We start from the raw sequence: 55888 nt of genomic DNA, 5'->3' as shown, positions 1-55888 counted from the left end.
TACTGGCGTTGGTACTCCTCGAACAGGGCCTCCTGCTGCGGGCGGATCAACTCGTCGGTGCAGAGTGCTCCGGCGGTCTGCCGCCACAGCACCTGGGCCGCACCCAGGTCACCGTCCGCGAGGTGCTGGCGGGTCCGCTGCCAGAGCTGGAAGAAGGCCAACTGGCGGTAGTCGTCGCGGTGCCGGGTCGCCTCGACCCGGACCAGGATGAAGTCGTGCTCCGTGTAGGGCACGGTCGTGCCGTCCGCGGCCACCCGGCAGAGCCGACCACCGGCCACCCCGAGCGACGCCAACTCCGCCTGGGTCGCCTGCCCCGCCGACCGGCGGATGATCACGAAGTGGGTGGGCGCCAGCTCCGTCGGGCCACGGGCCATGCCGGCCGGGCCGGTCGGCGCGGACCAGGACTGGTGCACGCCCACGCGCAGCTCCAGCGCCGCCGAGTCCACGAAGGACTCGATACCGTCGATGAGCGCCTTGGCGACCCTGGCGGAACCCAGTAGCCCGGCGAAGCCGATGGCGCTGCTCACGTTCTCGATCAGGTTCAGCGACCGCTGCAACGTGTCCGACGTCTTGGCGCGGAACAACGCCAGCAACAGACTCACGTCGTCGCCCTCGTAGGGCACCGGCCCGGCCACCCGCAGGTTGGAGATCTCCACCGCGTCGCGCTCGCCGGTGACCTGCAGCCGCCGACTCAGCTCGCTCGCACCGATCAGGTGCGGCACCGCGACCCGGTTGCCATCGCGCAGGAACTCGGTCACCACGGCACCGAAGGGCAGGAACTCCCGCCACAGCTCGCGCTCGTTGGCCAGCCACAGCTGACTGACCCTGATCACCAGATAGACCTCGTCGGCCACGAACGGCGCGGCGTCGGTCGGGCCGTCCAGTGTGGGCACCGGTCGAGCGATGATGCCCTCCGACTGCCGCGCGAGCACCCGGCGCACAAGATCACGCAACGCCATGCACTGCTCCCCACTCCAGCCCGACTCCGTCACGTTAGCGCGTGATCGCAAAGCGCGAGGTGTCGCGCGGCCGAGCAGCTCGTCGGACGGCCCGGGCACATGTACGTCTCCGGGCGGCCGCGCGATGCCCGTCGTAGCGGCGCACCCGCGGTCAACGCCGAGCGGGTTCCCACCACACAAGGTTGGCCGCGACCTGGGCGACCGGCTCGATGATCTCCCACCCCTCGGTGATCAGTCCGTCGGCGACACGCCAGATGTCGACCACCGCGATCTCAGGGCCCGCGTCCGGAAGCCAGCGCCGCGAGTACACGACGACATGATCACCGTCGGCCAGTACCTGATGAATCTCCACCCGCATGCCGGCGAGCGGCACCAGCGCGGCGCGGACGGCGGCGAGCCACTCCCCCTTGGTCGAGCTGATCGGACCCGGCCGATGGTGGACGAAGTCGTCACTCAGCGACCGGGCGAGCGCGTCGACGTCACCCGTCTCGATCAACCCGGCCAGCGCACGTTGGACGATGTTCTTGTTCTCCATGGTCATGGACGCAGTATTTCCGCGTCCGCGGGCCTTGTCGATGACATCGGATTTCATGGTGTCCGGCTCGGGGATGGGTACTCTTCATGATCGTGCACACGGTCGGGGAACTCCTGCGGCAGTGGCGGCGACGCCGAGGGCTCAGCCAACTGGATCTCGCGATCGCCACCGACGTCTCGGCTCGTCACGTCAGCCTGGTCGAGACCGGCAAATCCAAGCCGAGCGCCGACATGATCCTCCGGCTCGCCGCTCAGCTCCACGTGCCCCTACGTGATCGCAACCGGCTCCTGCTGGCCGGCGGCTTCGCACCCCGGTACACCGAGCGTCCACTCGACGACGACGCACTGTCGGCCGTCCACGACGCGATCAGCCGGGTGCTCCGCGCACACGAGCCGTATCCGGCGGTGGTGTTCGACCGCCGGTGGAACATCGTGATGACCAATCGCGCCGTCGACCCGTTCTTCGCACAGGTGGCTCCCGACCTGCTGCGGGCACCGGTCAACCTGGTACGGCTGGGGCTGAACCCCCGAGGGCTCGCGCGCCTGGTCGTCAACCTGGCCGACGTGCGCGCGGTGTTCCGCACCCGGATCGCACGCCAGCTCGCCACCGCCCCCGACCCTGAACTCACCGCGCTCTACGACGAACTCCTGGCGCCCGGACCCGACGAGACGTCGGACGAACGGATCGACGGCGATGTCGTGATCCCGATGATCCTCAACGTCGGCGGACGAGAACTGCGACTGTTCTCGACCATCACCACGTTCGGTACGCCGATGGACATCACGATCGACGAGGTCGCGATCGAGTCCTACTACCCCGCGGACGCGGAGAGCGCCGCCTACTTCACGCGGTAGCGCGTGCCGCCCGCCGGGCACGCCACCCGTGGGTCCGTGCGCCGCCGTCAGCCGTAGTACTCGACCAGGCAGAACTCGTGGCCCTCCGGGTCGGCCATGACGACGACGCCCTGCTCGTAGTCGTGCCGCTCACCGGTGGACCGGCCACCGAGCTTGATGACCTCCGTCATGGCCTCGTCGATATCGTCAACGGAGATGTCGAGGTGGATCCGCACCTTGCCGACTCGAAGCTCAGGCACCGGCTGGAACACCAGCCGTGGCTGCGGGTCACCTCGCTCGCCCAGGTAGACCCAGCCCTCCTGCGACGAGCCGGGCTCGCGACCGAGCAGGGCGCTCCAGAAGCCGGCCACCCGCTCGGGGTCGAGGCAGTCGATCGTCACACCGGACCAGACGTGCGCCATGCGCCGATCCTGACAGAGCAGGTCCATCACATCGCCCACGCCGCCGAGGTTCTTCGGCGACCACGCCAGCCCGCCGTACGGTCGTCGCTCCGCGTCAACGCGGTCGTGGCCGGTAGACAGGCGACGTGCCTCCGGAGGTTCCGGCTCTCGCCGCGATCATGGACTCGTGGGCATCGCGGTAGCGCCGCCCAGGTGGCGGTGCAGGAAGGTCGCGGCGGCGCCGGCGGCCCGACTGACGTACGGCTCCACGTCGTAGAGGTCGATGTGCTGCTCGGCGTCGAGCCAGCGGATCTCCTTCGGTCCGGTCGCCTCGGCGTAGAGCGCCTCGGCGAGTTCCGGTGCACAGTAGGCGTCGGTCCGGCCATGCACGACCAGCAGCGGAGTGGCGGCGAGCAACGGCGCCGCGCCAAGCGCGTCGAAGGTCATCAGCGCGTGCAGCGAGCCGTAGGTGACCCGGTTCTCCCAGTGCGCCGCCGCCGACCGCTCGGTGCCGTAGTAGGCGAACGGCTCGTCGCCGCCCATCGCCGCGGGTGCGCCGTCGGCGGCCACCGCCGGCAACTCGTCGTCGTAGCGCTCCACGAATGAGACCAGCGCCTGGCGGTACCCGTCGGGGTCGCCCGCACTGAAGCGCACGGGGCTGTTGTACCCGCCGGCGATGCCCACGACCGCGCGGATCCTCGGGTCGGTGGTGGCCGCGCGGACCGCGTAACCGCCACCGAGACAGATCCCGACGACGGCCACCCGAGCCGCGTCCACGGCCGGGTGCGCGGCGAGCAGGCTCACCGCTGCGCGCAGGTCGGCGAGCTTGCCCTGGCTGTCCTCGTGAGCGCGGCGCCCGCCGCTCTCGCCGAAGCCGCGGTGGTCGAAGGCGAGTGTGGTCAGACCGTGTTCGTGCAGCCGAGCGGCGTACGTGCCGACGACCTGCTCCTTCACGCCGGTGAACGGCCCGGTCAGCACGACAGCGGGCGCGCCGTCGGCGGCCACGGCGAGGTTGCCGACCAGCGTGAGACCATCGGCGGTGAATGCGACACGCTCGGTGTTCAGGTCGCCACCGGGGTAGGTGTGGATGCGGTGCTCGGGCGTGCGGTCGGACATGGCGACGGTGTTCCCTTCGGCGTCTACTGTTGGCTCGACGCTAGGTCGCACGGTGCTCGTCGAACAGAAGGCACTTCCCGGTGCCCTTCGACGCGCGGTCCAACACCCGGGGGTGCTCATGTCGCTGGTGATTCCGGACGTCCTCGACGAGGGCTGCACGACGCGGCAGGCGATCGAGCGGCTCGCCTCCAAGTGGCGGATTCTGATCATCTACGCGCTGCTCGCCGGTCCCCAACGGCACGCCGAGCTGCGTCGCCGCGTCGCGGGGGTCACCCAGAAGGTCCTGACCGAGACACTGCGCGAGATGGAGCGCGACGGGCTGGTGCAGCGACGGGTGCTCAGGGAGGCACCGCCGCAGCACGTCGAGTACGCCTTGACCGACCTCGGCAAGACCCTTCAGGAGCCACTCGCCGCCATCTGTGCCTGGGCGACGGAGAACAGTGCCGTCAGATCAGCTGCCGCGCCGCCGACCTAGTGGCCCGGTCCGTCGGACGGTCGCGACGGTGACAATCGACGCGACCCACGCCGTCCAGGCTCACCTCGGACGCGAGGAGGCGACCGAGGCCGTCGAGCGCTCTACTGCGGTGACCCGGTCCAGGCGAACAGGTCGACGACGTTGCCGTCCGGATCGCGCACCTGTGCGTAACGCTGCCCCCACGGCGCGTCCCAGGGCGCGTTGACCGAGGAGTAGCCGGCGGTCACCAGGTCAGCGTGGCAGCGGTCCACCTCGGCGGCATCGGAGCAGAGAAAGGCCCAGCCACCGGAGGGCGGTGCCGGCTGGTAGCCCGGATCGAAGGACCGCAACGAGGCGTGCGTGTCCCACTTGAGGCGGATACCGCCCGCGACCGTCGTCTCGACGTGCGGCTCCTGCTCGGCACCGGCCGGAAACTCAAGGCCCAGCCGCCGATAGAAGGCGAGGGACGCTGCCATGTCGGCCACCGCGAGGCCGATCGCGTTGAACGTGGGCGCCATGACTCAGACCTTACGTCCGGGATCCTGGTCGCGCGCAGCGACCAGCATGCTCGGTGACCGGGCTGCCCGGTCACCAGACCTGGGACGAGCTTTCCGGACGGCGACGACGGCGGCATCGGGTCGGCGGAGGTGCGACCCACCCTCAACCGAGCGTCGGAACCACGCCCGGAACGCAATGCGCGCGGCGGCAGGGCACGGGCTACGGACCTGCCGCAGCTGTTCGATGCCGGCGGTCCCGCCGCAGGAAGCACGACAGCAGGTCCCTGAACTCGTGCGGATGCTCGACCGCCGGCACGTGCCCGCACCGGCCGAGCACGTGCAGACGGACATCGGCCAGGTGATCCAGGAGGGGCAGGGCTGCCGTCTCGAGCGGGGTGATCCGGTCCTCGGCGCCGTGCACGAGCAGCACCGGCGCGCGGACCGCTGCCAACGCCTGCGCCGAGAGGGTGAGCTCGTCGACCCATCGTGCCCTGGGTGGCGGGAACAACGACGCGTACGCGGCCGCCCCGGCTCGCATCGCCGTCGCCCGGGCATCGACGGCCGAGTCGCTCACCAGCGCCTGGTCGTGGACGAGGCGACTCAGCATGTCCCGCGCTCCGAGGGCGTTGGCGGGGGCGGCCCAGATCGCATCGAGCCCTTCCGACAGCGGCGCCTCGGGGGCGCCCATCGTCGAGACCGCCACGACCCGGGTGACCTGCCCGGGTCGCGCGGCCGCCAACGCCAGCGCCACGGCACCGCCCATGGAGTGACCCACCACGTCGTAGTGGTCGATACCGAGGGCATCCATCAGGCTCGCAGCCTGCTCCGACCACAGTCGGAGCCCACCGCGGGAACCCGTCGGGACCGGCGTACGGCCGAACCCCGCCTGGTCGGGAGCCACCAGGTGCCAGGACGTGCCGAGCGCCTCGGCCGTCGGTGCCCAGGCTCCGGTCCCGGTCGTGCCGGGTCCGGAGCCGTGCAGCATCAGTACCGCGGGCCCGGTGCCGCTTTCCATGACATGGACGGGCGAGCCGTCCACCGTGACGGTGCGAAGCGTCGTCACCGGGGCGGGCCAGGTGTGCTCACGCCGACGCGGAGCCGACGGACTTCGAGAACAGCTCCATCATGGCCCTGCCGAACTGCGGCATGTCCGGCCAGCCCCGGCAGGAGACGAGGTTGCCGTCCACCACGTCGGGAGCGTCGATGACCGTCGCGCCCGCGTTCTCCATGTCCCCGGTGATGGGTGGGAAGCACGCCGTCTTCCGGCCCTTCAGCAGCCCGTACACCGCCGGCACCTGGGCGCCGTGGCAGACCAGGGCGATGGGGAGGTTACGCGCGAAGAAGTGCTCGGTGATGCGCCGGACGTCGGCGTCGACCCGGATCCACTCGGGGGCACGTCCCCCGGGGATGATCAGGGCGTCGTAGCGCTCGACGTCGACCTCGGCCCAGGGCACGTCGACCGGCAGCTTCCGGCCGTTCTTCTCCACGTAGGCGTCGGAGTTCGGGTCGAACTCGTGGATGACCAGTTGCACGTCACGCCTCGTCCGTGACGAGACGTCAACGTCCCAGCCGCCCTCCTGCACGCGGTAGTAGGGATACATGGTGTCGAGTTCCTCGGCGGCGTCGCCGGTCAGGAGCAGCGCTCTGGGCACCTGCTTCTCCTCGCGTCCGGGGGCGGGTAGGTAGATCCAATCCGATCCGATTCAGTTAGCATTCCCCGGCCCAGCCCGCCCGTCAAGCCTCCAGCGCCACCGCGTCGGCGTCCTTGGCCTCGTCGAACAACCGCCGGAAACGCTCGCCGGAGCGCAGGATGTGCCGGCGCATCGCGTACGCGGCGGCGTCGGGGTCACGCGCGGCGATCGCGGCCACGATCTGCTCGTGCTCGGCCATGGCCAGGTGGGTGACCTGGGTGTCGTGGTGCAGCCGGAAGAGGTGCACATGGCTGTGCAGACGCGCCAGCGACTCCCGGATTACCTGGTTCTCCGCGCTCAGGGCGACGAGGTCGTGAAAGGCGGCGTCGCGCAGACCGAAGGCGCCGTACGCCGCAGGCCCGCTGCCCCCCTCCAGCTCCGCCATCTCCTCGAGCATCGCCCGCAGACCGGCCACCTGGGCCAGGGACGCGCGTTCGGCCGATCTGCGCGCCGCGGCCGGCTCGAGGAGCAGGCGGACCTCGAGCATGTCCTCGAAGCGGCGCCGGGTGATCTGCGGCGGTATGCGGTAGCCGGCGTGGGGCACCCGCACGACCAGGCCCTCGGCCTCCATGCGGTTCAGGGCGTCCCGGATCGGCGTCTGCGAGACCCCCAGCTCGCGCGCCAGAACGTCGATCGTGACGCGGGAGCCGGGCTCGATCCGGAGCGACATGAGCTGTCCGAGCAGCGTGTCGTACACCTCGTCGGCGAGCCGGCCACCAGATCTTCCCGACGACGTTCCGCCCGCCACGACTCGACGGCCCCGCCCGATCATTCCTTCGTCGTCCATCGTGACGTGCGGCCCTTCTTTGCGTCTTCCGGAACCTGTTGACATCAGTCACAACTCTGCGACATGCTGACGCCCCAGCCGGATCGTATAGGAAAAATGGCGAACCACCGCCATCCACCACCGTCGCGGAGCCACCCGCGATCGTTCTACTCCGATCACCTGGAGCGCCCATGAGCGTGCTCGACGTCCTGCTCGGTCCGCGTCCGGACCGCGGCTGGACCGGAGGGACGCTCGGCGGCGCGAAGATCCAGTACATCACGACGTACTCGTGACGCCGGTCCGCGGGGCGGTCCCGCGGCAGCCCGCCGAACCGCCGGAAAGAACCCAGCAACTGCTCGGCGAAGCACAGGGCGACGGTCCCGAAGCTCTCATCCGGAAAGCAGGCGAGAAGATGCGCTTTCAACAGCGAATAGGACGACCATCCGTTCCCGGTCGAAGGGTGCAGCTGGCGACGGCGGCCATGCTGCTGGTGGCCACGACCCTGGTGGCCTGCGGCGATGGCCAGGACGACGACGGCCAGGCGAGCGCCCCCAAGGCACCGGCGACCATCCCGGAGCTCACCAACGACCCGCTGACCCTCAGCTTCATCTGGTTCGACTGGCCGCCCGCCCAGGCACTTGAGGACTTCGCGAACGCGGAGTACAAGAAGGAGCGGCCGAACGCGACCGTCAAGGTCAACACCGTGCCGAACGCGAACTGGCACGACGCGATGTTCACCCAGTTCGCCGCCCGCAAGACCGACTTCGACATCGCGATCCTGGACTCGCAGCACATCGGCGAGGCCGTGACGAACGGCAACATCCTCGACATCACCGACTTCGTCAAGAGCAACATCGACGTCGCGGCCTACAACCCGTACCTCCTGGCCGCGTACGGCCAGTTCCCCCAGGCGGAGACCGGCAAGCGCGACGAGAACGCCAGCCTGTACGGGCTGCCGCTGCTCGGCGACACCTGGACGATGATCTATCGCAAGGACCTGATCGGCGACCAGCCACCGCAGACCTGGGATGAAATGATCTCAGTCGCGGAGAAGTGCCAGGCGGACAACCCCGGCGTCAGCGGGCTGGCGTTCCACCAGGCCAACGGCTCCGACGCCGCGGCCGTCACCTACAACACGGTCAACGGCGTCTACGGCGGCAATCTCTGGGACCCCAAGACGCGCAAGATCGAGGGTGTCCTCAACGACGCCGCGGGCCAGGAGGCGATGGACGTCCTGGTCAACCGGATGAAGCCACTGACCGCCAGGGGATCCGGCAACTGGTTCATCGACGAGGTGAACGCGGCGGTCGCCCAGGGCAAGGCGTGCATCGCGTTCAACTGGATCGCGGCGAGCGGCGGCCTGCTCGATCCGAAGCAGTCGACGCTCGGCTCCACCCGGGAGCAGATTCTCGACAAGCTGGGTTTTGCCACCCTGCCGAGCCAGAAGACCAACCTGGTCCCGCTCGGCGGCATGGGGATGCACGTGTCGGCCTACTCCGCCGAGGCGAACCAGGTTGAGGCCCTGAACTTCATGAAGTGGTTCCAGCGGGCGGACATCCAGAAGAAGTGGGCCGCGGCCGGTGGTGTGCCGTCGCGTACGGACGCCCTGGAATCGCCCGAGTTCCTCAATGCCGGTCCGTTCAACCAGGTGTACGCCGACTCGGTGCCGCGGATGCGGGACATGTGGAACGTGCCGGAGTACGCCCGCCTCGTCGACATCGAGAACACCAACGTGAACGCGGCTCTCAACGGCGCGAAGGCGCCGAAGGAGGCGCTCGACGACATCGCCAAGGAGCAGCAGGCCGTGCTCGACTCCAGCAGCCGCAGGGGCGGCGGCGGACTGTGAGCGACGCCGTACCTGTGACGACCGACCACCCCGGGCAGGTGGCGTCCGCGACGCCACCTGCACCGGGTCGGTCCCGCCGGCTGAGCGACCGCTGGCTCGCCGTGGCCTTCATCTCCCCGGCGCTGCTGCTGTTGCTCGCGATGTCCGTGTTCCCGCTGCTGTGGGCGTTGTACCTGTCCTTCACCGACTACTCGGCCACCCGCGGCGGGCCCGCCCGTTCCGTCGGATTCGGGAACTACACCGCCATCCTGACATCGGCGCAGGTCCACCAGCGGGCCCTGACGACGTTGATCTACGTGGTCGGCGCGGTCACCCTGCAGACCGTGCTCGGTTTCGGCATCGCCTACCTGATCTCGCGGCGCACACACGGGCGAGGAGTGCTGACCACCCTGTTCCTGGTGCCGATGATGCTGTCGCCGGTGGTGGTCGGGCTGTTCTGGCGATTCATGCTCGACGCCCAGTTCGGCGTGATCAACAGCATGCTCGGCTCGCTCGGCCTGGGACAGGTGGAGTGGCTCACCCGGCAGCGCACGGCGTTGATCTCCCTGATCGTGGTCGACACCTGGCAGTGGACGCCGTTCATCATGCTCATCGCCCTCGCCGGCCTCACCGCCGTGCCCAAGTACCTGTACGAGGCCGCCTCGATCGACCGGGCGTCCGAGTGGTTCCGGTTCCGCACCATCACGCTTCCGCTGGTGTGGCCGCTGCTGCTCATCGCCGTGCTGTTCCGGGCCATCGAGGCCTTCCGGCTGTTCGACCTCGTCTACATCCTCACCAACGGCGGCCCGGGCGTCTCCACCGAGACGTTGTCGTTCCACGTCTACAAGGTCGCGTTCCTGGGCTTCAACACCGGAACCGCGTCGGCGTACGGGATCCTCATGGTCCTCGTCGTCATCGTCCTCACGCAGCTCTACCTGCGCTACCTGAACAAGCTCAAGGAGGGCTGATGGCCGTCTCCGTCGACGAGGCCGTGTCCACAGGTCCCGCCCGGGACCGCACGCGTCCCGCGCGCCGCCTCGGCGGCCGGGGCCGCTCCGCGGTGGAGGTCGCGCTGCTGACCGTGCTGGCCGTGGTGATGCTCTTCCCCGTGCTGTGGATGATCGAGACGTCCATCAAGGAGAACCGGGACGTCTACGCCGTCCCGGCCGAGTTCTTCGGCTTCACGGTCACCATGGACCACTTCAAGGACGTGTTCGTCGGCCCCGACGGGGGTCGCTCGGCGCTGTCCGTCGCGTTCCTCAACTCCGCCGTGGTCGCCGGAGTCTCCACGGTGCTGGCCACCGTGCTGGGAGTCCCGGCGGCCTGGGCCTACTCCCGCCTCGCCGTGCGGGCCCGGAAGGACCAGCTGTTCTTCATCCTGTCCACCCGCTTCATGCCGCCCGTCGTGGTCGTGATCCCGATCTTCCTCATGTACCGCCAGGTCGGACTCATCGACAGCAAGCTCGGCCTGATCCTCATCTACACCGCGTTCAACGTCCCGTTCACGATCTGGATGATGAAGGGGTTCGTCGACGAGGTGCCCGCGGAGTACGAGGACGCCGCCATGCTCGACGGCTACACCCGCCTGCAGGCGTTCTGGCGGTTCACCCTTCCCCTGCTCGTACCCGGCATCGCCGCGACGGCGGTCTTCGCGCTCATCTTCTCGTGGAACGAGTTCGTGTTCGCCATCTTCCTCACCTCCAGCGACAGCGTGCGCACGGCCCCACCCGCCATCGCCGGCCTCATCGGTGGCACCACCACGGACTGGGGTCTCGTGGCCGCCGCGTCCGTGGTGTTCGCCCTGCCGGTGCTCGTCTTCGCCTACCTGGTGCGCAAGCACCTCGTCGCCGGTGTGACGCTCGGGGCGGTGCGACGCTGATGGCGGGCATCGAGGTGACCGCCCTGCACAAGCGCTACCCGGACGGGACCGTCGCGGTCGATCACGTCGACCTGTCCATCGACGATGGCGAGCTGTTCGTGATGCTCGGCCCGTCGGGTTGCGGCAAGACGACCACACTGCGGGCCATCGCCGGGCTGGAACGGCAGACGACAGGCGACATCCGCATCGGCGACACGCTGGTCAACGACCTGCCGCCCGCCGAGCGCGACATCGCCATGGTGTTCCAGTTCTACGCTCTCTACCCGCATCTGAGAACCCGCGACAACCTGGCGTTCCCACTTCGGGCCGAGGGGCTGCCCAAGGCGGAGGTGCGCGAGCGGGTCGCCGAGGCCGCCCGCCTGATGCGGCTCGATTCGCTGCTCGACCGGCGTCCACGCCAGCTGTCCGGCGGCGAGCAGCAACGCGTCGCGCTGGCTCGCGCTCTGGTGCGACGACCACGCGCGTTCCTCATGGACGAGCCGCTCACCAATCTGGACGCGGAGCTGCGGGCGGACATGCGCACGGAGATCAAGCACCTGCAGGGGGAAATGGGGACGACGATGGTCTACGTCACCCACGACCAGGTCGAGGCGATGTCGCTCGGCCACCGGATCGCGATTCTCAACAAGGGCCGCGTCGAGCAGATCGGGACGCCGCTGGAGGTCTACAACCGTCCGGCGAGTCTCTTCTGCGCCGCGTTCATCGGCTCGCCGCCGATGAACCTGATCGAGGTGGAGGTGGCCGACGGGAAGCTGCGCAGTCAGGGCGGACTGGTCCTCACCCCGCCGCCCGGACTGCCGCGCGACCGTCGCCTGGTCGCCGGCGTCCGGCCGGAGGCGTTGGAGGTGACCGAACCGGGGGCGCAGCGTTCCGTCCCGGCCCGCGTGGTCTCGGCGGAGTGGCTGGGCGACGAGATCATCTACGTGATCGACCACAGCGGCCAACGGGACGTACGGGTACGGATGCCACCGACGGTCCGGTTCGGCGCTGACGCCCCGGTCGGGCTGCGGCACACCGGCGGAACCCCCACGGTCTACGACGTGCACACGGAAGAACTGGTGGCCTGATGGGAACCGTGGCAGCACACGGGCTGTGCAAGTCCTTCGGCAAGGTCCAGGCCCTGGACGGGGTGACGCTGGACGTCCCGGACGGCTCGTTCTTCGTCGTGCTCGGGCCCTCCGGGGCGGGCAAGACGACGACCCTACGGGCGATCGCCGGCCTGGAGAAGCTCGACGCCGGGTCGGTGCAGCTGGACGGCAGGGACGCCACCGGTGACGCCCCGGCCGATCGCGACCTGGCCATGGTCTTCCAGAACTACGCCCTCTACCCGCGACACACGGCGTACGAGAACATCGCGTCGCCGCTGCGGGCCCGCCGCTGTTCCGCGAGCGAGATCGCCGCCGCCGTCGAGCGGATGTCGAGGCTGCTGCACATCGACCGGCTGCTGCAACGTCGTCCCGCGCAGCTGTCGGGCGGTGAGATGCAGCGGGTCGCCCTGGCTCGGGCGCTGGTCCGTAGCCCGCGCGCGTTTCTCATGGACGAGCCGCTGACGAACCTCGATCTCAAGCTCCGCGTCGAGATGCGTACCGAGCTCACCCGCATCCACCGCAGTCTCGGAGCGACCTTCGTCTACGTGACGAACGACCAGGTCGAGGCGCTGTCCATGGCCGACCAGGTCGCGGTCCTCAAGGAGGGGAAGGTGCAACAGGTCGGCACGCCGACCGAGGTGTACGAGCGTCCCGCCAACAAGTGGGTCGCCGGCTTCGTCGGGAGCCCCCCGATCAGCCTGCTCGCCTGCCACGCCGAGGGAGACCGGCTGGTCGGTGCGCAGGGCTGGACGCTGCCGCGGCCCCGCTGGAGCACCGCCGAGGACGGTCGTGCGCTGCTGCTCGGCGTGCGCGCCGAGGACCTGTCCGTCGAGCAGCGTGGGCACGCGTCGTTGTCCGGGGAGCTCTACGGCCTCGAGCCGCTCGGTGACCGGACGGTGGTCGACGTCCAGGTGGGATCGGAGATCCTCAAGGTCAAGGCACGACCCACCGTCACCGGAACGCCGGGCGAACGGGTGCAGGTCACGGTCGACCTGGACCGTGCGCACCTGTTCGACGCGGACACCGGGCTGTCGCTGTCCGAGGCCGGGCGGTAACCGCGCCGAGCAGCGACGGCACCATGCGCCCGTACCCGACGATCGGACCTCGACGGAGCGTCACCACCGCGCGAGGCCTGACGGCACGCAGCCGGCCGCGGAAGGCGACCGGTGACGCGCGGCGTCGCCCGGCAGACCAGACCACCGCCACATCCGACCCGCTCGGCGACCTGGCCCCCGGCGCGGGCGGGTGACCCGTCCGGCTACCCGCACCGCGCGGTCGTCGAGGCAGCCGGACATCACCAGGAAGATCAGAGGAGGCGACGCAATGAGTGACCCGATGGACGTCCTGGCTCCCGAGCATCGGCGGCTCCGGATCGGCGACGCCTGGCGCGACGCCGCGAGCGGAGCCACCTTCGCCGTCGAGGACCCGGCCACCGGCACGACCATCGCCGAGGTGGCGGACGCCGACGTCGTGGACGGGCTCGCGGCTCTGGACGCGGCGAGCGCGGCGATGGGGCGGTGGGCGGCGACCCCACCACGGAGACGGTCGGAGTTGTTGACGGCGACGCACCGGGCACTGACCGAGCGGACCGAGGAGATCGCCCGCTTGATCACGCTCGAGATGGGCAAGCCGCTCGCCGAGGCTCGGGCCGAGGTGGCGTACGGCGCCGAGTTCTTCCGCTGGTTCGCCGAGGAGGCGGTACGCGTCGAAGGGCGCTACAGCACCGCTCCCGGAGGCGGGTACCGCATCCTCACCGTGCCGAAGCCGGTCGGCCCGTGCGTCTTCGTGACGCCCTGGAACTTCCCACTGGCCATGGGCGCCCGCAAGATCGCCCCCGCGTTGGCCGCCGGCTGCACGACAATCACCAAACCAGCAGGTCAGACGCCACTGACCATGCTGCTCCTGGCCCGCATCATGGAGGAGGTGGGCGTTCCCCCGGGCGTCGTCAACGTGGTGACCACCAAGCGTTCCGGTGCCGTGGTCTCCGCACTGCTTGCCGACAGCCGCACCCGCAAGCTGTCGTTCACCGGGTCGACCGAGGTCGGGCGGGTGCTGCTGCGACAGGCTGCGGACAACGTGCTGCGCACCTCCATGGAACTGGGCGGCAACGCGGCCCTGATCGTGTGTGCCGACGCGGACCTGGATGTCGCGATCGACGGCGCCATGGTGGCCAAGATGCGCAACATCGGGGAGTCCTGCATCGCGGCCAACCGGATCTACGTCGAGGAACCGGTGCGCGAGGAGTTCACGGCGCGTTTCGCCGAGCGGATGGGCGCGCTCTCGGTGGGTCACGGTCTCGACGACGGCGTGGACGTCGGCGCACTGATCGACGAGGCGTCGGTCGCCACCATCGACGGGCTGGTCGCCGACGCGGTCGATCGCGGCGCCCGGGTCCTGGTCGGTGGCAAGCGTCCGGACGGGCCGGGTCACTTCTACCCGCCCACCGTCCTGGTCGACGTGCCCGAGGACGCGCGGATGCTCAGCGCGGAGATCTTCGGCCCGGTCGCGCCGATCATCTCGTTCACCTCCGACGACGACGTGCTGGCGAAGGCCAACGACACCGAGCACGGCCTGGTCGGATACGTCTTCACCCGCGACCTTGCGCGGGCGCTCCGGTTCACCGAGGGGCTGGAGACGGGGATGATCGGCATCAACCGTGGTCTGATATCGGACCCGTCGGCTCCGTTCGGCGGCGTCAAGCAGTCCGGGATCGGCAAGGAGGGGTCACACGAGGGCATCCTCGAGTACCTCGACGTCACCTACGCGGCGATCGACCTGCCGTGACCGGCCTGCCGCCGTGGACGTACGCCGGGCATCCCCACGCCCCGCGCACGTCCGACCTCGCCGACGCCGTCCCGGTCTCGCAGGTGACCTGGACGTTTGCCCAGCAGATCACCGCCGACGTTCCGGAGAGGCACCGACATGCTTGAGACCGTCCGCGGACCACGCCAGTTGATAGTGGGCGAAGGGGTCGCACAGAACATCCCACGGGTGGTGGCCGAGAGCGGCTCGCGCGTCCTCGTCGTGACCGACCGGGTGCTGCTGGGGCAGCCGGGTGTGGCCGAGATCGTCGCCGCCGTGCGCAAGAAGGTCGAGGTCGTCGAGGTGTTCTCCGACGCGACTCCGGACGTGCCACTGGCCGATGTCGCCCTGGCCGTCGCGGTCGCCGCCGAGGTGGACGCCGACGTGATCCTCGCCGTCGGCGGTGGCACGGTGATCGATCTCGCCAAGGTCGTCGGCGTCATCCGGCGCCACGGTGGGACGCCGCGCGACTTCTACGGCGAGTCGAAGGTGCCGGGTCGGACGATTCCTCTCGTCGCGGTCCCGACGACGTCGGGCACCGGCTCCGAACTCACCCCCGTCTCGGTGCTGACCGACCCGGACCGCGAGTTGAAGGTGGGCATCTCCAGCGTCCACATCGTGCCCGACTTCGCCATCGTCGACCCGGAACTCACGTACACCTGCCCGGCGACCGTCACCGCCCACTCCGGCATCGACGCGCTCTGTCATGCCGTGGAGAGCTACACCGCGCGCCCCCGGCCGCACGGACCGCGTGACCCGGTGGAGCAGGTGTTCCTCGGCCGCAACCCGATCACCGACCACTACGCCCTCCTGGCCGCGGAGCGGATCGCCCGTAGCCTGCCTCGGGCTGTCCGGGACGGCGGCGACACGGAGGCGCGCGCCGACATGTCCTACGGGTCCATGCTCGCCGGGCTGGCCTTCTCCCACGCCGGCAACGCGGCCCCGCACGCCCTTCAGTACCCCATCGGCGCGGCCACGCACACGCCGCACGGCCTGGGCGTCGGGCTGCTCCTGCCCTACGCGCTGGACGCGGCCAGGGACGCCATCGCCGACCGGTTGGCCATTCTCGCCGGAGTGTGCGGGCTCGACGTGACCGACGCCTCGGACGTCGAGGCGGCAGATGCGTTCCTCACCTGGCTCGACGCGCTCCTCGCCGACATCGGCATCCCGCCCACCTTGGCGGACATCGGCGTGGCCCGCGCCGACCTCCCCCGCTTCGCGGAGATGGCCAGTGGCGTCACCCGCCTGATCCAGAACCACCCGGGCCCGACCGACACCGCAAGCCTGACCGCGATCCTCGAAGCGGCCTGGAGCGGGGATCGGGCCCGGCGGTCCTGACCGGCGGTGCGGCAGCGTTCTCGCTACCCCGGGGCGACCGAGGCGAGGGCGACGTCAGGCAACTGGGCGTGGATGGCGTCGAGCAGGCGCCGCTTGATCGTGTTGAACTCCGGTGCCGTCACGTCGCGGGGGCGGGCGAGAGTCACCCGCTCCTCGTGGACGATGTGGCCGGGAACACCGTGGTTTGGTCCACCGCTCATGACGATCACCCGGTCGGCGAGGAAAAGCGCCTCCTCGACGCTGTGGGTAACGAACAGCACTGTCGGTCGGACCTGCTGCCATATCTCGGTCAGGGAATGTTGGAGGCGTTCGCGGGTCAACGAGTCCAACGCGCCGAACGGCTCGTCCATCAGCAGCACCGCAGGATCGTTGGCGAGCACCCGAGCGATGGCCACGCGTTGCTGCATGCCTCCGGACAACTCGCTGGGATATCGCTCCGCGAAGCTGTCCAGTTGAACCATGGTGAGGTAGCGGGCGGTCCGGGCGGTGATCTCGGCGCTCGGCAGGCCGCGTTGTCTCGGGCCGTACGCGATGTTCGCCGCGACGGTCAGCCAGGGGAACAGACCGTAGTCCTGAAAGACCACACCCCGGTCGGGCCCCGGACCGTCGACCGGGCCGTTGCGGGCGTCGAGCTGCCCGCTGGTGATGTCCTCGAAGCCGGCGACCAGACGCAGCAGAGTACTCTTGCCGCACCCGCTGGCGCCGACGAGGCAGACGAACTCGCCTTCGGCGACATCGAGGTCGATTCCACGCAACGCCTCGACGGCGGTGCCACGATGGCCGGTGTAGGTCTTGCCGACGTCCTTGATGCGTAGCGCGAGTGGAGTCGCGGTGGCGGTCATCGATCGCCTCCCAGGAGCGGACGGCCGCGCAGCAGCAGGCGCAGCGTGAGAGTCATGAAACGGTCCGAAAGGTAGCCGGCCAGCCCGATCGTCAGCATCCCGACGATGATGAGTTCGGTACGGCTCACCTGCCACGCCTGGGTGATGAGGGCACCGAGGCCGGTCTCCACGCCTACGGTCTCGCCCACGACGAGGACGACCCAGCAGAAGCCGAGCCCGATGCGCATGCCGGCGAACACGTTCGGGGCGGCCGCCGGGAGAACGACCTTCCACAGGGAACGGTGCCGGCCGGTGCCCAACATCGCCGCCGCTTCGAGCAGCCGTGGTGGTACGGCCTTCACCCCGGCGATGGTGTTCAGCAGCACCGGGAAGAAACCGGCGATGACGATCAGGACGATTGCCGACTTCGAGCCGATCCCGACGATGACGACCATGAGTGGTGCCCACGCGGTGACCGGTATCGGGCGGAGCAGGGAGATCATCAGGTCGAGCATCCGCGACACCAACGCGGACCGGCCCATCAGCACCCCGAGCGGCACGGCAACCAGGCATGCGATGCCAAACCCGATACCGACCCGCTCGGCCGAGGCGAGGATGTGCAGGCCGAGGGTCGAGCCGAACGCCGAGCCGCCTTGGAGCAGGTCGAGCGCGCTCCTGCCGACGTCGCCCGGCGCGGGCAGGTTGGCCACCCACCCCTGTCCCACCGCGACGTGCCACAGCGCCAGCGCCAGCACCGGCACCGGGACCGCCAGGGCAGCCCGTCCGAGCCGGTCGGCGTGACGCCGCACCGGGGCAGGGGCGGTCGTGGTGCGAACTGTGGTGCGAGCGGCGGTCGGCGGAGAGTTCAGCACCTCGGTCATGGCATCGCCTTCCCGACGAACGACGTATCGACGAAGGCGGTGTAGTCGGGCTCCTGCTGCAGGGAACCGACGGAGCGCATCTGCTCGCCGAGTACCTTGATCTGGGCGAGATACGAGTCGTCCATGAGCCAGCGCAGGGTGATGTTCTCGACCGCGATGCTGAGCGACTCCTCCCGGAACCCGTACTGGTCGACGACCGCCCGGATCCAGTCACTCTTGGCGGCAGCCATGTGCTCCGTGGCCTTGGCGTGTACGGCGACCATCGCCGTCACGAGGGCGGGCGACTTCTCGATCACGTCGGCGTTGGTGACGAAAGCAATGTTGATCTTCCCCATGTCGGTGTCGTACGGGTGGGTCACCAGGATCGCGTCCCCCTTGGCCAGCGCATCGGACGGCCCGACCTCGGCACCGGAGAAGGCATCGATGTCACCTCGGCTCAATGCGGCCGCCATGTCGGCGAACTGGACGTTCACCAGGTTCACGTCGGCCACCGCCAGGCCGGCGTCGCGCAGCGTCAACCGCAGCAGAATGTCCTGTGCCGATCCCGGCACATAGCCGATCCGCTTGCCACGCAGATCCGCCACCGCGGTGATGCCGGCCTTCTTGCCGGCCACGATCGCCGAGCCACCGTCGGCCGCGGCGGCCACCACGACGACCCGCTCTCCGGCCGCCGCGCCCTGCAGTGCCGAGGTGATGCCGGTGACGCCGAACTCGAGGTCACCGCTGACGACCGCGTTCTTGATCTCAGTCGAGTTGGCGAAGGGTACGACCTTAAGAGTCACCCCCTCGGGCAGATAACGTTCGTAGAACAGCGCATGGGACAGGTGCGGTTGCCGTAGCACGCCCACCCGAACCTCATGTCGTGGCCCGTCATAGGCCACCCGATCCGCGGGATCGGCAGCTTCGCCGGTGTCGCCGGCGACTCCGCCACAGCCGGCCAGAACCAGTACGCCCGCCAGCGCGGCTGTCAGCACCCGTGGCGTGGTCGTCCGTCGCTTCACGAGACCTCCCAGTGGCTTGGATTTCCTATAGGACGTTTGCCTTGTTTCCCGGCTGTCACTAATCGGTCAGGTGCCGGTAAAATCGCTGCTAGAAACCGGACCTACAGGCGTGACCAGCCTCGCCGAGCGGGCGAGCGCTATGATCTGGCCATGGTTCCTATAGGTCACACCGCTCCCCAGGAGCCGTTCGTCCTCGCGGCACTCGAACGCACCGGCCGGGCCGGGGCGACAGCGGACCGAGTGAGTGCGGTGCTGACCGAGGCGATCCTGTGCGGTGGCTTCAGACCCGGCGCACACCTCAACGCCGACACCCTCGCCCGTCAACTCGGGCTCAGCCACATCCCGGTCCGGGAGGCGCTTCGATCACTGCACGCCGAAGGCTGGGTGGAGATGCGCCCACACTCCGGCGCCTTCGTCCGCAGTCGGACGCAGCAGGAACTGGCCGACCTGTTCGAGATGCGACTTCTGCTGGAGTCGCAGGCCGCAGCCCTCGCCGCCGAGCGCCGCTCCGCCACACAACTCGACGAACTCGCCCGCATCCTCGACGCTCAGGCCGCCGCGACCAACGCGCCCGAACTCGCCAGCATCAACGAACAGTTCCACCAGACCGTGGCCGCATGCTCACACAACGGGATCCTCACCGACGCGATCCGCCGGCTCGGCCGCCGGGCGAGGTTCTACTTTCTCACCGTCGCACCGAAGCGTCGCGCGGACTCGCTGCGGGAACACCGGCAGCTGACCGATGCGATCCGGCGTCGGGACGTCGACGCCGCCGCGACAATCGCCCGCGACCACGTCGCCCACACTCGTGCGGACGTGCACGACGCCCTACGCGTCACCGACGCCATCGGCTGATCCGAGACCAGGCACACCACCAGACCGTGCAGCGCGGCGGCGAGTCATCACCGTCCGACTCCCACCCGCCCCGCGTCAGTCCACTTCGGAACAGCTCGCGTCGACGGTCTCACACGTCTCCCCGGTCAGCCAGACCGGTTGCGCGAAGCGACCCGATCGGCGATCATCTAGCGATGATCTCCAACCGGAAGGGCGGACACGCCCTGGCGCGTTGACCGCGCCCACGCGGCACGACGAGGCCGCGACCCTCTCCCCGACCTCCCGCGAACTGTGGCGGCAGGCCGAAGTGATCCGGCAGGAGTGGCTGGGGTACGCCCTCTCCACCGAACCCGCCGACCGACTCACCACCGAACAGTGCCTCACGGCGATCTACGCCCGGGCCGGTCGCCGCGAGCCCCGGTTCGCCTGGGTGGACTCCCCCGCTGCGGCGCTGCCGCTGATCCAGCGACTGCCCACCCTCGACCAACTCCTCCAGTGGGTCCGCGACCCCGTCCCGGCCGGCCCACCGACTCCGGCCAGCGACGTCGCGACCGTGGCGTCCCGGCTGAGGGCAGCGCTCAGCGACGGCGTCCGGCACACCGACCCCGAACTGTCGCCCGTCCGCCGAGGCAGAGCGCGCGAACCCTGGCCGGACCTGCCACCGCAGGATGCCCTCGACCGGCAGGTGCCACTCGGCGTCGTGCTGCACCGAGGCGTCCGCAACGCCCTGCACCGCAGCCTGGTACCCGGCTTCACGCAACCGGTCCGCGCGGGACTGCCCGGTGGCGACCGAGAGACCCCGGTCTGCTGGTACGGCCAGCAGGACGCATTCTGGGTCGGCTACTACGACATCCTGCACCGGCTCGGGCTGGCCGCGTACCCCGCCGAGGCGAGCGACCAGCTGCGGACCTGGATCGACCTGGCGCGATCCGGCGGATGGTGGTGGCCCGGCTCGACCGTCTGCGTCGTGGTGGAGCGGCCGGCAGTGATCCACACCGAACCCGTGCCCGGCTCCTGGTACGACGAGATCCGGCTCCGGCCGGACGGTGTCCGGTACCGCGACGGCTGGCGACCACCGTCGTGCTGACCGACGGCTGAACACCGCCACGAGGACGGGGCAGGCTTGGCGGGCGGCCGTTGCGGCAGCCAATGGCGCCGCAACGCGGGAGGGCCGGGAACCACGAGCCGGTCGCCGCTCGCCAAGCCGCTCACGTCCGCCATGGCCGGCATACGTCGGCCATCCGCGTGCAGACCGCCGGCCGTCCGGTCCGGGCACGCTTCGCTGCGGCAGTGTCGAGTCATCCGGCCAGGGCGATGGTGAACGTGCGGAGACGATCGCGGTCGGCGGTGATCCGAACGGTGGTGATGGCCGGGCCCAGGAAGCCGAACTGGATCACCAGCGACAGCTGGCCGAGCGGGGCCATGACCAGAGCCGGGCTTCCATCGACCAGGGCCAGGGCGGTGTGGCGTGCCCGGGGCGTCGCCGCCGCGGCGCTCTTCGCCACGGCCAGGGCGCCATGGAGAGTAAGGGGCTTCCCGGTCCCGGTGACGGTCGCGTCCGCGCGGAGTTCGATCTCGGGGTCCAGAAGGGTCAGCAGCGCCGCGAAGTCCCCCACCCGCGTCGCCGTGAGGTACGCCTCGACCGCCGCACGCCGACGGTCCCGATCCGCCGTCCGCACCTGTCCGCCGCGCACCTTGACCCGAGCTCGGCTGGCGAGCTGTCTGACGGCGGCGACGCTGCGCCGCATCGAGTGCGCGATATCGCTGAACGCCACATCGAACATGTCGTGCAGGACGAACGCGATCCGCTCCGCGGGGGTGAGGCGGTCGAGCACCACCAGCATCGCCAGACCGACCGATTCGGCCCACTCGACCTCTTCCTGCGGGATCCGGTTCTCGTCGACCGCTGTCAGCCAGTCGGCGGTGTGACCGTCCAGCGACTGCTCGCGCCGGGCCTGCCGGGCCCGCAGCAGGTTGAGGCATACGCGGCTGAGCACGGTCGTCAGCCAGGCGGCCACGTTCTTCACCTCGGACATGTCGGTGCGGTCGAAGCGCAGCCACACTTCCTGGACCGCGTCGTCCGCCTCGGCACGGGAGCCGAGCATCCGACAGGCCTGCGCCCGTAGCCGGGGCCGCTCCGCCTCGAACCGGTCGAGCAGCGCGGAGCCCTGGACCGTCATGTCACGTCTGCTGGCCGGTTCGGGTCGTAGCCGTGTCACAGTCCAAACGTACAAGAGGGAGATCGACAGATGTCCTCCACAACTCTGGTCACCGGCGGTACCGGTCTGCTGGGTTCGCAGGTCGTACCGCTGCTTCGGCATGCCGGGCAGACGGTCCGAACCCTCAGCCGTCACAACCGGCAGCCGGTCGAGGGCGTGCGGCACGCGGCCGTCGATCTGTTGGCCACGGACGAGATCGACCACGCTCTCGACCGGGTACGCATCGTGCTCCACCTCGCCGGTGGACCCAAGGGCGACGACGTCAGCACCGGTAACCTGGTCCGGGCCGCCCGGCGGGCGGGCACCGTGGAACACCTGATACTCATCTCGGTCATCGGCGCGGACGCCGTCCCGGTCGGCTACTTCGCCCGCAAGGCGCAGGCGGAGCGGATCGTGGCTACCTCCGGCATCCCGCACACGATCCTGCGCGCCGCGCAGTTTCACGACCTGGCGTTGCGGACAGTCCGGGCAATGGCAAAGTTGCCGGTCCTGCTCGCGCCCACCGGAGTCCGCTGGCAGCCGGTCGCCTCCGCCGAAGTGGCATCGCGGCTCGCCCAGTTGACCCTGCAAGACCCAGTTGGCCGAGGGGCCGACCTGGCGGGACCAGACACGTACACCCTGGAGGAACTCCAACGTAGCTATCTCGCCGCCGTCGGCAAGCGCCGTATCCGCCTTCCGATCCACGTTCCCGGCAAGCTGGGAAGGGCCTACCGATCCGGCGCCAACCTCGCGGTCGAAGCATCGACCGGCACCGAAACCTGGGAACAGTTCCTCGCCGCCCGGACCACCCCGATGTGAATGCTCGCGTCGGAGCAGGTGGCGGCCCGTTGCGGGCCGCCACCCGGCCCGGCGGCCCGTGCTGCGCCGCTCAGCTCCGGGGACGGCGTGATCGGGCCCGCACCACCAGGATCAGGCAGACGCTGATCAGTCCGGCGAGGACCGAACCGAGCAGCATGAACCAGAGGCCCTCCCGCGCGTCGGCGCCCGGCAGGCCCTTCACGTTCGCCCCGTAGAACGCGGCGATCAGACCGGGTGCCACGAAGACGGCCGCCAGTATCCCCACGATGGCCTGGAAGGCGCCGTCCCGGTCGGCCCGCTCCTGGGCCAGCCGGAACTGCTGGCCCGAGGTGGCGTTGGCGACGAGGTCGAACGACTGCCGGACCGCCCGGCGCTGCGCCTGCGACTGGGACAGGAACCGCTCGCACTTCTCCCTGACCAGGTCGCGGACGTCGGCAGGGATGCCCGGCTGGATCTCGATCCGGCGGACCAGGGTACGCATGGCGTCCCGGTTGAGCGCGGTGCCGTGGCCGAGCAGGGCGAGGTGGCGCTGCAGGCGGTGGAAGTCCGGCCCGACGAACAGGCCGCCGTCGCCGGCCGCCTGCGTCAGGAAGTAGTTCTCCCAGGTCTCCAACTCCAGGTCGACCATGTCGACGGACCACTCGATGTGCCGCACCACCGCGCGCAGGACGCGGGCCATCCGCTCCGCGCCGCTGCCGCCCGACGGCCGACCCTCGAACCGCCGGTCGGGCAGCCCCCACGTCCGGTACTTCGAGCCCTCGCCACCGGTCCGTCCGGTCCAGACGACGACGCACCAGCGCGGCGCCCAAATGATCCGGGCGTGCCGGTGATGCGCCACCGGATCGGCGGCGGCGTCGTCCTGCCGCCAGTTGACCGACGGCACCAGCACGTCGAACCAGGCGGCGCCCGCGCTGGCCAGGGCCGGCGGGACGGGCGGGATCCACTCGGCATGCCAGGGCATCGGGTCGTCGCGCAGCCCGTCGGCGAGCGCGGCCAGTTCGTCCACCGCCCCGGCCGGGAGCAGGTCTGCGAGGAGCAGCCGCAACGCGGCGGGGGCCCCGGCCCCGGACTCGCCGATCTCCAGATCCCAGCCGTCCGCGCCGGCGGCGACCATCGCGGCCAGGTCGACGCCGTCGCTGATCCAACCGGCCCCGAGCACCTCGTGCCGGAAGTTGTCCGCGTCGGGGATCGTACGGTTGCGTCGTTCGATCTCGGCTCGGGCACCGGTGACCAGCCTCAGTTCCTGATCGTTCCGGCTGACCCGCAGTTCGCAGCTGGCCGGTGCGCTCATCCGGCGGTGACCTGGCGGGCGATCTCGGCCTGCCATTCCGGCGTCGTGAACGTGCTGATCTCCTCGGGCGTGGGCAAGGGCGTCTCCAGCTTCCGCAACTCGTCGGGATCGTCGCCGCGCAGCGTCCGCAGCGCGACCAGCCGGGCATGGGTCCACCGGCGGTAGCTCTCCCGGTTGGCCTCGAACCGGGCGGTCCGCACGGTCTGGTCCCGGTGCTGCCGGTAGAGATGGACCGGGTGCGGCACGTACCACCCCGGCGCGAACGTCGAGATGGCCAGCAGGACGTCCTGGTCCTCCATCTGGGTACCGGCCGGCCACCCACCGGCGGCGAGCAACCAGGTGCGGTCGAACATCACCGCGCCCGGATGGAACAAGAGGTTCTTGTGGTGCCGCCAGATCTCCTCCAGGCGCCCGGGTGGCACCGGACCCGGCTGGTACGGCTGGCGGGTGAAGCGGGCCAGCCGCTTGCCGTCCGGGAAGACGTCGACGCTCTCACCGAAGACGAACCTCACCTCCGGGCGGGTACGCAACGGCTCGGAGAGCAGTGCGAGCGCGTCCGGGAAGAACTCGTCGTCGGCGTCGAGCGGCGCCACCCAGCGCCCGGTGGCGCGCAGCAGGGCCCGGTTGCGCGCCGCGCTGACGCCGAGTCTGTCCCCGTTGGCGGCAACCCGGATCCGGCCGTCGTCGACCGCCGCCGGGAAGTCCACCTCGACCGGCCGCTCGGGGGTGCCGTCGATCTGGATCAGCCACTCCCAGTCCGGGCCGCCGTCCTGCCGGAGCAGGGATTCGTGGGCCTGGGCGAGCATGTCAACGTGCGCCGGCAGAACAGGCGTGATGACGCTGATCATTCCTTGATCCTAGTGCGGTGCCCACAACGGGATAGGGTGAGCGACGGCGCTGGTTCGCCCGACCGTCAACGGTGGGGCGTCGTAAGAGGGAACCCGGTGAGAATCCGGGGCTGCCCCGCAGCGGTGAGTGGGAACTACCGCCGTCTCCACGCACTGGGCCGCCCGGCCTGGGAAGCGACGGCCAGTAGGAGACCGGACGACTCCGGCACCGCCCACGAGTCCGAAGACCTGCCCGCGCTGCGTACACAAGGTGTGTGCGCTGCCGTCGACCTCGCGGGTGGGCCGGGCGGGGTGACGCGCCGCGACGGCGTGTTCCTCGACGTGCGCGCCCACCGGTCGGTCGGTGGTCTCCTTTCCGAGGACGGACGCCCCGTGTACGACACGACCACCACGCTCGCCTGGGCCGGACGCAGCTCCATGGAGGGCACCGTCAAGGCCACCGCCGACCGGTGGGACCGGGCCGTCCCACCGACCGACGTGGCCACCGCCCACCTGGTCATGGTCGCCGTCGACGACGACGGCCAACCCCGGCCGGTGCCACCGCTGCTCCCCCAGAACGACGGCGACCGGCGCCGCTACCGCGAGGCAGAGATCCGCCGCGAGCACCGGCCGGCCCTGCGCCGGGCCCTGCTCGACCGCACCGAGGAGGACTGAGACGCTCGGACTGTCCGCAACGGCCCTCGCGGGCTACCTCGCCGCGGGCGCTGGACGCCTCGCTCGACGGATGACTGACGGCCGCTGGTCACGGCGCGTCAACCGGATCTGCGCCGTCGCGTCGTGCTCGGACTACGCCTGGTCGCCGGCCGACCCGGTGTGGCCGTGTTAATCCTTGTCCAGCCGGACGGCGCGCAGCACGACGTCGTTGACGTGGTGGGTGCTGATCGCTCCCGGGGGGCGCGGCCGGCTCTCGTTCACCTCGATGCGCCAGCTGCCCGAGGCCGTGATCGCGGCGGCGATCTCGTCGATGCCGACGTACGCCTGCGGGTCGTACATGCGGGTGTGCTCAGCGGGGTCCGCCGGCTGCTGGAGCGGCGTCAGGTCGTGGCCGACGACGAGCAGCGTCCCACCGACGGCCACGGCGTCGAGCAGGTTGCGCAGGCCGCGCTGCTCGGGGGTGCGCTGGAACGATCCGTACTGCAGGGAGACCAGGTCGTAGGTCTCGTCCGCGAAGGCGGCCCGGTCGTTGGCGTCGCGGTGCAGCGTACGCACGTCGAGCCCGCGACGTTCCGCTTCCGCCCGGACGCGGTCCAGTGCCCTGCCGGAGACGTCGGAGGCGGTCACCTGCCAACCTCGTTCGGCCAGCCAGATCGCGTCGGCTCCCTCACCCGCGCCGACGTCGAGCGCCCGTCCGGGGGGCAGGTCCGTCGCCTCCGCCACGAGGGTGCCGTTCGGGTTGGCGCTCCACATGCGTTCCTGGTCCCCGTACCGGCTGTCCCACTCGACCTCGACGCCGCAGGGGCGGACACCCGCCGTGGTGTCCTCGGCGGCGAGGTCGAAGGCGATCTGGGCACCGACCCGGCTGCCGTTCGCGGCGGCCGGCAGGACCTGGGCGCTCGGGTCCGTCAGGTTCCCGGCGGCGTACACGCCCGGCACGCTGGTACGTCCGGTGGAGTCGACCGCGACGAGGTCACCGAGTCCGCTGGGGTGAGCCGTGATGTCGATGCCCAGCCCGGCGAGCATCTCGACCCGGGGGCGGAACCGGGCCCCGGCGAGGACCGCGTCGGCGGGCAGGTTGCGGCCGTCGGCGAGCTCGACGACGAGTGAACCGTCCGGGTCGGCGTCGGCCACCCGGCGCACCGTGCCCTCGACCACCGCAACCCCGGAGGCGACGAGGGTCCGCACCACGGCCGGGTCGATCCCCGTCGCGTCATGCGGCACCACGGTCAACCGGTCGGTCAGGTGCCGCATCAGCTGGGTCGGGTGCAGTCCCATCGGCGTCGTGACGATCTGCACGACCCGCAGGTCGCGGACCTCCCAGCCATGGCAGAACGGACAGTTGATCACCTGGCGGCCCCAACGCTCGGCGAGGCCCTCGATGTCGGGAAGCTCGTCGGCGATGCCGGTCGCGGCCAGTACCCGGCGGGCGACGAGACCGTGGCCGCCCGAGAGCGCGAGGTGGAAGCCGTCGTCCTCCTTGCGCACCGCCAGGACCCGGCCGGTGAGGACGTTGCCACCATAGCTACGGACCTCTTCGCGCCCGATGGTCCGCATCTGCTCGGGCGGGGTGCCCTCGCGTCCGAGGTAGCCGTGCATGTGCGCGGCCGGCGCGTTCCGCGGGGTGCCGTCGTCGACGACGATGACCGAGCGTCGCTGACGAGCGAGTTGCAGCGCAGCCGCCAGACCGGCCGCCGATCCGCCGATGACGGCGACGTCGCACCGCCGGACGATGCGCTGGTGGGGTGGGTGATCGGAGGCTTCGTGGGCGTGGTTCGTCATGCGTCAAGCGTAGGAACGTCTGGCGCTTGCTGAAAGATGGTTTGCGGAATTCGCAAGACGGGGTCATGCTTGAGCCATGACCGGTCGCAGTGAAGTCGAGCAGCTGGCGCGCACCCGGCTGCGAAGCATCCGCACCACGCTCGGCTACTCCCTTGACGAACTCGCCGAGCGCACCAACCTCAGCCCGTCGACGATCAGCCGGGTCGAAACGGGCAAACGCACACTCAGCCTCGACGTGCTGGTGCCGCTGGCAAACGCGCTACAGGTCAGCCTCGACGTCCTCTTCGAGGCGACCAGCGACGAGGACGTGGTGATCCGTCCCGTTCAGCACCGTTCGGGTTCGCGCACCACCTGGCCGCTGAGCCGCGCCGACGGGCGCACCATGGCGATAAAGGTCCGGTTGGAACCCGAGGCGACGATGCCGGCCCAGCGGGTCCATCCGGGGTACGACTGGTTCCTGGTGCTCGACGGCAGGGTGCTGCTGTGGCTCGGCGAACGGCAGATCGAGGTCGGCAAGGGCGAGGCGGCCGAGTTCTCCACGATGACACCCCACTCGATGACAGCGCTCGACGAGCCCGCCGAGCTGATCATGATCTTCGACCGCGAGGGCCAGCGCGCACATCTGCACCAGTGAGCGCGGAACCCGGCAGGATGGGGTGCCTCGGGTCAGCTCAGCCGAAGATCGTGCTGTTCGAGGGCCGTCTCGATGATGTCCAGTGCCCTCGGCCCCACGCCGTGCAACCTGGCAAGCTCTGCACGCGGCGCATCGGCGAGCTGGCGTAGGGCGGTGTAGCCGGCGGCGTTCAGCGCCCGCGTCGCGGGTGCGCCGATCTTCGGCAGGGTGTCAAGGGACGATTCCACCGCTCGATGCTAGAACGCCGCTTTCCCGCAGGATCGCCCCGTCGCGGACGCGGTTTCGGTGTCTGGCTGACACCGGCCGTATGCGTCCTGAATATTGGAGGCTGCGCCGCGCACCTGGCAGGTGGTGCGGACCGTTGCGTGTTGCAGATGACCGCCCGCCGACCGACCATGCTGACCCGGCATTCGGGGCAGTGCGGCCCCGAAAGGACGTGACGTGAACGCCGCTGCTGATACGTCCGGCCAGGACAAGCCGACAATCGTGCTCATCCATGGCGCGTTCGCCGACTCGTCGAGTTGGAACGGGGTCGTTGCCGACCTCAAGCGTCGGGGATATCCGGTCGTCGCCTTCGCCAACCCGCTTCGCGGTGTCCAGAAGGACGCGGCGTACGTACGCTCCTTCGTGGACTCTGTTCCCGGACCGGTCGTCATGGCCGCGCACTCATACGGCGGAGTGGTGATGACCGAGGCCGCGGACGGCGCCGCCAACGTCAAGGCTCTGGTGTACGTCGCCAGCGTCAGCCCGGATGTCGGTGAGAGTGTGGCAGCCCTGGGCGCGAAATTCCAGGGCAGCCCGCTCTTCGAGGCCATCAAGAGCGTGCCGTTCACCCTCGCCGACGGTGAGACGGGCATGGACCTGTACGTCGACCAGGACAGGTACCCCGAGGTCTTCGCCGGCGACGTGGAACCCGCGATGGCCGAGCTGATGGCGGCCACGCAGCGGCCCGCCGCCGCCAGCGCCCAGCAGGAGGGCGTGACGAAGACGGCCTGGAAGACCATTCCGACCTGGACCCTGATCACCACCAAGGACCAGGGCATCCAGCCGGAACTGCAGCGCTTCGTCGCCGAACGCGCCGGGTCGACGATGGTCGAGGTCGAGGCGTCACATGCCGTCGCGGTCTCCCACCCCGGCGCCGTCGCCGACCTGATCGACACCGCCGCCCGCGCCACGGTGAGCTAGGCGGCGTCTTTCAGAGGATCGACGTCCGGCACCATCCAGAATCCCACCACTCCGGTGGCCGTCGCCCGGTCACCCGCGACCGCGCCGGCCGGATGAGCCGCCAACGGTGCCCTTGCACCGCTGTCGTCAGATGGGTCGTATGGCTGACGACATCGAACAACAGCTGGCTTCGGCCGCCGAAGCGCTCCGTGAGTACGAGATGACCACCCGGCGTAGTGCGGAGCTGCGCCGGCGGATGGAGGAGATGACCGCGCAGCTCGCCGCACTGCGCGCACGGCACGCCCGCGAGCAGGAGGATGTCGAGCGGTTGGAGGGTCTCTCCCTGACCAGGGTGCTGGTCTCGTTGCGCGGCGCCCGTGACGACACGCTGGCGCGTGAACGTGCGGAGGCCGAGGCCGCACGCTATCGGGTGGCCGAGGCCGAGGGCCGGCTTGCGGCGATACGGCGGGAGCACACCGCGGCGGAGGCGCGGCTGCGTCAGCTCGCCGCAGCGCCGAGCACCTATGCCGCCGTACTCGACGACAAGGAGCGATACCTGCGCGACTCCGGAGACCCGCGCCGTGCGCCGCTGATGGAGCTGGCCGACGAGCGGGGCCGGCTCACCGGTGAGACGCGTGAGGTGAGCGAGGCCATCCGGGCCGCGCACACCGCATGGCACGCCCTGTCTCAGGTACGGGACAAGCTCGGTAACGCGTCCGGTTGGTCGACCTATGACACGTTCTTCGGCGGCGGTGCGATCAGCAGCGCGATCAAACACTCCCGGCTGGATGAGGCGGCACAGGCCGCAGCCCATGCCGATCGTTGCCTCGCCGTGCTGCGCACCGAACTCGCCGACGTCCCAGGGGTGGCGCTCACGGCCCCGCAGCTGGCAGTCGACGGCCTGACCCGGTTCGTCGACGTCTGGTTCGACAACATCTTCACCGACCTCGCGGTACGAGACCGGATCAAGCAGGCCGAGCAGAACGTCGCCCGGTCCATGCAACTGGTGCGCCAGGTGCAAGCCCGGCTGGAGCAACGGGCAAACCAGGTACGCGCCAGACTCGCCACGATCGACACCGAACGCCGCGATCTTCTCACCCGACAGTAGGCGGCTATACGCCCCGAGCCACAGTACGGATGGTGACGACCAGGTCACGGCCGCCGTTGACGAGAGACTCACAGGTAACCGACCGGCAGCTACCTGCGGTGCCGGTCAGCGCGAGGCGATCGATGGAGACCCGTACCGTTCGGCCGCGCGCGCCTTCGCTTTGGCCGCCTCCACGTCCCGGTCGCGGGGAGGCGCCTTCGTGACGAGGCTGTCCAGTAGTGTCCGGGTGGCCGCCGTGACGGCGCGGACCGCCTCACCGAACGCCTCCTCGTTGGCCGCCGAGGGCCGCGTCGCGCCGCTGACCTTGCGCACGTACTGGAGGGCGGCGGCTTCGATCTCATCGTCGGTCACCGGCGGTTCGAAGTTGTGAAGCACGCGGATGTTTCTGCACATGTCCCTACCATGCCACGCAGCTCCGTCTGGCTGGCACGCCGAGCCGGCTACCACCGAGCCACCCGAGGTGAACCACTTCGAGGAGGAAACCGCGTCGGCTCGGCAGAGCGGGTAATCCCCGAGACCTCTGCGGCCAGGCACACCCGATCAGGTACGTCTCGAGCCTCCAGTCGCGGTCGGCGATTCTCACCGCCCTGGCCGAACTATCGTCGGCCGGTGGCGGGTGGACGTCCGAGACCGTAGGGGCAGAGAGGCGAGAGTGACATGACCGATGCCGTTCTTAGCGGGGACATCGACAGGCTCGCCTTCATCAACCCGAAGGGCCTCTACGATCCACGGCCGAACGCCTATTCGCATCTCGCGGTGTTCCCGGCGGGCTGGCGGATGGTCCTTCCGGCGGGCCAGGGCGGGGAGACCGAGGACGGCGTCCTGTCGGAGCACTTCGAGACGCAGCTCAGGCAAGCGCTGACGAACACGCAGACGGTGCTCGCCGCCGCCGGCGCCGCGATGTCCGACGTGGCCAAGTTCAACCTGCTCGTCGTCGATCACGACGAGGAGAAGTTCACAGTGGTGAAACAGGAGTTCGGTCGGGTGTGGGGTGACCGCAAGCCGGCGTGGACCCTGATCCCGGTACCCGCGCTAGCGTTGCCCGGCATGTTGGTGGAGATCGACGTCATCGCCGTCGTGCCGCACTGAGGTGACGGTACGCGAGGCAGGTTACCCATCGCGGTTCGTTAGCGTGTCACCGTGGACGAAGCAGCACGGCTGATCAGTAGGAGTTGCACGACTGGATGGGCCGATTGGATCCATGGTGAGCTGTGGTTGCTGCCACGTCATCTGGTCCGACGTCGGCTGACCCTCCGCGAGACACGCGCCAACAAGGACGGCCGTACGGTCCCCGTCCCGCTGCCCGAGGTGCCGTCGTCGTCTTTGGCTCTGCGGGACATCGCGTCCGCGCACCGGACCAACAAGGTGATCCCACTCGATGAGGTAGCTGAGGCCCGGCTGCACCGCGGAATCCTGACGGATCGGCTGGCGCTGAGGATGAGTGACGGCAGCCGCCACAAGTTGCTGTGGCTGAAGGTCGATCCGGCACACGAGATCCTCGGCCCCGCACTGGGGCACCTTCTTGGTGCCCGCTTCACGCAAGATTGAGCCGAAGCGCGGGCCCCTGGACCGCCCGGATCTTGTAGAGCCTCCACAGGGTCCGGGGCGGTTCAGATCTCCTGCTGCGCTAGACGACATCCCGCTGGTCCAGCCACTTGAGGATTATCTGGTTCGTTTCTTCCGGCTTTTCCTGCTGGATCCAGTGACCGCAGTCCAGGCTGACCACGTCCACGTTCGGCACGAATTGTGGCAGTCTTTCAGATCTCGCGACCGTGTCGCGGTCGCCGTAGATCATGAGGGCGGGCTGCCGGATGACGGGGTCCACGTCCGCCAGCAACCGCCAGTTGCGGTCCAGGTTGCGGTACCAGTTGATGCCGCCCGTGAACCCTGTTGATTCGAAGGCGGAGACGAAGACGGCCAGTTCGCTGTCGCTCATGATGGGTTGACCGAGTGGGGTTTCCATCCTGGCAAGGTTGATCAACGCGTTGCCCGGTCGCGGCTCTGCGGGGGGCACGTCCTTCCGGTACAGGTTCCGCAGGAACTGGTACGTGTTCTCCTCGAACACGGCGTCCGCGACGCCCGGCTGCCGGTTGAAGTGGACGAAGTAGAAGTCGCTACCGAGCGTCTCCTCCATGAACTCGATCCAGGGTCGGTCGCCGCGCTCGAGGTACGGCAGGCTCAGGTTGATCACCTTGTTGACCCGGTCCGGATGCAACAGGGTCAGGCCCCACACGACGGCCGCGCCCCAGTCGTGACCGACGAAGGTGGCATCGTCGTATCCGTAGTGATCGAGCAGTGCGACGAGGTCACCCGACAGGTGTGCGATGTCGTAGTCGGTGACGTCGGTCGGTCGGGACGAGTTGCCGTAACCCCGCTGGTTCGGAACGATGACGTGGTGGCCCGCCGCCGCGAGGGCGGGCATCTGATGGCGCCAGGAGAAGGCGTGCTCCGGCCAGCCGTGACACAGCACGACGGGGTTCCCCGCGTTCCGCCGGCCGGCTTCGAACACCTCCAGTTCCACACCGTTGACCGAAACTCGGGTGGGCTCGGGAAAATCGGTAGTCATGCCGGCATCCTGCACGGCGAAACCGGTCACCTCCTGACCGGTTTCCCTGGGAGAGTTGTCCGAGTGCGAGCCGACCGGTTGATGGCAATCCTCCTGCTGCTGCAACATCGTGAGCAGGTGACCGCAGCGGAGGTCGCCCGAGAGTTGGAGATCTCCGAACGCACCGCCCGTCGCGACCTCGACGCCCTGGGCATGGCCGGGGTGCCGGTGTACGCCATCCAGGGCCGGGGCGGCGGCTGGCGCCTCGTGGGCGGCGCCCGCACCGACCTGTCCGGATTGACCGCGAGTGAGGCCCGTGCCCTGTTCCTGGTCGCCGGCCCGGCCTCGGCGGCGACGCCGGCCGTGAAAACGGCGCTACGCAAGCTCGTCCACGCCCTACCGGAACCCTTCCGGATGCAGGCCGAGGCGGCAGCGTCGTCGCGCGTCCTGGACCCGCGACGATGGGGAGCGAGCCGGATCGAGCCCCGACCACCCCGCTTCCTCGACGCGCTCCAGGACGCGGTGATCCGCGGCGTCCAGGTCCGGCTCGGCTACGTCGACCGGGAAGGCACCGGTACCGTGCGAACCGTCCACCCGCTGGGCATCGTCGCCAAAGGCCCGTCGTGGTACCTCGTCGCCAACGCCGAGGCCGGTCGGCGGACCTTCCGGATCGACCGCGTGTCATCCGCCGACCCGACCGGCGACCCGGTGCACCGGCCGGAGGACTTCGACCTCGCCGAGAGTTGGCGCGCGATCGCCGACGACGTCGACCGCAAACGAACACCTCTCGAAGCCCGGGCGGTGTGCGCGCCCCAGGCGATAGGCATACTCCGGATCGGATTCGGCGGTCGGCTCGAAGTCGGAGGCGCCACGACCGACGGCCGCATCGAGGTCGTGATCCGCGGCAACGACGAACACACCCTCGCCGGCGAGCTTGCCGGGCTCGTCGAATGGATCGACGTCACCGGCCCGCCGGCTGTGCGCGACCACCTGGCCTCGATCGGCAACGCGCTCGTCGAGCGATACGCCTGAGACCGGCAGCATCAGCGGCGTGACGCCCCCCATCGTCCGGCACACGATCTGACCGGTTCCCCAGCTACTTCGGCGGGAACTGGAACGCCCTGGCGTACAGGTACACGGTCACGGCATCGGGTGCGTCGAGGTCGACCAGGAGGGCTCGGCTTGTGCACGGTTCCCGGCTGATCCTTCCCTCAGCCGTTGCCTCCAACCCGACTCGCGGCGAATCCCCGCACTACGCGGCCCTGGAGCCGGTCTTGCGGACCAGCATGTACCCGTACGGCGGCTCTGCCTCCTCGGGCGGAGTGCTGCCCTGGAAGACCAGGGCGAACCCGGCCGCGGAGAACCGGTCCTCCATCTCGCCGGCCGAGAGCCAGTACCGATCGAAGTCGACGCCGAGACTGCCGACGCGGCTACCGGGAGCGTTACGATGCCCCGTCCCGTCGCCGTGCTTGAACGCCGCCACCAGGTAGCCGCCCGGCCGCACGACCCGGGCCAGCTCGGCGAACGCCCGTACCCGGGCGTCCGGCGCCAGGAAGATCAACGAATACCAGCACACCACCCCGGCCAGCGACGCGTCCCCGAACGGCAGTTCCCGCAGATCCGCGACCGCGTACCCGAAACCCGGATGCTCCCGCCGCGCCACCTCCACCATCCCGGACGACAGATCCACCCCGCACGGCGACAGGCCCCGGCCCGCGAGGTACGGAAGGAGTCGTCCGGTGCCGCAGCCCACGTCCGCGACCTCCACACCCACCGTCAAGGTCAGCTCGGCGAACAGGTCCAGCATCGTCCGCTCGACCGGCATGCTCTCCAGCACCCCGACCAGGTTCTCCGCATACCACTCCGACAACACATTGTGCGCGTCCCGCAGTTCCTCCGTACCGGCGTCCATCCTCCGCTGCCCCTCCCCGTCCTCGGCGGTCGCGGCGGCGAACCTACCTCAGAACGCGGAGCTGAACAGAAGGAAACGCCGCAGGACGCTGTTGACGACGGCGGGTCGGTCGTCGATGTCCGGGCCGCGAGCCGTTCGTGTCGCTGCCAGCTGACCGCACTGGCGTCGGGGTCAGCGAGCCGGGTGCGAACGAGCCGGCATGGTGCGTCGCGTCGCGCAGACCGACAGGCTCACGGTGACCTACCTGGCGCTCAGGGGAGTCCGCGCTGAGGCGCGCTCACTGAGGAGTCTGCCATGGCATTTGCGCCGGCTCTGGTCACCGGGCAACCGATCTGGGACATGCTCGGTACCAAAATGCCGAGCGGGCTCCTCGGGCTGAGCGACCCCGACGTCCATCTGATCGACGGCCGCTGGGTCATGTTCATCGGCGGGTTCTCCACCAGTTTCCGTAACCGGCTCTACCAGGCACGCCTGCCCGCCAACACCGGACCAGAGCAGGCCGGCTGGGTGCTCGACCGGCGTCCGATCAGCACCGACCCGCCCAAAGGGGCGTGGGACGCGGGCGGCATGCACACCCCGAGCTACGTGCCACCCCACCACGCACACAGCGCGCGCATCTACTACGCGGGCCGCGGCGGCGCACGGCACTACGGCCGGGGCAGCGCGTACGCGATCGTCCTGAGCCTCGTCGTGTCCTCACTCGCGGGGGCCGTGGCTCCCGCCTACTATGGCGGGACAGCGGAAGGGCACCCGGACTGCCTACCATCGACGCGTGATTTCTGTAGCGGCCCGCGCCGTCGCGTACGCCCAGTGGATCAGGCCCGTGCTGCCGTTCCACGGCCACGAGCACGGTATATCCGAGCAGATCGTGCTACGACCTGCTCGCCGGGCGGACGCTGACGGAGCAGGAACAGGAACGGCTCGATCGGTGCCTCCACGGCGCGTACGGGTAATTCGCCCGTATGGACGGCACGGCCGGGTCGGAGCCGACCCGAGAGGCCCCGCATTTGAGGCGTCATCTCGAAAGACTGGGCGTTGACCCGGGTCGTATGGTGCTCATCGGGGACAGCGTCGACGGCGGGGCCGGCGCAGACCCCGTCGGCGGTCGCCGTGATGACGCCGCAGCGGCCGGCCAGCCCGGTGTGCGCCGCAGCGAAGGCGGAGGCGTGACGGACTTCGGGGCGGTGCTATTCGACTGGCGGGGCACCCTCGTCACCACACTGGGCTACGAGGACTGGGTGCGTACGGCGCTGCGGCAGCTGGGTCGCGATGACCACACGGTCGTCGTACGCCGGATCATGGCGGCAATCGTCGGCGCGGCGGGAGAACCGAACCGGCTGGATCCGCCGGGGCTCGACTGCGACGCCGTTTTTCATCGCGACACGTACCACCGGGTCTTCGCAGACGCGGGGCTCGATCCCGCCCTGTCCGAGGCGCTGTACTCGGTGGAGTCCGACGCCACCCACAACCCGTTCGCGGTGGACGCGGTACCGGTGCTCCGGGGGATCGCCGAGCATGGTTTGCCGATCGGAGTGGTCAGTGACATTCACTTCGACCTGCGCCCGGCCTTCGCCGCCGCCGGCATCGCCGACGTCGTCTCCGCCTTCGTGCTCTCGTACGAGCACGGGGTCCAGAAGCCGGATCCAGCGATCTTCCGGCGCGCCGCCGACGAAATCGGCGTTCCGCCCGAGCGAACCCTGATGGTCGGCGACCGGCATGGCTACGACGGCGGTGCCGTCGAGGTCGGGATGACCACACTGCTGCTCCCGCCGCTGCGGGACGTCCGTGCGGAGCGGCTGCACCTGGCCGCCCGGCTGCTCGGGGTACCCGTCGGCAAGTCCTGCGCGACGTGACGGCGGCAGCTTTCCCCGCCGCCGGTTCGCGGCCTACCGGATCAAGCTAGCGGACGCGAAGCCCGGCGACGAGGAGGTCGACCAGGCGGCGTGCGTCGTATCGAGGGTCGTTGCCCGCGCCGATGCAGAGATTGCCGACGCCGCGTAGCAGTCCGTAGGCGTCCATGTCGGGGCGGATCTCGTTGGCGGCGACAGCGGCGTCGAGGAGTTTGTCGCAGACCGGGACGAGCCGGTCGAGGAAGTAGGCGTGCAGGGTCTGGAAGGCGGCGTCGTCGGACTGGAGCGCGGCGGCGAGGCCGTGCTTGGTGACCAGGAAGTCGACGAACAGGTCGATCCACTGCGCCAGGGCGGCGTGCGGTGTGTCGCTGTCGGCCAGTAGGGCCGGCCCCGCCTCGGCGCACGCCTCGATCTGGTGCCGGTAGACGGCGACGATGAGGTCGGCCCGGCTGGGGAAGTGGCGGTAGATCGTGCCCACGCCGACGCCCGCCCGCGCGGCGATGTCCCGCACGGGGACGTCGACGCCGGAGGTGACGAACGCCGCGGCGGCGGCGTCGAGCAGGGCCCTCTCGTTGCGCCGGGCGTCGGCCCGCTTGCGCGGGACCGGTTGCTCCGAGCCGCTGTCGGCATCGGCCACGTCGAGTTACCTCCGTCACCTCGTTTGGCATCCGGAACGTTGTTCCGTATCGTGTTTACCGGAACGCCGCTCCGCTTGCTCAGCATAATGAACCGGGCGGGCTGCCACCAAACCAACACCGCCGGACGTCTGTGAGGAGAACAGTCATGCGGTACCGCCCCTTGGGTCGCACTGGTGTGCAGGTCAGCACCCTCGTACTCGGCGCAATGAACTTCGGCAAGATCGGCAACACCACCGTCGACGACGCCACCGCCATCGTCGACGCGGCACTCGATGCGGGGATCAACCTCATCGACACCGCCGACGCGTACAGCGGCGGCCAGTCCGAGGAGATGGTCGGCAAGGCCATCGCCGGCCGCCGCGACGACGTCGTCCTGGCCACCAAGGCGACCCTGCCGATGGGCGACGGCCCCAACCAGCGGGGCGGCTCCCGCCGCTGGCTGGTCACCGCACTGGAGAACAGTCTGCGCCGCCTCGGCGTCGACCACGTCGACCTCTACCAGATGCACCGGTGGGATCCGACGACCAGCGACGACGAGACGCTGTCGGCGCTGACGGACCTGCAGCGCGCCGGCAAGATCCGCTACTTCGGCTCCTCGACCTTCCCCGCCTACCGCATCGTGCAGGCGCAGTGGGCCGCCCGCGAGGGACGTCTGAGCCGGTACGTGACCGAGCAGCCGAACTACTCGATCCTGCAGCGTGGCATCGAGACCCACGTGCTGCCCGTGACACAGGAGTACGGCATGGGCGTGCTCGCCTGGAGCCCGCTGGCATCGGGCTGGCTGTCCGGCGCGATCCGCGCCGGCCAGGAAATCAGCACGAACCGCTCCAGCTTCATGCAACAGCGCTTCGACGTCAGCATCCCCGCCAACCGCGCCAAGCTCGACGCCGTCGAACAACTCGCCACAGTCGCCGACGAGGCCGGCCTCAGCATGATCCAGCTCGCGCTCGGCTTCGTCACCGCGCATCCGGGCGTGACCAGCGCGATCATCGGCCCCCGCACGATGGACCACCTCGGCTCGCAGCTCGCCGCGGCGGACACGGTGCTCTCGGCCGACATCCTCGACGCGATCGACGCGATCGTGGCTCCCGGCATCGACCTCGCCGCTCAGGAGAAGAACGACACCCCGCCCGCTCTGCTCGAGCCGGCGCTGCGCCGCCGCTGACCACTCCCAATGGCAGCGACCAGCCGGCAGACGGGCGTGCGCCCGCGCGACCGTCTGCCGCTGACCCGCCACGGCCAAACCGTCAAGGCTCCGCCGAAAGGAGGAACAGCCCCATGCCAAGCGATGCTGGTTTCGAGCACATCGTGCTCGCCCTGCCGGCACCCTTCCCCGCCGGCGTTGCGCGTTGGGCCGCAGATGAGCTGATCACCCCGTCGACCGAACAGCGGCCCTGACCGATCGGCCCGAATTGATCCCGAGTCTCGATTGCTGCCGGCCGCTTCTGGTCGGCCGGGTCGCAGGAGGCCTCCGGGAGGCGCAACGGGACACCGGAGGGCCGCTCCCCCGGCCGAGGGAGCGCATTCACCGTTGCCGGGGAGGAGAGCCCGTACGTCACCGGAGACCCTTGGTTGATGACTGACGGTACTGCCAGCCCGGGCGGTGACAGCGACATCTGTCGCCCGGATCCGCGCGTGGGCGCTGGCGTGCGCGACGCTGCCCACATGGGCGGGGTCGGGAGCGGTGGGAGTCGGTGCCGCCCTCGCGGTGCTGATCGGGCGTGCGGTCCGCGTCCCTGCCCGCCACCCGACCGCTGGCGGCTGGGCGACGGTTCACCGGCTCCTGGCGGTGATCCCCGCCGGCTACACCCTCGCCACCGGCCTGACAGGGAGTCCGTCACAGTTCCCCATCCCGCCGACCGATCGGCATGGTCATGCGTACCACTGAACCCGGCCGCGGCTGGGCCGCCGCACCGTCACCGTGGGCGGTCTGGGCTGCCTACGCCGTCCCGCTCTGCGTCCTGCCGTCCGCGCTCTGGCGGCTGTCCCTGCTGATCACGGACGAGACCGTCACCACGTGGTACATGATCTTCTTGTCCGCGCTGTCGACGGGGCTGGCGCTGGCGACGCTCGGGCTGGTGCACCGCTGGGGACAACGGGTGCCCCATTGGGTACCCGTGCTCGGCGGCCGGTGGATCCCGGCGCGCCCCGTCGTGGTCGCCGCCCTGACCGGCGGCTGGTTGCTGGTCGCCATCTGCGGCTACTTCGTACTGAACCAGATGTTCAACTTCGTACCCCCGGGCGCACTCGGGACGGGCCGGGAGGAGCCGTACCATCCCGCTCCCGGCTGGGAGATGCTCCGGTACTACGCCCCGCTGCTCGCCTGGGGTCCGCTCGTCATCGCCGTGGCCACCGACTACCGCCGACGCCAGCTGGACCATCGGCTGTCGGACCGCCGACGTCTTGGGATTCGGTCCGGCACAGGCCGCGATACTGTCGCCATGGGCCTGGACGTGCGCAGCGACGACAACTGCCACCTGTGGGCCGATCAGTCCGGCGTCGGGTCGCCGCTGGTGCTCTGTCACGGCGGTCCGGGTCTGTGGGACTACCTCGCCCCGGTCGCCCGACTGCTCGACGAGTATGCCCACACCATCCGCTGGGACCAACGCGGCTGCGGACGCTCGCAGCGGCGCGGACCGTACAGCGTGGCCCGTTTCGTCGCCGACCTCGACGCGGTACGCGACCAACTGGCCGGACCGGGCATGGCGCTGCTGGGCCACTCGTGGGGTGCGCACCTGGCGTTGCGGTACGCCATCGAGCACCCCGACCGGGTCAGCCACCTGATCTACGTGTCCGGAACCGGCATCGACCCCGAACGCCGCTGGCACCCGCACTACGAACGGAACCTGAGACAGCGCCTCGGACACCACCTGGACCGCTGGGAGGCGCTCGGCGTCCACGCCCGCACGCCCGCGCAACAACGCGAACGGGCGGTACTGCAATGGTCGGCCGACTTCGCCGACCAGTCCACCGCCCTGCGGCACGCCGAACACATGGCCACCCCATGGCTGGGCATCAACCAGGACTGCAACCAGGCCCTCAACGCCGAGGTCAAGCACGAACTCAAGGACTCCGACCTGATCGTGCGGTGCCGAACGCTCGACCTACCCGTACTGATCATCGACGGCACCGAGGACATCCGTCCCCGCTGGGCCGTCGACACACTGCACGAAGCGCTGCCAAACAGTCGACGGGTGAGCCTCGCCGGCTCCGGCCACCTGCCCTGGGTCGAGAACCCGCACGACTTCCGACAGGCGGTAACCACCTTCCTACGGCATCCACACCGTCCGACGGACCACCGACAAACCGGTGCACAACATCAAAGTCGGCCGGCCTCGTAGGGTCGCCGTCGCCGGCACCACTGGCGGATTGACACTCAATTCGATGAGGCGCACGGGCAGTCCTGCGGATCGTGTCGGTGGGCTGGGGCACGATGTGGCCATGACCGTGACAGCTCGCCTGGACCTGGCCATCTTCGACGCTGCGGATATCGCCATGGTCGGCTTGTTCTATGCCGAGTTGGCCGGCTGGGACATCGTCCGTCAGGATCCTGACCGGTTCGGCATTCGGACTCCGGACGGTCAGGAGATCGAATTTCAGCGCGCACCTGACCATGTCGGGCCGCGGTGGCCTGGGCAGGAACGCCCGCAACAGTTCCACCTGGACCTGCAGACCGACGATCCCCAGGCGCAGGCCGAACGGGCCGTCGCCCTCGGTGCGGTCCGGTTGACCGACGGTCCTAGCTGGATCACCCTGGCCGACCCGGCCGGTCATCCGTTCGATCTCTGCCAGGCGGACGGCGTCGGGCCGGTGATGAGGCTGTTCGCGGTGACGATCGACGCCCCCGACGCGTCAGCGCTGGCCCGCTTCTACGCCAGCCTCACCGGTATGGAGGTCACCTACGACGGCCCCGAGGGCGCGCTCGTCGCCGGTGACGGTAAGAGCCTGATGTTCCAGCGGATCAGCGACTACAACCCGCCCCGCTGGCCGGATCCGGCGTACCCACAGCAAGCCCATCTCGACCTCCTCGTCGACGATCTCGACGCAGGCGAGACCAGGGCAGTGGAGTTGGGCGCCCGCCGGCTCAGAGCCGGCGGTGAACGCTTCAGAGTCTTCACAGACCCGGCCGGCCACCCGTTCTGCCTCATCCGTTAGCGCGCCGGGACCACTGCCGTCCGGACGGAGGTGTCCGCCGGGCACCCTGGCGGTAGCGCCGGTGCGTCAACTCAGGGATGATCATCGTCATGTCCGAGCAAGATCTGGCCGGAACCTGGCGTCGCATCATCCGAGGCGACGGAAAGTCCTGGGTCGCGTTCGCCCACGGCACGTGCGTCGTACTACCAAACCCCGGACCCAGCGTTGACCTCGCCGCCCGGGCCGTCGACATCCTGCGCGAGTACGGCCCCGTCCACGCCGGCTCACCTGCCGGAGACTTCAGTACCATCACCCTCGATCCTGGTCCCGGATGGGTGGTTTCCAGCCACCACAACGACGTGTTGACCTACGTAGGGCCCGACGAGGTCTCGGACAACAGCGATCTGGCCGTTGGTCTGTACGGACGCACAAAGCGGAACCAGGACGGCCATGAGCTTGACGTCGTACACGTCGAGGACAAACGGCCGCGGTGAATCGGGGCAGAGGTTTCCGAACAGCTGCTCGCCGAGACCGGCTGATGACTACTCCGGCGGTGAGTTCGCGTAGGGTTCAACACATTTGTCACCGCCATCCTCATGATCCACGGAAGATCTTCCGTGCGGGGGTAAATGGATCGGGTCGCTTGTGCGTGAACCCCGTGTGGAACGAGAACGGAAGGACTTCGCGGACTTCTATCAGCGCTTCCGGGACAACTGCCTGCGTGCCGTACTAGCTGGTACGGGCGATCGCGCGCTGGCTGAGGATCTGGTCGCTGAGGCGTTCGCGCGAGCCTGGGCCTCCTGGCCAAAGCTGAGCCACCATCCGGCACCGGCGGCATGGGTGGTGCGCACCGCCCTCAACATCCGGGTGTCCTGGTGGCGGCGACGCCGGCGGGAGGTGGCCCTCGACGGGCATGAGCGGCCGTCCCTCATCGAGGACGACCTCGGCATGGACGACGCCCTGCTGGCCGCCGTTCGCCGGCTGCCGCAGCGGCAGCGTGAGGTGGTCGTGTTACGTATCTGGCTCGACCTGGACACCAGGTCCGTGGCTGCGGTGTTGGGCATCTCCGCCCAAACCGTAGCCGTCCATCTGTCCCGTGCCACCGCAACCCTGCGGGCGCAGCTCGCGCCCGCAGCCCGTTAGGAGATTCGACCATGAACGACGATGAGGTGTGGGACGCGGTGAAACAGACCCTTTCCGACGTACAGATGGATCGCCCGGTCGAGGCGATCGAGCAGCGCGGCCGAGCCCGGCGGCGCAAGCGCCACGCGCTCGGCCTGGCCGCCGGCGGTGGCGTCGCGGCCGTGGCAGCGCTCGCGCTGGCACTGCCGATGGCCACGGGAGCCGGCACGGCCCCGGCTCCGACCGTCCCGGACAGTCAGGCCGGGGCCGCCTCCCCGGCATCGGCCGGCAACACCAGGCTCGTGTCCCTGGCAACCAACCTCACCGCGGACGACGCTCCGCTGCCGGGCGACGCCTCGCTGATCGTCGAAAAGGTCGATGTCCGTCGGGGCACCGTCCCATCTCGTACCCGCTACCACCTGTACACCGACAGCGGGGAGTACTACTACACGGAGGCCAGGGACGAACTCCCACGGGTGATCGCTCGTGGCGAGAACCTCGGCAACGGCTTCCACACCCGAGGGGTGGCGGCGGCGCGGTACGCGGCAGCCGGTGACCTGGCCAAAGCCCGGGAACAGATGATCAACTCCGTGTACGACGAGGGAAAGCCCCCTACCGACGCCGAGCAGGACCGAACGGAGATCCTTCGGCAGAAGGGGGTCACAAACCCGGCGCCGCTTACCGATGAGGATCGGGAGAAGATCGCGGCCAACCACCTCTGGGTCAACAGCGTCGACGTGCTCTCCGCAGGGGGAGGCGACCCGAAGGTACGGGCCGGCGTGCTCCGCCTGATCTCCACCATCCCCGATGTCACCGTCGTGGATTCGACGACCGGCGGGCAGCCCACCCTGACCATCACCGCGAGGGTGTTCGGAGACGACACCCGACACGTGCTGACCATCAACGCTCAGACCGGGGTACCTGTCACGTCCAAGGTGACCTCCGCGGAGACAGGAACCTCCTTCGCGGGAACCTTCACGGTCTCCCGCGTGACGGTGGCCGACATCAGCGCCGGAACGTTCTGATCGTCGATCCCGCACCGTGCGCGCCGTCCGCACCACTGGACGGCGCGCACGACCACGCCTATGACAACCGCAGGACGACGTGCGCCCTCAACGCCACGATCCCGCTGGATGCTGCCGTCCTAAGTCACGTTCTGTAACGCGCGGTCGGTGGCATGTGCGTGCGTCATCGGCGCCCCTAAGCTCTTCCCGTCCTCGCCCAAGGTGCGGTGGCTCCGGATGACCGCCCCCGCGATCCCGCAGGAGAGGGTGGCAGCCCGCTCGAGCCGGGCCGAGTCCGGGGGACGCCTCGCCAATGGCGAGGTGTTCCCCGAGCCCTTTGTGAGCGGACAGCGGCAGAAGAGTGCGTCTCGGCGACCTCCATGGCGGACCGATGCCGGTCGTTGCTGTCGGCTAGCCTGTGGCGCCCGGCCAAGGATCGTCGAGGCGCCCGGCGGCGATCGCGCGTCGGGACTGTGCGTTGTTGCGGTACTGCAGGGGGATCACCGACAACGGCAGACGCCGCCCGGTCGACCGAGAACGCGCCCGCACCGGTCGAACGAAGCGACGCGGGCCCGGGCCGGTCGCGATCCACTCCGCCAAGGAAGCCTCTACCTCGCCGAACGGATGCTCGATCACCACAAGCACATCGTCGACATCCAACGACTCCCCGGCACCATCCATAAATCGACGATACGGCTCAGGCAGCAACCACGCAGTGCCCTCGGCGGCAGAAGCGGGTGTCGTTGCTGAAGGCGTTACCGGGTGAGCCCTCCGGTTCAGTGGCTGAGCTTCTGGTCGGTCATCGGGTTGGTTGGTCGTGCCGGGCCAGGACGGCGTAGCCTGCGGCGAGGACGATCGCGGCCGTTAGACCGGCGCCGCCTGCCTGGGTGACGGCGAGGAACACCATTCGCTGCGGGGTCACGTCCTGGGCGGCGGCCAGGGCGGCACCGCCGACGGCGGCGAGCCCGATGGTCAGCCAGGCGGCCACCATGAGTACCCGATTGGCGGCCGGCCGCTGCTCAGGCACCGGCGACTGCCTTCGCCACCACCGGAGCAGCCAGACCACGACCACGAGGGCTCCGACGACGGTGCTCATACGCTGTATCCAGCGATAGCCCGGCGTGCCGAGGTGCGTTTCCGCCAACCAGCCGATGTGGACGGCGCCCCACATCCCGTCGTGCGTGAACGAGTCCCACAGCACGTGCGTCAACGCACCGATCACCAGGGAAACGACCAGCGTCGCCGCGTAGCTGATGTTGGCACTCAGCTGCTGATACTCCGCCTCGGACAGCGCACGATCCAGCTCGAGCCAGCCGAGGCGATGAGCGATCTCGGCGTAGACGGAGGACGCGGCATCCCGCACGGCATCTGCCGGCAGGATCGTGCTGTAAGCGCCCATGACGCCCGTCGCAGTGAACGCGTCGCGGTCGCGTAGTCCCTCGCACTCCGCCCGCCACCGCGTCAGGCTCCCGTCCACGGCGGCCATCGCCTCCAGCAGAAGCCGTTCAGCCACCTCGTCCCTGCCGTACATCCCAGGGCGACGAAGCACACCGTTCACCTGCGTCAGGTGGTGACGACGCGCCTCACCGAGAACGAAATCAGAATGATCCCTGCTGCTCATTACCGCCGATCATGACATTTTCAACGAGCTGCGGGACATCCGCTCATCGGCAGAACCGAACGTCCGCGCCGAGCAAGGCTCTGCTACCGGCGGCGACGGTACGCGGTCCGCCTACGGGCTGAGGCGGCATGAGCGCGCACCCTTGACGCATCGTCAGGAGCCAGGGGCCCGACCTGAGGTTCTGATCTGTGGCAGATCGGTAGCGGTGACCGGCCACCGCAACCTCAAGGTGGAGCACGGCGAGAAGCAGGAGTTCCCAGGCTAGGCTCGACGCGGTTCCTGACCTCGGGGAGTTGCCGATGCACGTCACCACCTGGCTCCGATCACCGTCCATCCGCAGGCGCCTGTCCATCGCCGCCGTGCTGGTCAGCTGTTACGTCTGGGCGATCGTGATCGTTGGGCTGTCGTTCGCGATGGTGGAGCACGGCAGCGGACAATGGTGGGTGATCCCGATATTCGGCGCGTTCGTGCTGGCGATTGCGGTGCTGGCCGTCCGCTGGGTTCCTGCGGCACCGTCTCGGGCCCATACGGCACCAGCAGATCTGCCCGTACTCGTCGCCGCCCAGGGTCCGCCGCCGGTCGCCGTGCCGCGCAAGCCCGCCGGGACGCTCAGCTCGCGCGAGCTGGAGGTGCTGCACCACCTGGCGGCCGGCCACACCAACGCGGAGATCGCCAAGATGCTTTTCGTCGCGCCCGGCACGGTGAAGGCGCACCTCAACCACATTTTCCGCAAGCTCGAGGCGGCGAGCCGTCTGCAGGCCGTTGCCCACGCCCGCGAAGCCGGTCTGCTCGACTAAACCCATTTTAAACCGCCGGTAGACCCATCGGCAGATGCCTTACCCGGCGGTCCTTCCTAGCGTCCCGGGGCATGAAGCAGCGTATTGATCGGATCGCGTCGTTCGCCCTCGTCGCGGCATTTACGGTCGTGGTGCAAGGTCTGTCCCTGATGGAGTTCCTCCCACTGCCGATCGCACTGCTGATCGGAGCCGGCTGGGCGGTCCTCATCTGGCTCGCCTCGCGCTGGATCAGCCGCAGGCCGGCGCTGAGCGCATGGGCGGAGGACGGCCTCGTCGCGCTGGGCTGCGTAACCATGGCACTGTTCGCGTTCGGTGGCGCGATCGGGCTGATGATGCTGGGAACCGCGCTGGAAAGCTCCTCGATCACCGGAGAGACGATGGTGACGATGTTCCTGCCCAGCATTCCCATCGCGATCGCGGCCAACGTCCCCACCGAACTCGTCATCATCCCGGTTCTGCTGGTCCTCGGATGGCGTCCCGGCACCCGCCGGATCCTCTTCGTCACCGCGGCCGCGCTCTACTTCGTTCACCGGATCTGGACCTACCTCGTGTTCGCCCCCGACCGCCTGGACTTCGCCGCGGCAGAGCGGTCCACCACGGCGTTGACCGCGGCGGAGAAGGACCAGTTCACCGCAGCGCTGCATCTCGACGACCCCCGGTGGATCCTCAACCTGTTGATTTTCGCGGTCTTCCTACTGTCGGCGTTCTTCTCCCGGCTACGCTCGCCACAGCCCCGACCAGCCGCCTCCTGCACTGCGCGATGGACACACCACCGACGGCAGCGGTGAGCCGCCGTCCGCGACCGGCAGCCACCACCGCACACCGAGAGTCGGTACGGTCCGGTGGCGATCGCCTTGCCCGACCGTGGGCGGGGCGGGCAGGCTTGCCGGATGCGTCCGGGGATGGCAAGCCGTCGTCTGCCGGCGCTACGGCGCAGCCTGACGCACCCGACGGTTTGGTCGGTGCCGGCGATGGTGCTGCTCGTGCTCGTGGCCATGCCGTTCAACGACGCGTTCTACGGCTTCTTCGTCAACAACGACGCGCAGGGTGAGGCGCAGCAGCACGAGCTGATGCACGCCACGCGCATCTTCCGCTACACCTCCGGGCTCCTCTGCGGGCAGGTCCTGGCGTTGCTGGCCGGCACCGCCCTCGCCGCCCGGTACGCACAGGCGAGGGCGCTGGCGGTGGCGGTCCCGCTCTCGGTGCTCCTGGCCGGGGTGGCCGTCGCGGCCGCGTACCCGCTCGCCCGGGGCCGCGAGGTCGGATCCTTCACGACCCCGGCACTCGACGACCCGATCCTGGTGCGGGTCCTCCTGTCCGAGGTGGCCGCCTACCCGCTCTACGCCGCTGCCGGCGTCGGCCTCGGCGCGCTGCTCGGGGAGCGTCTGCGGCGACCCGCGACGCGCTGGCCGCTCGTGCTCCTGCTCCTACTCGGCTGGTTCGTCGCCACCATGACGGGACTGCTGCAGGACGACCGGTTCGCGGCGCCGTACGCGCTGCTGTGGACCGTCCCACCGATCGCGGCCGGCACGGCGATCGCACTGGCCGGACTGTCGACGGATGTCTGGGCCGTACCGCCCGTGACAGTGGGCGACTGGGGACGCGGCGCCAGCGCGGCCCTGCTGGTGAGCGCCGCCGCGTACGCCCTGGGGTTGAATTCGCTCGCCAGCTGGAACCGTCGCCGGGTGCTCCCCCGGACCGACCGGTTCGAACCCGACGGCAACCGGAGCACCCTGGAGTGAGCGCCCGTCCCGGGCACGACGCTCGGTGCGGGGCCCGGCACACCGGATCCTCGTTGCGTGGCGAGCGCAGCGTGCGTCGCGCGATCTGCGGCACAAGCAGACGTCTCGGCATGGTTCGTCGGCCTCGGGGCGTGTCACGCGTGGCGCAGGACGCCATCCCCCCTGGTCGTTACCGTTAGGATCTTGAGGGTTGCGCGTGCCTTCGTCGACTGGCGGGCTGATGAGCGTCGAACACGGACACGATCTTTCGTACGCCCCGGTCGTTCGCCAGTTCCTGGGCCGGCGTTTCGCCGGCCCGCCGGGGAGGCCCGGGTGAGATTGGTGTCGGCGTTCGTGCCGATCTGGGTTCTTACCTCGCTGGGCTACGCGGCCTGTCGTTGGGGCTTGCTGGGCGAGGCGGGGGCCTCGGTGCTCGGCCGGTTCGTGTTCCACCTTGCGATGCCGTCGGCGCTGTTCCTGACCCTGTCCCGAATGCCGCTCTCTGGGTTCGCCGGCCGCTCGTTGCTCGCCTTTGGGGTGAGCACGGCCACGGTCGTCGGTTTGGGGTGGGCGGGCGCGAGCTGGCTCTTCGATCGCGAGCCCGGTGAACGGCCGATCCGGGGTATGGCCGCCGGGTACGTGAACTCGGCGAACCTCGGCATCCCGATCGCCACGCAGGTTCTTGGCAACGTGTCGTTCCTGGCGGAGGTGGTGTTGCTGCAGGTGCTGGTGGTGACGCCGGTGATCCTGGTCGCCCTGGACCGGCACAGCGACCCGGCTGGGCGGGTGCGGGTCCGCCGTATCGCTTTCCTGCCGGTACGCAACCCGGTGATCCTGGCGTCCCTGCTCGGTGTCGCGTGCTCGGCTGCCGGCCTGCGTCCGCCGTCGGCCGTCGGCGCGTCGCTCGCCCTGCTGTCGGGTGCCGCCGTACCGGCCGCCCTGGTCGCGCTCGGTGCGTCGCTGCACCGCGCAGCGCCGTCGCGGGCGGAGCCGGCCGGGTCGGCCGAGTTGGCGATGATCACCGGGCTGAAACTCGTCGCACAGCCCCTTGTCGCGTACGCGGCCGGGCTGGCCCTGCACCTGTCCGCACCACAGCTGCTCGCCGTGGTGGTGTGCGCGGGCCTACCGACAGCGCAGAACACGTTCATCTTCGCCCAGGAGTACGGCGTCGGCGAAACGGTGGCCAACCGGGCGGTGCTGGTGACCACGACGCTGTCGCTGGCCACCCTGGCCGCGGTGGCGGCACTCCTCGGGTAGATCCGTCAACTGGCTGGTCCAGCGATCATGGACGCGCGCCCGTCCAGCACGTCGGACAACTTAATCCGTTGCCTGTTGTCCCCCCGATGCGGATGATCCGGTCCGTGGGCCTCGCGGATACCGGAAATGTGGATTCGCCGGCACCTCGGCGCGCTGCCCCCGAGGATGCCCGAGCGGTCGCCGACCTTCTCATCCGGTCCCGTCGGGCCGCGATCGGCGCCATCCCTGCCGCGGTCCACCCGGATGACGAGGTTCGCGAGTGGATCCGCGCCGTCGTCATTCCCGAGCGGGAAGTATGGCTGATGGAGGACGGGGACGGCCGACCACTGGCGGTGCTGGTGCTGGATGAGGGCTGGGTCGACCAGCTCTATGTCGACCCGGCCTGCATCGGCAGGGGGTTGGGCTCCCAGCTCATCGAGTTCGCGAAGTCCCGCCGGCCGGCGGGTCTACAGCTGTGGACGTTCGCGACCAACATCGGGGCCCAGCGGTTCTATCTTCGGCACGGTTTCAGGGTGGCGGAAACGACCGACGGGTCCGGCAACGAGGAGAAGGCGCCCGACATCCGCTTCGTCTGGTCGGCACGACCGTAGCCGCCGAGGGCCTCGACACGGTGACCGTTGCGCGGGCCGACGCCGGTGACCTGGCCTCGTACCGGCAGGCGGTGCCCGCCGACCAGCTCGTCATGGCGGGCGTCCTGGGCAACATCAGCGACGCCGACGTCCACACCACCGCTGGAGAACGGCAAGATATTTCAGTTCATCGCATGACGGCGAACCGGCGACTTGACGGTTCCGGGGACAGCGGTCTTTTGACTGACGACCATCCCAGCTCGGCGGGGTTGGGTGCGCCTCGGGGTGAGGGTCATCAGGAGCAGTCGCGCGGACCGTGGCCCGGCTATGGGCAGGGCCGGGTGGCTGTGTTCGCGGCGGGCACCTGGTCGAACTCGTCGCGGTTTCGGGCTATGTCGCGCTGATGGTCGCGGACCCAGCACACCAGTCCGTCCACGGCCTCGCTCAGTGAACGGCCGAGTGGCGTCAGGGCATATTCCACCCTCGGGGGTACGTGCGGGTACGCGGTCCGGGTCACCAACCCGTCGCGGGTGAGCCCGCGCAGCGTCTGACTGAGCATCCGTTGGGAAATGCCCGCGACCTGCTCGTGCAGCGCGGTGAAGCGCAGCGGACCGGACGCCAGGACCGTGATGGTCAGCAGCGTCCACTTGTCGCCGACCCGCGCCAGTACGTCACGGACGAGTTCGATCGTCCGTACACAGTTCGGCGCGACCCCGCGCTGTGCGAGTTCGGCGCCAAGGGAGCTTGTCATGGCTCGTTGTTCCCTATCCGTCAGTAACTGACTTCAAAGTGCGTATCGGAAAGCCGGACTAAAACCGGTGGACGCGCGTTTCTTACTGATCGTAACTGGGTGTGCGGCCGCCCTCGCCGGGGCCGTGACAGCGGAAGGAACGGCATGGTCCGACACGACACGTTCACGATCTCGCGGCACCTCGACGTGCCGCCGGGCGAGGTCTTCACCGCCTTCGCCGACACCACGATCAGACTGCGGTGGTTCCGGCTCCCCGGCCGCGCAGCCTCGTACGAGCACGACTTCCGAGTGGGTGGAGGCGAGACGGCCCGCAGCACCTACACGGGGCTGGACACCGCGCCCGAACGGCTGGCGTACCGGTCGCGATACATCGACATCACCGCTGTCCACCGGATCATCTACGGCTACGAGGCCGTCGTCGACGACGACCTGCGATGGACCTCGCTGGTGACCGTCCAACTCCACCCCGAGACGGACGGAACCGGTCTGCGCTGGACCGAACAGGCGGCCTTCGTCAGGTACACGGGGGACGGTGGTACGGATCTGGCGCACCTGCGCGGCGCGAGCGTACTCCGGCTGAACGGCCTCGACGCGGCCCTGCGACCAGGACCGCCGCGGCGGCCGACGGCGGACGTGCGTACGGAATTGCGGGATTGATCGCGCTGGCGAGTGTGAGGTGCGCCCTGGTCAGTCGACCATCACGGCGAAGACCGACGACACCGGCACCGGCCCGGCGCACCGGGAGTCGTTCGACCGGGCGCGGCTGTCGCCCAGGACGAAGACGGCGTCGGCCGGCACGGTGACCGGGGCGAACCGGCGCGGCCCGCAGTGGTCCGCGTTCGGCGGTTCGTCGAGCGGCGCGTCGTCAGCCACATACGGCTCGGTCAGCGCTTCACCGTTGACCGTCACCCTGCCCGAGGTATCGCAGCAGGCGATGGTTTCGCCGCCGATCGCGACCACGCGTTTGAGTAGCGGCACCTCACGGTCACCCCAGCGGCCGCCGGGGGGACGGAACAGGACGACATCGCCGCGCCGCGCCTCGTACGTGCCGGTCACGTTCCGTGCGGTGACAGCCTGGCCGGCCATGACCGTCGGCTCCATACTGACCCCGCCCTGGGTGAACTCTTCGGTGGCTCCCGTCTGGGTCGCGTCACCGTCGCCGCAACCGGCCACAGCCATCACGAGTAGGAGCACCACCAGTCTGCGCATCCGACGGATCCTGCCAGAAAGTGGCGGTGCCGTGGGGTCCGCCGGGCGCGACGCCACCCGGCACCGCGGCCCCAAGATCACGTGAACTGTCACCCGGAGCGGGCGCGGTCGCACCTCATGACGAAGATCGATCGAGGCCGAGCCATAGCGGTTGTCAGCTCATGTCGATGGCGTATGCCTCCTCCCGCACGTCGAGGTTCGGGTGTTGACGTAGCCGGATCAGCAGTTCCCGCCATGGCGTCTTCCATCCGAAGCCCGCTCCGTGGTGGACCAGCGACACCGCGAACAGGCCGCCGGCGAGGTCGCCGCGGGCTGCCAGCTCGATAATGCTGGTGGTCAGGGCGTCTGTGTCGGGCCACTCGCGGAGGCTTCGCAGGCGGACACCGACGCGTTCGGCGGTGCGGGCCGCGAGGATGGGTCGGCCTGCGCACAGGTCGGCGATCTCGGCGAGATTGTCCAGTCGGTCGAGGTCGACCAGCAGACCGGTTGCCGTCCCGGTGAAGCCGGGTCGGGTGGCGAGCCACCGTGCCGATTCGATCAGGGCGGTCCGATCGGCGCTGGGTGGTTGGTAGCCGGATCGCACGGTCGCGCCGCGGGCGAGCAGGTCGATGCGGCGTCGGGCCGGACGGTCCCCCGTGGCGGAGTCGCCCGGATGGTCGTCGTCAGCGTCGCGGGCCACGAGGATGGCCAGCGCGTCGCGGAGTACGCCGTCGCCCCCGGCCTCGAGAAGGTGGGCGACCTCGGTGGACGTGATCGTCTCGTCGAGGTCGACGAGGCGGTCCGCGACGAGGTCGGTGGTGCCGGTCAGCCACGGCGACCAGGTCCCGAGTTGGCCGAACGCGGCGCGTCGGACCTCCCGGTCGGTGGCCCGGCAGGCTTCCACGATGAGCGCGCCGTAGTCCGGGCGGTGCCGGTGCGGGATCGTGTCCGGGTAGGCGTCGAGGACGGCGCGGCGTTCCTCCCGGCTGCCGTCGACCGCGGCTCGCAGGATGGTCCAGCTCGCGTCGGTGTGTAGCCGCTGTCGGGCGGCGGAGACGATCGCCGCGCGCACGTCGCGGTGTGCGTCCGGGCGACGATAGACGTCGAGCAGGGTCGTCATCGTCTGCGGCGGCCCGTAGCGGGCCAGCAGCCGAGCGGCCTCCTTCCGGCTGGTGATCTTCACCGAGCCGGTGAGCACCTCGGTGAGTACCTGGGCCAATCGTGACGGCGTGACGTGCCGGGCGGCCCGGCCGGCCGCGTACAGAGCGACCCGCGCCCGGTCGGTGTCGGCGTACCGCAGCAGCACCGGCAGCGCCTCGTCGGGCCGGTCGGTCCAGACCAGCGCGCCCAGCGCCGCCTCCGCGATCGTCACCTCGGGAGCGTCAAGGTGACGCGACACCAGATCCCGACCCGCGCCGGGGACGCCGGCAGCGGCCCGGATCGCCGCCGCACGCCACCACACCTGCTGTCCGGTGTCGGTGGTGACGAGTTCCTGCAGGTGCACGAAGCGGGCCTGCTGGCGGGGCAGCCAACGCTCCGGGTGCACCGCCCAGGCGGGCACCCACGGCGTGCCCGCTTCCACGAACCGGCCGCGCGGGCGACGGTCGAGCACCTGGTCGAGCAGGTCGGTACGGGAGGTGCAGATCGTCGTCCACACCTCGTGGATCGTCACCGCCGTCGGATCGGCCGCGAGGACCTCGCCGACGCGGTCCGAGCGGGTACGCGGGTCTTCCAGCCACAGCCCGATCGCGGTGCGGGCCACCGAGGGCAGCGTGTGCGGGCCGGTCGCCCGACGGAGCAGGTCCTGTAGCTGCGGCAGGCGCCAGGCGCGGGTGCCGAGCGCGTGGGTGAGCGCGAAGAGCGGCCCGTACCAGCCCCGGTCGACACTGGCCGTGACCCATTCGCGAAGCCGCTGGAAGACCATCGTCTCCTGCCCCCGGCGCAGCACCGTGTCGAAGCGGCGCAACACGGGAACGGCGGCACCGGTGCTCACCAGGTCGATCGTCAGCAGCGCCCACTCCCGCAGCGCCGGCACGGCGACGTGGTGTTGCAGGACATCGGCGGCAAGAGTGCTCAACGCCGTCGTGGTGACGGCGGAGGCGTCGCGGGCGTCGACCGCGTCGGTGCTCAGCTGCGTCAGCCCGGCCGCGGTGTCCGCGGTGAGCAGGGGTGCCACCGTCGCCAGTGCGGTGAGCGCGGTGGCGCGCACCGGATCCTGCTCGTTACGCAGCCGGCCGAGCCGCACGATGACCTCCGCCACCGCCCGCGGGTCGCGGGAACGGTGAGCGGCCTGCACCAACAACGTGTAACCGTGCGCCCGCTCGTCGGCGTCACCCGAACGCAGCGCGACGTCCAGCGCCGCCGACGCCTGCGGCCAGCCGAGGTAGGCACTCCAGGTACGTACATCGGCCTCCCGTTCACGGATCTTCGCCAGGCCCAGCACCCGGTTCGCCTCACGTACCCGGACCGCGGCCGGCAGCACCTCCATGATCTCGACGCTCGGGATCAACGCCATCGTGTCCACTTCGGCCAGGGCCCGGTCGTACAGCTCTCCACGGCGGGCCGGGGCGACAGCGTCGAGCAACGCCGCCAGCGCCCGGCCACGGTCGTGGAATCGGCGGGCCAGCGGCACCAACTCGTCGACGGGCAGCACCGCCAACCGTCGCAGCACGGCCGGTGGCAGCACGGTACGCCGCAGCCACGCGGCCCGCCCGCGCGCGGTGAGCAGACGGGCGACACGTCCGGCGTCGTACGCCGCGAGGACCCCGTACGCGTCGAGCGGGCCGGGCAGCGACTCCTCCGGGGCGTACCGTTCGAGCAGATCGAGAGCCTGCGCCGGGTCACAGCGCAACACACCCGCGGCGGCCTCACCCCAGATCCGCTGCCGCAGCGTCGGTGCGGCCGCGGCAAGCCGCTCGCGGACCCGGTCCAGGAGCGGACCGCAATGCCATCGGACGAGCCGCTCCAGACGCAACGCGTGTTCCAGGTCAGGCAGCAACGCCCGCACCGTCGCGGCACCGCAGGCCGGCAACAACGCGGCGGCCTCATCATCACCGAACTGGGCCCGGACCTCGCCGATCAGCGCGTCGGCGACCCCCGGCGCGCGTCGACGGCGAAGTTCCCGATAGATCCGCCGCCGCTGCACCGCTGGCCGGTTGGTGACTCCACCGATCGGAAGACCAGCGCGCAGCGCCGCGGTGAGCGCCGCGCCCCGGATCGACGGCTGAGGATCACGCGCCGCGGCGGCGATGCCATCGCTGTCCCCAGCCACCATCGCCGCGACCAACGCGAGATGCCGCTCGTAGGGACCCTGCTCGCGCAGGTCGGCACACACCTGCACCCGATCAGGCGCGACCCGCGCCCACCGCGCCAGGTGGTTCATTCGGGCGCGGTACGGCAACGGGTCGAGCGACGCCAGCAGGCTATGGGTAGCGGTGAGCACGGCGTTCATTCTGCCCGCCACCTAACCCACGAGGAGATCGAATATCGCCTCGCTCCGCGGCAGCGGACCGTGATCGGCGAGGACGGATTCCACGGTCGGGATCGAGATGTCGGGTCCGGCGCGGGACGCTGCGGCAGGGGCGCCGGGCCGTGCTCAGCGGCGGCCCCCGCGAACGGCGTGGGTGACCACGCCGACGACGGCGATGGTCGCGGCGCAGGCAGCGGCCGAGGTGGTGGCGGCCGGCTGCAGCATCCAGGTCAGGATCTCCTGGTACAGGTGCCCGCTCGCCGGCCCGGCCAGGATCACCATGAGCGTCCACCCGACCGGAAGAAGCCAGGCCCACTGCGCACCCCAGACCGCTCCGACGGCGAGGAGTCCACCGAGACCGGCGGTGTTCCGGATCGTCAGCGCCACCGACGCCAGCGGTGCCCCGGTCAGCGCCGGCGCCGCGACGACGAGCGTCGCGGTGGCCATCACCGCCAGGATGTGCGCGGCACGGCGCGGCGGCCACGGGAGGGACGCCGTCCGCTCCAACGCGGGATCGGCGCCGGCGAGCCCGGGCCCGAACGCGACGGTGGCGACCAGCGTCGACAACAACGCGACCGCGAGCCTGAGTCGCGGCTCCTCGGCCGTCTGGCCGAGCCCCCACAGCACGAGTACGCCGGCCGCCGCCGCCCCGACGGCGGCGGGGACCCCCCGGCATCGCAGGTACAACGTGAGCCACCTCATGGGTGGTCACCGACCAGAAGGTCGAGCAGGTTCACCTCGGTGCAGGCCAGCGCCGCCATCCGCAGCGCGCCGACGCGGTCCCGCTGCTCGGCCGCCGGGAACGCGCGAAGGGCCTGCCACGCCTGGCGCGCCGCGTCGCGGTCCGGACCGTCCGGTGGCGCGCTGTCGGCCAGCCAGGCGGCCGCGGCCAGCCGCGCGACGCGGTTCGCCCGGGCCGCGTCGGGGTTTCCGATGGGGTACGCACACGGCCGGGTGCCCGCCCCGTCCAGCAGACGCCACCGCAACTTGTCGGGGGTTGCCTTCGCGCCGCCCCAGGGGGCGAGCTCGAGTTCCACGAGCAGCACGTCGCTCGGTCGTGGTGTCGGCCGCTTCTCGTACCAGGATTCGGG

At 69.9% G+C, this 55888-nt stretch carries 59 protein-coding genes, 1 pseudogene and 1 riboswitch (2 of these 61 running past the window's edge); of the genes and pseudogenes, 33 read left to right on the top strand and 27 right to left on the bottom strand.

Annotated features, from left to right (window positions below):
* Positions 1 to 959, bottom strand: partial view of a hypothetical protein gene (locus tag V5O40_RS02560; RefSeq protein WP_332903933.1) — the 5' portion only. Its footprint begins 142 nt before the window's first position; 959 of the gene's 1101 nt are visible here — the first part of the coding sequence; the start codon lies at positions 957 to 959; its stop codon lies off the left edge, out of view.
* Positions 960 to 1110: 151 nt separating this feature from the next.
* Positions 1111 to 1500 carry a nuclear transport factor 2 family protein gene (locus V5O40_RS02555; protein ID WP_332903932.1) on the bottom strand — a complete coding sequence of 130 codons (390 nt, stop codon included), beginning with the start codon at positions 1498 to 1500 and terminating at the stop codon, positions 1111 to 1113.
* 80 nt (positions 1501 to 1580) lie between these two features.
* Here V5O40_RS02555 and V5O40_RS02550 point away from each other — a divergent pair, with 80 nt between their 5' ends.
* Positions 1581 to 2348 (top strand): helix-turn-helix domain-containing protein, encoded by a 768-nt coding sequence (locus V5O40_RS02550; protein ID WP_332903931.1) that lies wholly within the window; start codon positions 1581 to 1583, stop codon positions 2346 to 2348.
* 47 nt (positions 2349 to 2395) lie between these two features.
* On the opposite strand, the gene V5O40_RS02545 is transcribed toward V5O40_RS02550, so the two are convergent.
* Both V5O40_RS02545 and V5O40_RS02540 read right to left on the bottom strand, forming a co-directional pair.
* Entirely contained in the window at positions 2396 to 2788 is a 393-nt protein-coding gene (locus tag V5O40_RS02545; RefSeq protein WP_332903930.1) for a VOC family protein, read from the bottom strand.
* 117 nt (positions 2789 to 2905) lie between these two features.
* Positions 2906 to 3844 (bottom strand): alpha/beta hydrolase, encoded by a 939-nt coding sequence (locus V5O40_RS02540; RefSeq protein WP_332903929.1) that lies wholly within the window; start codon positions 3842 to 3844, stop codon positions 2906 to 2908.
* Between the two features lie 52 nt (positions 3845 to 3896).
* Here V5O40_RS02540 and V5O40_RS02535 point away from each other — a divergent pair, with 52 nt between their 5' ends.
* A complete protein-coding gene (locus tag V5O40_RS02535; RefSeq protein WP_332903928.1) occupies positions 3897 to 4319 on the top strand; it encodes a winged helix-turn-helix transcriptional regulator in 423 nt (140 codons plus the stop codon).
* A gap of 101 nt (positions 4320 to 4420) precedes the next feature.
* Here the strand turns inward: V5O40_RS02535 and V5O40_RS02530 are convergent, their stop codons facing one another.
* The 4 genes from V5O40_RS02530 to V5O40_RS02515 all read right to left on the bottom strand — a co-directional run bounded on the left by V5O40_RS02530 (position 4421) and on the right by V5O40_RS02515 (position 7183).
* On the bottom strand, positions 4421 to 4816 hold the full coding sequence (locus V5O40_RS02530; RefSeq protein ID WP_332903927.1) for a VOC family protein: 396 nt from the start codon (positions 4814 to 4816) through the stop codon (positions 4421 to 4423).
* 199 nt (positions 4817 to 5015) lie between these two features.
* Entirely contained in the window at positions 5016 to 5810 is a 795-nt protein-coding gene (locus tag V5O40_RS02525; RefSeq protein ID WP_332903926.1) for an alpha/beta fold hydrolase, read from the bottom strand.
* Positions 5811 to 5877: 67 nt separating this feature from the next.
* On the bottom strand, positions 5878 to 6447 hold the full coding sequence (locus tag V5O40_RS02520; RefSeq protein WP_269742155.1) for a DJ-1/PfpI family protein: 570 nt from the start codon (positions 6445 to 6447) through the stop codon (positions 5878 to 5880).
* 82 nt (positions 6448 to 6529) lie between these two features.
* The gene (locus tag V5O40_RS02515; protein ID WP_332903925.1) at positions 6530 to 7183 is read right to left on the bottom strand and encodes a GntR family transcriptional regulator; all 654 of its coding nucleotides are present in this window, start codon (positions 7181 to 7183) and stop codon (positions 6530 to 6532) included.
* A 529-nt stretch (positions 7184 to 7712) separates the two neighbouring features.
* On the opposite strand from V5O40_RS02515, the gene V5O40_RS02510 reads away from it, so the two are divergent.
* From V5O40_RS02510 to V5O40_RS02480, 7 genes are all read left to right on the top strand, one after another.
* Positions 7713 to 9098, top strand: coding sequence for a sugar ABC transporter substrate-binding protein (locus V5O40_RS02510; protein ID WP_332903924.1), 1386 nt, complete (start codon positions 7713 to 7715; stop codon positions 9096 to 9098).
* 14 nt (positions 9099 to 9112) lie between these two features.
* Positions 9113 to 10045, top strand: coding sequence for a carbohydrate ABC transporter permease (locus V5O40_RS02505; protein ID WP_269742158.1), 933 nt, complete (start codon positions 9113 to 9115; stop codon positions 10043 to 10045).
* Positions 10045 to 10956, top strand: coding sequence for a carbohydrate ABC transporter permease (locus V5O40_RS02500; RefSeq protein ID WP_332903923.1), 912 nt, complete (start codon positions 10045 to 10047; stop codon positions 10954 to 10956). Before V5O40_RS02505 ends, V5O40_RS02500 begins: the two co-directional genes overlap by 1 nt.
* Positions 10956 to 12023: an ABC transporter ATP-binding protein gene (locus V5O40_RS02495; protein ID WP_332903922.1), complete on the top strand. Its 1068-nt coding sequence runs from the start codon at positions 10956 to 10958 to the stop codon at positions 12021 to 12023. The genes V5O40_RS02500 and V5O40_RS02495 overlap by 1 nt, the downstream gene beginning before the upstream one ends.
* Complete coding sequence (locus tag V5O40_RS02490; protein WP_332903921.1) at positions 12023 to 13099, top strand: ABC transporter ATP-binding protein; 1077 nt, start codon at positions 12023 to 12025, stop codon at positions 13097 to 13099. The genes V5O40_RS02495 and V5O40_RS02490 overlap by 1 nt, the downstream gene beginning before the upstream one ends.
* A 268-nt stretch (positions 13100 to 13367) precedes the next feature.
* Complete coding sequence (locus V5O40_RS02485) at positions 13368 to 14828, top strand: NAD-dependent succinate-semialdehyde dehydrogenase (protein ID WP_332903920.1); 1461 nt, start codon at positions 13368 to 13370, stop codon at positions 14826 to 14828.
* Between the two features lie 138 nt (positions 14829 to 14966).
* On the top strand, positions 14967 to 16184 hold the full coding sequence (locus V5O40_RS02480; RefSeq protein ID WP_332903919.1) for an iron-containing alcohol dehydrogenase: 1218 nt from the start codon (positions 14967 to 14969) through the stop codon (positions 16182 to 16184).
* 23 nt (positions 16185 to 16207) lie between these two features.
* On the opposite strand, the gene V5O40_RS02475 is transcribed toward V5O40_RS02480, so the two are convergent.
* The 3 genes from V5O40_RS02475 to V5O40_RS02465 are packed head-to-tail and all read right to left on the bottom strand — an operon-like array spanning position 16208 to position 18887.
* Entirely contained in the window at positions 16208 to 17026 is an 819-nt protein-coding gene (locus V5O40_RS02475; RefSeq protein ID WP_332903918.1) for an ABC transporter ATP-binding protein, read from the bottom strand.
* Positions 17023 to 17886, bottom strand: a complete 864-nt coding sequence (locus V5O40_RS02470; protein ID WP_332903917.1) for an ABC transporter permease — start codon at positions 17884 to 17886, stop codon at positions 17023 to 17025. Before V5O40_RS02470 ends, V5O40_RS02475 begins: the two co-directional genes overlap by 4 nt.
* Positions 17883 to 18887, bottom strand: coding sequence for an ABC transporter substrate-binding protein (locus V5O40_RS02465; protein ID WP_332903916.1), 1005 nt, complete (start codon positions 18885 to 18887; stop codon positions 17883 to 17885). The genes V5O40_RS02470 and V5O40_RS02465 overlap by 4 nt, the downstream gene beginning before the upstream one ends.
* Positions 18888 to 19037: 150 nt before the next feature.
* Between V5O40_RS02465 and V5O40_RS02460 the strand changes: the two genes are divergently transcribed.
* Together V5O40_RS02460 and V5O40_RS02455 are read left to right on the top strand one after the other, a co-directional pair.
* On the top strand, positions 19038 to 19742 hold the full coding sequence (locus V5O40_RS02460; RefSeq protein WP_332903915.1) for a GntR family transcriptional regulator: 705 nt from the start codon (positions 19038 to 19040) through the stop codon (positions 19740 to 19742).
* A gap of 211 nt (positions 19743 to 19953) precedes the next feature.
* Complete coding sequence (locus tag V5O40_RS02455) at positions 19954 to 20808, top strand: DUF6745 domain-containing protein (protein ID WP_332903914.1); 855 nt, start codon at positions 19954 to 19956, stop codon at positions 20806 to 20808.
* A 211-nt stretch (positions 20809 to 21019) separates the two neighbouring features.
* Here the strand turns inward: V5O40_RS02455 and V5O40_RS02450 are convergent, their stop codons facing one another.
* On the bottom strand, positions 21020 to 21901 hold the full coding sequence (locus V5O40_RS02450) for a sigma-70 family RNA polymerase sigma factor (protein ID WP_332903913.1): 882 nt from the start codon (positions 21899 to 21901) through the stop codon (positions 21020 to 21022).
* Positions 21902 to 21970: 69 nt separating this feature from the next.
* Here V5O40_RS02450 and V5O40_RS02445 point away from each other — a divergent pair, with 69 nt between their 5' ends.
* Positions 21971 to 22738 carry an SDR family oxidoreductase gene (locus tag V5O40_RS02445; protein WP_332903912.1) on the top strand — a complete coding sequence of 256 codons (768 nt, stop codon included), beginning with the start codon at positions 21971 to 21973 and terminating at the stop codon, positions 22736 to 22738.
* A gap of 70 nt (positions 22739 to 22808) precedes the next feature.
* Here the strand turns inward: V5O40_RS02445 and V5O40_RS02440 are convergent, their stop codons facing one another.
* Positions 22809 to 24029, bottom strand: coding sequence for a CorA family divalent cation transporter (locus tag V5O40_RS02440; protein ID WP_332903911.1), 1221 nt, complete (start codon positions 24027 to 24029; stop codon positions 22809 to 22811).
* On the bottom strand, positions 24026 to 24877 hold the full coding sequence (locus tag V5O40_RS02435; RefSeq protein ID WP_332903910.1) for a glycosyltransferase family 2 protein: 852 nt from the start codon (positions 24875 to 24877) through the stop codon (positions 24026 to 24028). Before V5O40_RS02435 ends, V5O40_RS02440 begins: the two co-directional genes overlap by 4 nt.
* Before the next feature lie 33 nt (positions 24878 to 24910).
* Positions 24911 to 25127: riboswitch (cobalamin riboswitch) on the top strand.
* A 149-nt stretch (positions 25128 to 25276) separates the two neighbouring features.
* On the opposite strand from V5O40_RS02435, the pseudogene V5O40_RS02430 reads away from it, so the two are divergent.
* Positions 25277 to 25605: pseudogene (locus V5O40_RS02430) on the top strand (acyl-CoA thioesterase); the annotation flags it as partial.
* A gap of 94 nt (positions 25606 to 25699) precedes the next feature.
* Here the strand turns inward: V5O40_RS02430 and V5O40_RS02425 are convergent.
* Positions 25700 to 27313, bottom strand: a complete 1614-nt coding sequence (locus V5O40_RS02425) for a bifunctional NAD(P)/FAD-dependent oxidoreductase/class I SAM-dependent methyltransferase (protein WP_332903909.1) — start codon at positions 27311 to 27313, stop codon at positions 25700 to 25702.
* A 76-nt stretch (positions 27314 to 27389) separates the two neighbouring features.
* On the opposite strand from V5O40_RS02425, the gene V5O40_RS02420 reads away from it, so the two are divergent.
* Positions 27390 to 27947: a helix-turn-helix domain-containing protein gene (locus V5O40_RS02420; protein WP_332903908.1), complete on the top strand. Its 558-nt coding sequence runs from the start codon at positions 27390 to 27392 to the stop codon at positions 27945 to 27947.
* A 32-nt stretch (positions 27948 to 27979) separates the two neighbouring features.
* Here the strand turns inward: V5O40_RS02420 and V5O40_RS02415 are convergent, their stop codons facing one another.
* A complete protein-coding gene (locus V5O40_RS02415; RefSeq protein ID WP_332903907.1) occupies positions 27980 to 28174 on the bottom strand; it encodes a helix-hairpin-helix domain-containing protein in 195 nt (64 codons plus the stop codon).
* Between the two features lie 214 nt (positions 28175 to 28388).
* Between V5O40_RS02415 and V5O40_RS02410 the strand changes: the two genes are divergently transcribed.
* Together V5O40_RS02410 and V5O40_RS02405 are read left to right on the top strand one after the other, a co-directional pair.
* Positions 28389 to 29132, top strand: coding sequence for an alpha/beta fold hydrolase (locus V5O40_RS02410; RefSeq protein ID WP_332903906.1), 744 nt, complete (start codon positions 28389 to 28391; stop codon positions 29130 to 29132).
* Between the two features lie 139 nt (positions 29133 to 29271).
* The gene (locus V5O40_RS02405; protein WP_332903905.1) at positions 29272 to 30219 is read left to right on the top strand and encodes a hypothetical protein; all 948 of its coding nucleotides are present in this window, start codon (positions 29272 to 29274) and stop codon (positions 30217 to 30219) included.
* A gap of 105 nt (positions 30220 to 30324) precedes the next feature.
* Here V5O40_RS02405 and V5O40_RS02400 read toward each other — a convergent pair whose 3' ends face one another.
* Positions 30325 to 30612: a DUF2277 domain-containing protein gene (locus tag V5O40_RS02400; RefSeq protein ID WP_332903904.1), complete on the bottom strand. Its 288-nt coding sequence runs from the start codon at positions 30610 to 30612 to the stop codon at positions 30325 to 30327.
* A gap of 264 nt (positions 30613 to 30876) precedes the next feature.
* Here V5O40_RS02400 and V5O40_RS02395 point away from each other — a divergent pair, with 264 nt between their 5' ends.
* Together V5O40_RS02395 and V5O40_RS02390 are read left to right on the top strand one after the other, a co-directional pair.
* Positions 30877 to 31308, top strand: coding sequence for a RidA family protein (locus V5O40_RS02395; RefSeq protein WP_332903903.1), 432 nt, complete (start codon positions 30877 to 30879; stop codon positions 31306 to 31308).
* 51 nt (positions 31309 to 31359) lie between these two features.
* Positions 31360 to 31767, top strand: coding sequence for a hypothetical protein (locus tag V5O40_RS02390; protein ID WP_332903902.1), 408 nt, complete (start codon positions 31360 to 31362; stop codon positions 31765 to 31767).
* A 79-nt stretch (positions 31768 to 31846) separates the two neighbouring features.
* Here V5O40_RS02390 and V5O40_RS02385 read toward each other — a convergent pair whose 3' ends face one another.
* A complete protein-coding gene (locus V5O40_RS02385) occupies positions 31847 to 32785 on the bottom strand; it encodes an alpha/beta fold hydrolase (protein ID WP_332903901.1) in 939 nt (312 codons plus the stop codon).
* A 63-nt stretch (positions 32786 to 32848) separates the two neighbouring features.
* On the opposite strand from V5O40_RS02385, the gene V5O40_RS02380 reads away from it, so the two are divergent.
* A complete protein-coding gene (locus tag V5O40_RS02380; protein ID WP_456299384.1) occupies positions 32849 to 33796 on the top strand; it encodes a helix-turn-helix transcriptional regulator in 948 nt (315 codons plus the stop codon).
* Between the two features lie 220 nt (positions 33797 to 34016).
* Here V5O40_RS02380 and V5O40_RS02375 read toward each other — a convergent pair whose 3' ends face one another.
* On the bottom strand, positions 34017 to 34676 hold the full coding sequence (locus tag V5O40_RS02375) for a class I SAM-dependent methyltransferase (protein WP_332903899.1): 660 nt from the start codon (positions 34674 to 34676) through the stop codon (positions 34017 to 34019).
* A gap of 294 nt (positions 34677 to 34970) precedes the next feature.
* Between V5O40_RS02375 and V5O40_RS02370 the strand changes: the two genes are divergently transcribed.
* Complete coding sequence (locus V5O40_RS02370; protein WP_332903898.1) at positions 34971 to 35576, top strand: hypothetical protein; 606 nt, start codon at positions 34971 to 34973, stop codon at positions 35574 to 35576.
* Positions 35577 to 35842: 266 nt separating this feature from the next.
* A complete protein-coding gene (locus V5O40_RS02365) occupies positions 35843 to 36529 on the top strand; it encodes an HAD family hydrolase (RefSeq protein WP_332903897.1) in 687 nt (228 codons plus the stop codon).
* 46 nt (positions 36530 to 36575) lie between these two features.
* Here V5O40_RS02365 and V5O40_RS02360 read toward each other — a convergent pair whose 3' ends face one another.
* Entirely contained in the window at positions 36576 to 37163 is a 588-nt protein-coding gene (locus V5O40_RS02360; RefSeq protein ID WP_332903896.1) for a TetR/AcrR family transcriptional regulator, read from the bottom strand.
* A gap of 146 nt (positions 37164 to 37309) precedes the next feature.
* Here V5O40_RS02360 and V5O40_RS02355 point away from each other — a divergent pair, with 146 nt between their 5' ends.
* The 6 genes from V5O40_RS02355 (at position 37310) to V5O40_RS02330 (ending at position 43445) form a co-directional block, all read left to right on the top strand.
* Entirely contained in the window at positions 37310 to 38329 is a 1020-nt protein-coding gene (locus tag V5O40_RS02355; RefSeq protein WP_332903895.1) for an aldo/keto reductase, read from the top strand.
* Positions 38330 to 39038: 709 nt separating this feature from the next.
* Positions 39039 to 40505, top strand: coding sequence for an alpha/beta fold hydrolase (locus V5O40_RS02350; RefSeq protein ID WP_332903894.1), 1467 nt, complete (start codon positions 39039 to 39041; stop codon positions 40503 to 40505).
* On the top strand, positions 40474 to 41319 hold the full coding sequence (locus V5O40_RS02345; RefSeq protein ID WP_332903893.1) for a VOC family protein: 846 nt from the start codon (positions 40474 to 40476) through the stop codon (positions 41317 to 41319). The genes V5O40_RS02350 and V5O40_RS02345 overlap by 32 nt, the downstream gene beginning before the upstream one ends.
* Positions 41320 to 41408: 89 nt before the next feature.
* On the top strand, positions 41409 to 41792 hold the full coding sequence (locus V5O40_RS02340; RefSeq protein WP_332903892.1) for a hypothetical protein: 384 nt from the start codon (positions 41409 to 41411) through the stop codon (positions 41790 to 41792).
* 166 nt (positions 41793 to 41958) lie between these two features.
* Positions 41959 to 42441 carry an RNA polymerase sigma factor gene (locus tag V5O40_RS02335; RefSeq protein ID WP_332903891.1) on the top strand — a complete coding sequence of 161 codons (483 nt, stop codon included), beginning with the start codon at positions 41959 to 41961 and terminating at the stop codon, positions 42439 to 42441.
* A gap of 11 nt (positions 42442 to 42452) precedes the next feature.
* Positions 42453 to 43445: a hypothetical protein gene (locus V5O40_RS02330; RefSeq protein WP_332903890.1), complete on the top strand. Its 993-nt coding sequence runs from the start codon at positions 42453 to 42455 to the stop codon at positions 43443 to 43445.
* 390 nt (positions 43446 to 43835) lie between these two features.
* Here V5O40_RS02330 and V5O40_RS02325 read toward each other — a convergent pair whose 3' ends face one another.
* Both V5O40_RS02325 and V5O40_RS02320 read right to left on the bottom strand, forming a co-directional pair.
* Positions 43836 to 44105, bottom strand: coding sequence for a hypothetical protein (locus tag V5O40_RS02325; protein WP_332903889.1), 270 nt, complete (start codon positions 44103 to 44105; stop codon positions 43836 to 43838).
* Between the two features lie 118 nt (positions 44106 to 44223).
* The gene (locus tag V5O40_RS02320; RefSeq protein WP_332903888.1) at positions 44224 to 45045 is read right to left on the bottom strand and encodes a DUF4184 family protein; all 822 of its coding nucleotides are present in this window, start codon (positions 45043 to 45045) and stop codon (positions 44224 to 44226) included.
* A gap of 299 nt (positions 45046 to 45344) precedes the next feature.
* On the opposite strand from V5O40_RS02320, the gene V5O40_RS02315 reads away from it, so the two are divergent.
* From V5O40_RS02315 to V5O40_RS02295, 5 genes are all read left to right on the top strand, one after another.
* Complete coding sequence (locus V5O40_RS02315) at positions 45345 to 45842, top strand: response regulator transcription factor (protein ID WP_332903887.1); 498 nt, start codon at positions 45345 to 45347, stop codon at positions 45840 to 45842.
* A 71-nt stretch (positions 45843 to 45913) separates the two neighbouring features.
* Complete coding sequence (locus tag V5O40_RS02310) at positions 45914 to 46630, top strand: hypothetical protein (protein WP_332903886.1); 717 nt, start codon at positions 45914 to 45916, stop codon at positions 46628 to 46630.
* 174 nt (positions 46631 to 46804) lie between these two features.
* Entirely contained in the window at positions 46805 to 47584 is a 780-nt protein-coding gene (locus tag V5O40_RS02305; protein WP_332903885.1) for a hypothetical protein, read from the top strand.
* 312 nt (positions 47585 to 47896) lie between these two features.
* Positions 47897 to 48820 (top strand): AEC family transporter, encoded by a 924-nt coding sequence (locus V5O40_RS02300; protein ID WP_332903884.1) that lies wholly within the window; start codon positions 47897 to 47899, stop codon positions 48818 to 48820.
* An 86-nt stretch (positions 48821 to 48906) separates the two neighbouring features.
* On the top strand, positions 48907 to 49410 hold the full coding sequence (locus V5O40_RS02295) for a GNAT family N-acetyltransferase (protein WP_332903883.1): 504 nt from the start codon (positions 48907 to 48909) through the stop codon (positions 49408 to 49410).
* Between the two features lie 304 nt (positions 49411 to 49714).
* On the opposite strand, the gene V5O40_RS02290 is transcribed toward V5O40_RS02295, so the two are convergent.
* Positions 49715 to 50140, bottom strand: a complete 426-nt coding sequence (locus V5O40_RS02290; RefSeq protein WP_332903882.1) for a winged helix-turn-helix transcriptional regulator — start codon at positions 50138 to 50140, stop codon at positions 49715 to 49717.
* A gap of 144 nt (positions 50141 to 50284) precedes the next feature.
* On the opposite strand from V5O40_RS02290, the gene V5O40_RS02285 reads away from it, so the two are divergent.
* Positions 50285 to 50797: an SRPBCC domain-containing protein gene (locus V5O40_RS02285; RefSeq protein ID WP_332903881.1), complete on the top strand. Its 513-nt coding sequence runs from the start codon at positions 50285 to 50287 to the stop codon at positions 50795 to 50797.
* A 30-nt stretch (positions 50798 to 50827) separates the two neighbouring features.
* Here V5O40_RS02285 and lepB read toward each other — a convergent pair whose 3' ends face one another.
* From lepB to V5O40_RS02265, 4 genes are all read right to left on the bottom strand, one after another.
* Positions 50828 to 51349 carry a signal peptidase I gene (gene lepB / locus V5O40_RS02280; RefSeq protein WP_332903880.1) on the bottom strand — a complete coding sequence of 174 codons (522 nt, stop codon included), beginning with the start codon at positions 51347 to 51349 and terminating at the stop codon, positions 50828 to 50830.
* Positions 51350 to 51503: 154 nt separating this feature from the next.
* A complete protein-coding gene (locus V5O40_RS02275) occupies positions 51504 to 54779 on the bottom strand; it encodes a hypothetical protein (RefSeq protein WP_332903879.1) in 3276 nt (1091 codons plus the stop codon).
* A gap of 144 nt (positions 54780 to 54923) precedes the next feature.
* Positions 54924 to 55484 (bottom strand): hypothetical protein, encoded by a 561-nt coding sequence (locus V5O40_RS02270; RefSeq protein WP_332903878.1) that lies wholly within the window; start codon positions 55482 to 55484, stop codon positions 54924 to 54926.
* Positions 55485 to 55495: 11 nt separating this feature from the next.
* On the bottom strand, positions 55496 to 55888 hold the end of the coding sequence (locus V5O40_RS02265) for a hypothetical protein (RefSeq protein ID WP_332903877.1). Its footprint extends 948 nt past the window's final position; the window shows 393 of its 1341 coding nt (coding positions 949-1341); its start codon lies beyond the right edge, outside the window; its stop codon occupies positions 55496 to 55498.

Source organism: Micromonospora palythoicola, from assembly GCF_036689795.1.
Classification (GTDB): domain Bacteria; phylum Actinomycetota; class Actinomycetes; order Mycobacteriales; family Micromonosporaceae; genus Micromonospora; species Micromonospora palythoicola.
Note: the sequence above shows the minus strand (reverse complement) of the source record. Positions and strands in the feature narration are given on the sequence as shown.

Bases quoted from the DNA above. Each gene is read 5' to 3' on its own strand.
- V5O40_RS02460 (WP_332903915.1), top strand. From the start codon at position 19,038: ATGGTTCCTATAGGTCACACCGCTCCCCAGGAGCCGTTCGTCCTCGCG.
- V5O40_RS02470 (WP_332903917.1), bottom strand. From the start codon at position 17,886: ATGACCGAGGTGCTGAACTCTCCGCCGACCGCCGCTCGCACCACAGTT.
- V5O40_RS02385 (WP_332903901.1), bottom strand. From the start codon at position 32,785: ATGACTACCGATTTTCCCGAGCCCACCCGAGTTTCGGTCAACGGTGTG.
- V5O40_RS02480 (WP_332903919.1), top strand. From the start codon at position 14,967: ATGCTTGAGACCGTCCGCGGACCACGCCAGTTGATAGTGGGCGAAGGG.
- V5O40_RS02395 (WP_332903903.1), top strand. From the start codon at position 30,877: ATGACCGATGCCGTTCTTAGCGGGGACATCGACAGGCTCGCCTTCATC.
- V5O40_RS02525 (WP_332903926.1), bottom strand. From the start codon at position 5,810: ATGGAAAGCGGCACCGGGCCCGCGGTACTGATGCTGCACGGCTCCGGA.
- V5O40_RS02540 (WP_332903929.1), bottom strand. From the start codon at position 3,844: ATGTCCGACCGCACGCCCGAGCACCGCATCCACACCTACCCCGGTGGC.
- V5O40_RS02435 (WP_332903910.1), bottom strand. From the start codon at position 24,877: ATGATCAGCGTCATCACGCCTGTTCTGCCGGCGCACGTTGACATGCTC.
- V5O40_RS02490 (WP_332903921.1), top strand. From the start codon at position 12,023: ATGGGAACCGTGGCAGCACACGGGCTGTGCAAGTCCTTCGGCAAGGTC.
- V5O40_RS02295 (WP_332903883.1), top strand. From the start codon at position 48,907: ATGCGGATGATCCGGTCCGTGGGCCTCGCGGATACCGGAAATGTGGAT.
- V5O40_RS02555 (WP_332903932.1), bottom strand. From the start codon at position 1,500: ATGACCATGGAGAACAAGAACATCGTCCAACGTGCGCTGGCCGGGTTG.
- V5O40_RS02495 (WP_332903922.1), top strand. From the start codon at position 10,956: ATGGCGGGCATCGAGGTGACCGCCCTGCACAAGCGCTACCCGGACGGG.
- V5O40_RS02500 (WP_332903923.1), top strand. From the start codon at position 10,045: ATGGCCGTCTCCGTCGACGAGGCCGTGTCCACAGGTCCCGCCCGGGAC.
- V5O40_RS02550 (WP_332903931.1), top strand. From the start codon at position 1,581: ATGATCGTGCACACGGTCGGGGAACTCCTGCGGCAGTGGCGGCGACGC.
- V5O40_RS02375 (WP_332903899.1), bottom strand. From the start codon at position 34,676: ATGGACGCCGGTACGGAGGAACTGCGGGACGCGCACAATGTGTTGTCG.
- V5O40_RS02445 (WP_332903912.1), top strand. From the start codon at position 21,971: ATGTCCTCCACAACTCTGGTCACCGGCGGTACCGGTCTGCTGGGTTCG.
- V5O40_RS02440 (WP_332903911.1), bottom strand. From the start codon at position 24,029: ATGAGCGCACCGGCCAGCTGCGAACTGCGGGTCAGCCGGAACGATCAG.
- V5O40_RS02315 (WP_332903887.1), top strand. From the start codon at position 45,345: ATGCACGTCACCACCTGGCTCCGATCACCGTCCATCCGCAGGCGCCTG.
- V5O40_RS02530 (WP_332903927.1), bottom strand. From the start codon at position 4,816: ATGGCGCCCACGTTCAACGCGATCGGCCTCGCGGTGGCCGACATGGCA.
- V5O40_RS02425 (WP_332903909.1), bottom strand. From the start codon at position 27,313: ATGACGAACCACGCCCACGAAGCCTCCGATCACCCACCCCACCAGCGC.
- V5O40_RS02310 (WP_332903886.1), top strand. From the start codon at position 45,914: ATGAAGCAGCGTATTGATCGGATCGCGTCGTTCGCCCTCGTCGCGGCA.
- V5O40_RS02330 (WP_332903890.1), top strand. From the start codon at position 42,453: ATGAACGACGATGAGGTGTGGGACGCGGTGAAACAGACCCTTTCCGAC.
- V5O40_RS02355 (WP_332903895.1), top strand. From the start codon at position 37,310: ATGCGGTACCGCCCCTTGGGTCGCACTGGTGTGCAGGTCAGCACCCTC.
- V5O40_RS02285 (WP_332903881.1), top strand. From the start codon at position 50,285: ATGGTCCGACACGACACGTTCACGATCTCGCGGCACCTCGACGTGCCG.
- V5O40_RS02405 (WP_332903905.1), top strand. From the start codon at position 29,272: ATGGCTGACGACATCGAACAACAGCTGGCTTCGGCCGCCGAAGCGCTC.
- V5O40_RS02485 (WP_332903920.1), top strand. From the start codon at position 13,368: ATGAGTGACCCGATGGACGTCCTGGCTCCCGAGCATCGGCGGCTCCGG.
- V5O40_RS02370 (WP_332903898.1), top strand. From the start codon at position 34,971: ATGGCATTTGCGCCGGCTCTGGTCACCGGGCAACCGATCTGGGACATG.
- V5O40_RS02420 (WP_332903908.1), top strand. From the start codon at position 27,390: ATGACCGGTCGCAGTGAAGTCGAGCAGCTGGCGCGCACCCGGCTGCGA.
- V5O40_RS02340 (WP_332903892.1), top strand. From the start codon at position 41,409: ATGTCCGAGCAAGATCTGGCCGGAACCTGGCGTCGCATCATCCGAGGC.
- V5O40_RS02290 (WP_332903882.1), bottom strand. From the start codon at position 50,140: ATGACAAGCTCCCTTGGCGCCGAACTCGCACAGCGCGGGGTCGCGCCG.
- V5O40_RS02320 (WP_332903888.1), bottom strand. From the start codon at position 45,045: ATGAGCAGCAGGGATCATTCTGATTTCGTTCTCGGTGAGGCGCGTCGT.
- V5O40_RS02475 (WP_332903918.1), bottom strand. From the start codon at position 17,026: ATGACCGCCACCGCGACTCCACTCGCGCTACGCATCAAGGACGTCGGC.
- V5O40_RS02400 (WP_332903904.1), bottom strand. From the start codon at position 30,612: ATGTGCAGAAACATCCGCGTGCTTCACAACTTCGAACCGCCGGTGACC.
- V5O40_RS02350 (WP_332903894.1), top strand. From the start codon at position 39,039: ATGCGTACCACTGAACCCGGCCGCGGCTGGGCCGCCGCACCGTCACCG.
- V5O40_RS02275 (WP_332903879.1), bottom strand. From the start codon at position 54,779: ATGAACGCCGTGCTCACCGCTACCCATAGCCTGCTGGCGTCGCTCGAC.
- V5O40_RS02325 (WP_332903889.1), bottom strand. From the start codon at position 44,105: ATGGATGGTGCCGGGGAGTCGTTGGATGTCGACGATGTGCTTGTGGTG.
- V5O40_RS02450 (WP_332903913.1), bottom strand. From the start codon at position 21,901: ATGACGGTCCAGGGCTCCGCGCTGCTCGACCGGTTCGAGGCGGAGCGG.
- lepB (WP_332903880.1), bottom strand. From the start codon at position 51,349: ATGCGCAGACTGGTGGTGCTCCTACTCGTGATGGCTGTGGCCGGTTGC.